Raw genomic sequence first — 56,849 nt, forward strand, 5'->3', positions numbered from 1 at the left:
GCTCGCGGGTCTGCTGACCGCCGCCGCGGCCACCGCCGGTCTCCTGATGACCGCTCTGGTCCCGGGCGCCCAGGCCGCCGACAACCCCTACGAGCGCGGCCCGGCCCCCACCAACGCGTCCATCGAGGCGAGCCGGGGCTCGTACGCCACCTCGCAGACCTCCGTCTCCTCGCTCGTCGTGAGCGGGTTCGGCGGCGGCACCATCTACTACCCGACGTCCACCGCCGACGGCACCTTCGGTGCGGTCGTCATCTCGCCAGGCTTCACCGCCTACGAGTCCTCCATCGCCTGGCTCGGCCCGCGCCTGGCCTCGCAGGGCTTCGTGGTCTTCACCATCGACACCAACACCACGCTCGACCAGCCCGACAGCCGGGGCCGCCAACTCCTCTCCGCACTGGACTACCTGACCCAGCGCAGCTCGGTACGGACCCGGGTCGACGCCTCCCGGCTCGGCGTGATGGGCCACTCGATGGGCGGCGGCGGCTCGCTGGAGGCCGCCAAGAGCCGTACGTCGCTGAAGGCGGCGATCCCGCTGACCGGCTGGAACACGGACAAGACCTGGCCCGAACTGCGCACGCCCACCCTGGTGGTGGGGGCGGACGGCGACTCGGTGGCCCCGGTCGCCACGCACTCCGAGCCCTTCTACCGGTCGCTGCCCGGGTCGCTGGACAAGGCGTACCTGGAGCTGCGCAACGCCTCGCACTTCACGCCGAACTCCTCCAACACCACGATCGCGAAGTACAGCATCTCGTGGCTGAAGCGATTCATCGACAACGACACCCGTTACGAGCAGTTCCTCTGCCCGCTCCCGCAGCCGAGCCTGACCATCGCGGAGTACCGGGGCAACTGCCCGCACACCGCGTAAACCCGGCGCTCCGGGCCCTGCCGCACTGTGCTCCGGCACAATGCGGCAGGGCCCGGGCTGGGAGCGCGCACCGCACCGGGCCGTCCCCGCGCGGGACCCGGACACGGCGCTTCCACCCTCGCCGACACGAACGTACGGTGCCGGTGTGACCCCATCGACGACCGTGCGCAGTCCGCTCCGGCTGTACGGCCGGGACGATGAACTAGCCATTGTGAGAAGCCTGTTGGAGCTGTTGTGGCGGGGCGACGGAGGTGCGCTCGTGCTGGCCGCGCCACCCGGTCTCGGCCGTACGGCGCTGCTGCGCGCGTCAGCCGACGCGCACCGCGACCGGGGCCCCGTGCTGTACGCCACGGCCGCCCGCGCCGAACGGTCCGTGCCGGGTGGCGGGCTGGGCGCCCTGCTCGGCCCGTCCCTCGCAGCCGGCCCTCCGTACCCCGTCATCACGCCCGGGGCGCTGGCCGGCCGACTGCGGGAACCGGACGCCGGGCGGCCCCTGTTGGTCTGCGCCGACGACGCGCACGCCTGGGACCCGGCGTCCCGGTCCGCCCTCGCCCACGCGGCCCACGGGCTGGGCCCGGGCAGCCGGACCGCCGTCCTCCTCACGGCCACCGACGGCACCGCCTTCGCCGGGCTGCCCACGCTCCACCTCGCGCCCCTGGACGAGGGCGCGGCCTCGGCGCTCCTGGACCGGCTGACCGGCGGTACGGAGGGGCTCGACCCGGTCGTGCGCGCCGAACTCCTCCGCGAGGCGGCCGGAAACCCCCGCCTGCTCGCCGGACTCACCGGCCGCCTCACCCCGGACCAGCTCGCCGGCCGCAGCCCGCTGCCCTATCCGCTGCCCGGCGGCGAAGCGGTGCTGGCCGCCTACGCCGAACGCCTCGACGGCCTCCCGGACCGGACCCGCACCCTGCTCCTGCTCGCCGCCGCGGCCCAGGAGCACGAGCCGGACGGCGCCGGGGCGGACGCCCTGCTCCTGCTGCGCGCGGGCACCCGCAGCCAACTGCCCCGGACCTTCCTCGACCGGGCCCTGTTCGGTGGCACGGTCACCGACGGTCTCCTCCAACGGGCGGGCAGCCGCGTCCACTTCGCCCACCGTCTCGTCGCCCGTGCCGTACTCCACCACGCCCCTCGGCCCCACCGCAGCGCCGCCCACGAACTGCTCGCCACGCTGCTGACGGAGACCGGCGACCGGGCCTGGGCCGCTCGGGCGGACGAGGCCAGGGTGGCTCCGTTGGCTCCGGCGGCTCCGGCGGCCGAGCAGGGCACCACGGCCGCCTTAACGCCCTGGCCGGGCGCCAACCCGTCGCCCTCGCCGGGCGCCTCGCCCGCCGCACCCCCGCCCGGCCCGCCCGTGCCGCTGGCCGCTCTCGTCCAGCGGGCCTGTGCCGCGCCAGGGCCGGACGCCGCGCTGGCCGCCCGGCTCGAAGCGGCCGCCGTCGCCCCCTTCCCGCACGCCGAACGCTCCGCGGCCCTGGTCCGCGCCGCCCTGCTCTCCACCGGACCGGCGCTGCGGGCGGCCCGGTTCGCCGCGGCGGCCGAGCAGGCGTGCCTGGCGGGCGACCCGTCCCTGGCCCGGGCCCTGCTGGCCAGGACCGGACCCCGGGCGCCCGGCGCGGCGGGTCCGGTGACCGAGCCCGCGCGCGGCCTCGCCCCGTACGTCCACGGCATGCTCGCCCTGCGCTCCGGGCCCGCCGCCGACGCCCACGAAGCGCTGCTCGCCGGGGCCGCGCTCCTCGCGCCGTACGATCCCCGCCGGGCCCTCGACGCCCTCCTCGGCGCGGCCGAGGCCGCCTGGGCGGCGGGCGACGCGCTCGGTTACCTCGACGCCATGAACCGCCTCGCCCGCACCCCGGTGGACGCGGACCTGGAGCACTACCGGGCCGGCATGTGCGCCGTACTCGAAGGCCGTACCGCCGAGGGGCACGCCCTGCTCCGCCACTGCCTCGACCCCGCCGGGGACCCTGGCGCCCCGGCCGCGCTGCTGCGGGCCGGGGTCGCGGCCCTGGTCCTCGGGGACGTCGCCGCAGCCTGCCGCGCCGGCGCCCGCGCGCTCGCCGCCGTACGGACCAGGGGGCCTGACGCGCTGCTGCCCCAGGCCCTCGAACACCTCGCCTACGCCGAGCTGCGGGCCGGGCGGCACGCCGGTGCGCGGGCCCACGCCCTGGAGGGGCTGCACGCCGCCCGACGTACGGGGCAGCCAAACGGCTCCGCCCATCTGCACGCCGTGCTCGCCCTCGCCGCTTCCGTGGAGGGGCCCGCCGAGGCGTGCGCCGCGCACGGCGACGCCGCGCTGGCCGGGGCGGGGCCGCACGGCCTATCCCAGGCCGTCACCCTCGCCACCTGGGCACGGGCCCGCGCCGACCTGGCCTCCGGGCGGCCCGGTGAGGCGGCCGCCCGGCTCGCCCCGCTGGTCGGGACCGGCCCGGGCCGGGGCCACTTCGCCGTCCGGACGCTCGCCGTGCCCTGCTGGGTCGAGGCTGCCGTGCTGAGCGGCCTGCAGTCCGGGGAGACCTGCGAACTCCAGGCCGCCGTCGACGAGTTCGCGTCCTGGACCGCCCGGACCGCCGACCCGGGAGCGCCCGCCCAACTGGCCCGCTGCCGGGCCCTGCTGGCCCCCGCCGACGAGGCCGACGCCCGCTACGCCGAGGCCCTGGCCCACCACGGCCGGGCGGGCGGCGACTTCGAACGGGCCCGCACCCAACTGCTGTACGGGCAGTGGCTGCGCCGCCGCCGGCGTACCCGCGAGGCCCGCGGCCCGCTGCGCGACGCCCTGGTCGCCTTCCAGCGCTGCTCGGCCCGCGCCTGGGCCGACAGGGCGGCCGGGGAACTGCGGGCGGCGGGGGAGCCGGTCGGAGCCCGGCGGGCCGCGGCCGACGAACCGCTGGCGGCGCTCACTCCCCAGCAGCAGCGCATCGCCCGCTGCGTCGCCGAGGGGGCCACCAACCGCGAGGTGGCGCTGCGGCTGTCGCTCAGCCCGCGCACGGTCGACCACCACCTCCGCAATGTCTTCGCCGCCCTCGGCATCCGCTCCCGCACCGAACTGGCCCGGCTGCTCGCCGCCTAGGCGTGTTTCGAAAGTCCCGCCTGCTCGGCGGCGTCTGGCACGCACGCTCGCCGCGTTGTCGGGATCACCCCGATACATCCAGTATCGGGGCGACCCTCCGCCTTGCAGGCCGCCATGCCACAGGTCGTACGTCCGCGGATCGGGGCGCTGCACGGGCCGCCCCCGGCGACGCCGTTGCCCCACCGCTTCCGGTCCCTGGCCGACCGCGAGTCCGTCGAGGTGCTGCACCGGGCCGCCCGGGTCCTCGTCGCGTCGCTGTCGGCCCTCACCGACCGGCTCGTCGAAGCCCTGTACGCGCAGGAGCCCGGCTACCGGGCGGCGATCGAGTCCGACCGGGCCGAGGTCTGGCAGGAGGTCCACCAGTCGCTGCGGCACAACGTGGGCTCTCTGATCCAGCCCCGGGAGTTCCGGGAGCCCGCCCACCGCACCTCCCGCTGGATCGGCGAGATCCGCGCCGAACAGGGCGTACCGCTCGACGCCGTTCTGCACGCCTTCCGGATGGGCGGCGCGATGGTCTGGCAGGACCTCGTGGACGAGACCGCCCGGCGCGACCCCGACGACGTCCGGCTGCTCGTCCATGTCGCCGCCGACGTGTGGAACTTCGTCGACGAGCACTGCGGGATCGTCGCGGACGCCTACCGGCAGGCCGAGCGGCGGCTGTCCTGGCGGCGCGAGAACCGGCAGCGGCTCATGGTCGCCGCCCTGCTGGACGGCACCGCCCGGATCGCGGACCTCGCCGAGGCGGCCGCGATGCTGGGCCTGCCGGAGCACGGCCGCTACGCCGTGCTCGCGGTGGCCGCCGCCCCACGCGGGCAGCGATCCACCGCCCGCCCGCCGCTGGCGCCGCCCGCCGCCGTACTGGACGCGACGGTGCTCTGGCACCCGGGCCCGGAGGCCGGGTTCGCGATCCTGCCGCTGGCGGGCCTGCCCGGCGAGCTGAGCGCGCTGGCCGCCGCACTGGACGTCCCGGCCGGCGCCCGGGCCGGGATCGGCTCCGCCGTCGAGGGGCTGGCCGCGCTCGGCGACGCCCGGCGGCTGGCGGAGACCGCGCTGCGCGCCTGCCCCGCGTCCGGGGGCACCGTCCTGCTCGACGAGCACCTCCCGGACGCCCTGGTGGTGACCTCCCCGACCCTCGCCGGGGCGCTCGCCGACCGGGTGCTGGGCCCGCTGGACCGCCTGGACCCCGCCGACCGCGACGTCATCGTGGAGACCCTCACCGCCTGGCTGGACACGGACGGCTCGGCGCAGCGGGCGGGCGCGAAGCTCTACTGCCACCGCAACACCGTCCTCAACCGCCTCCGCCGCTTCGAGCAGCTCACCGGCCGCTGCCTCACCCGCCCCCGGGACGCGGTTGAGGTCTCGCTCGCCCTGGCCGCGCGACGGCTCCTGGGCACTTGAGGGACCCCGCAGCGGACGAAGTCCGCGACCACCCGAAAACGGCGCAACAAATATTGCGCAATTTGTCACCTCCGTGTCGACGCTCTTCACCTACGCCATCGCCCCGCTCAGCTACCCCGTCACCGGGGCCGCCGTCGCCTTGTGGGGCACCGGGCCGGTCTTCGCGGTCAGCGCGGCGGTGTGCGCGGCCGGCGGCGCGATGGGCCTGACCGTCACCGCGCTCCGCCGCGCCGAACTGCCCCGCTGACCCGGGGCCCGCAACCGCCCCGGGGCCCCGGGCCCTACATCCCCAGCTCGGCCGACTTCAGCCGCTCCACCGCCGCCTGGTCGCCCTCCACCTCGACGTCCGCCGCGTCCTGCCGGCCGTACGCGTACAGCAGCAGCTCGGCGGGCTCCCCGGTCACCGTCACCACCGGGGTCCCCTTGTGGGCCACCGCCGTCTGGCCGTCCGGGCGGCGCAGCACGAGGCCCACCGGGGACCGGCGGCCCAGCAGCCGGGCCGTCCTCTCGGTCCGGGACCACAGCACATCGGCGAAGACCGGGTCCAGCTCGCGGCGCGACCAGTCGGGCTGGGCCCGGCGCACGTCCTCCGCGTGGACGAAGAACTCGACGGTGTTCGCCGCCTCGTCGATCTGTTTGAGGGACATCGGGGAGAACCGGGGCGGACCGGTGCGGATCAGCTGGATCAGTTCCTCGTACGGCTTCGCCGCGAACTCCGCCTGCACCCGCTCCAGCCGTGCCTTCAGAGCGCTGACCAGCAGCCCGCCCGCCGCGTCCGCGCGGCGTTCGCGGACCACCACATGGGCGGCCAGATCGCGGGTCTTCCAGCCGTCGCACAGCGTCAGGGCCTCGGGACCGGCCGCTTCCAACAGATCGGCGAGCAGAAGACGTTCGCGCTTCGCATGGGTCGACATGCCCGCCAGCGTACGACCGCCACCCGGGGTCCGCCCAGTGGACGACCGCCGGGAAAGCCACCGCGACCACGGCACAATGGGCCCATGACCAGCACGCCCGGCGCCACGCCGCCCGCCAGCAGCCTCGACCCCGCCATCGCCGCCCGCCTCAAGCGCGGCGCCGACGGTCTGGTCCCGGCCATCGCCCAGCAGTACGACACCGGCGAGGTACTGATGCTCGGCTGGATGGACGACGAGGCGCTGCACCGCACCCTCACCACGGGCCGCTGCACCTACTGGTCGCGCAGCCGCCAGGAGTACTGGGTCAAGGGCGACACCTCCGGTCACGTCCAGCGGGTGAAGTCCGTCGCCCTGGACTGCGACGCCGACACCGTGCTGGTCAAGGTCGACCAGACGGGCGCCGCCTGCCACACGGGCGAGCGCACCTGCTTCGACGCCGACGTCCTCCTCGCTCCCGCCCAGTAAGGTCACCGGCCATGGATCTCGACACCTTCCGCAAGCTGGCCGTCGACCGGCGCGTCGTCCCCGTCAGCCGCCGCCTCCTCGCGGACGGGGACACCCCGGTCGGGCTGTACCGCAAGCTCGCCGCCGAACGCACCGGTACCTTCCTCCTGGAATCCGCCGAGAACGGCCGGACCTGGTCGCGCTACTCCTTCATCGGCGTCCGCAGCGACGCCACCCTCACCGCCCGCGACGGCGAGGCCCACTGGCTCGGCACCCCGCCCGTCGGCGTCCCCGTGGCCGGCGACCCGCTGGACGCGCTGCGCGCCACCGTCGAGACCCTGCACACCCCGCGTGACCTGGTCGGCGACGCGGGCCTGCCGCCGTTCACCGGCGGCATGGTCGGCTACCTCGGCTACGACGTCGTACGCCGCCTGGAGAAGATCGGCGAGCACGGCGGCGACGACCTGAAGCTGCCCGAACTGACCATGCTCCTCACCTCGGACCTCGCCGTCCTCGACCACCAGAACGGCACCGTCCTGCTGATCGCCAACGCGATCAACCACAACGACCTCGACACCGGCGTCGACGAGGCGCACGCGGACGCCGTCGCCCGCCTCGACGCGATGGAGCGGGACCTGCGCCGCCCGGTCGAGAACGCCCCCGCCGTTCTGCCCCCGTCCGAGCTGCCGCCGTACACCGCGCTCTGGGGCGGCGAGGCCTACCAGGACGCCGTCGTGGACATCAAGGAGCGGATCCGGTCGGGCGAGGCCTTCCAGGTCGTCCCCTCCCAGCGCTTCGAGACCCCGTGCACCGCGAGCGCCCTGGACGTCTACCGGGTGCTGCGGGCCACCAACCCGTCCCCGTACATGTATCTCTTCCGCTTCGACGGGTTCGACGTCGTCGGCTCCAGCCCTGAGGCCCTCGTCAAGGTCGAGGACGGCCGGGCCATGGTCCACCCGATCGCCGGGACCCGGCACCGGGGCGCCACCCCGCAGGAGGACCAGGCCCTCGCCGAGGAACTCCTCGCCGACCCCAAGGAGCGCGCCGAGCACCTGATGCTCGTCGACCTCGGCCGCAACGACCTGGGGCGGGTCTGCGAACCCGGCACCGTCGAGGTCGTCGACTTCATGTCGATCGAGCGCTACTCCCACGTGATGCACATCGTCTCCACCGTCACCGGCCGCGTCACCGAGGACCGCACCGCCTTCGACGTCCTGACCGCCTGCTTCCCCGCGGGCACGCTCTCCGGCGCGCCCAAGCCCCGCGCCATGCAGATCATCGAGGAACTGGAGCCGAGCCGCCGCGGACTGTACGGGGGATGTGTCGGCTACCTCGACTTCGCCGGGGACTCCGACACCGCCATCGCCATCCGGACCGCCCTGCTCCGCGACGGCACCGCGTACGTCCAGGCCGGAGCCGGTGTCGTCGCCGACTCCGACCCGGTCGCCGAGGACACCGAGTGCCGCAACAAGGCGGCGGCCGTGCTCCGCGCCGTCCATACGGCCAACCGGCTCCACGACCGCTGAACCGGTAGGGGATAGTGGAGGGCGTGAGCGCTGTCCCCGTACCCCAGCCCCGTGCCCGAACCGCCGACTCCGCGTCCGGCGCCGCGCCCGACTCCGCGGGGAGCCGCCGCAGCCTCGCGGCCGGTCTGCTCCTCGGCGCGGCCGGCGCGACCGTCGTCCTCCTCGGCTCCGGGCAGACCTGGGCCGAGGGTGACGCGGCCACCGGCGGCGGAGCCCTCCCGCTGACCGTCGACGGCCAGGACGTCACCGGCGTCCCGGCCGCCCTGGCCGTCGTCGGTCTCGCCGCCCTCGTCGCCGTCTTCGCCGTACGCGGCGCCGGCCGCCGGATCGTCGCCGCCCTGCTCGCCCTCAGCGGCCTCGGAGCCACCCTCAGCGCCTGGGCCGGCGGCTCCGACAGCACGGCCCTCGACGAGGAGGCCGCCAGGACCACCGGCGACGCGGCGGCCACCATCCACGCCCTCGGTCACACCGCCTGGCCCTACGTCACCGCCGCCGGCGGCCTGCTGATCCTGCTGGCCGGGCTCCTCGCGCTGCGCTACGGCGGCCGCTGGCCCGCCATGTCCGGAAAGTACGAGCGCGACGGCACCCCCCGCCCCGGCAAGGCGCCCCGCACCGCCCCCGACCCGGACCGGCCCGAGGACCTGTGGAAGGCCCTCGACCGCGGCGAGGACCCAACGCGCGAGGCGTGACCCCACGCTCACCCCCGACGGCCCCGTACGGGACAATGGAGCCGAGCCGCCCTGGGGGCGGCAGCCACACGTATACAGCCTCACCCACAGCGCAACACCAACGAGGAGCAACTCATGGCGGGCAGCAGCCACGGACACACCCCGGCCGCCTGGACCGGTGCCATCATCACGTTCATCGGCTTCTGCGTCGCAGGCGTCTTCATGGTCGCGGCCAACCCGCTCGGTTTCTGGGCCGGTGTCGTCGTCATCTTCGCCGGAGGTCTCGTGGGCCTCGCCATGAGGGCCGCCGGACTCGGCGCGCAGAAGGAGTCGGCCGAAATGACCGAGGCCAGGGAGCGCGCCGGGCGGGCGCAGATCTCCCACTGACCCGGACGCCGGCCCGTCCCGGCGACCGACACGCAGACAGGCGCAGCCCCGGTGGGGCTGCGCCTTTTCGCATCGGCGGGGGACAATCACCGGGTGGACGCCTCACCTACCCCCGCCGCAGCCCAGCCGCCGGACCCCGAGTCCGCCCCTCAGCCGGGTCCCGGCCCCGGCTCGGCCGGCCCGGAAGCCGCGCCGCACGGCGTCGGTCCCAGGAGCATGCCGCTGACGGTCTGCCCGACCCCCGACACGGCCCCGCCCATCCCGGCCGGTCCGGCGTTCGAGGACGGAACCCCCGCCACGGCGGGCCCGGCGCTAACCAGCCCCTCGGGCGCGGGGCCCTCGTCGGTGCCCGGCCCCTACGGCCACGGGCCCGTCCTCAAGCGCCGGACGGGCCGGGTGGGCCGGCTCGCCACGCCGATCGGCATCCTCGCCGCCGTCGCGGGCGCCTTCGCCTACGTCGGCGCCGTCGACCCCAACGAGTCCGGGCACTACCCGGTCTGCCCGCTGCTCAAGCTGACCGGAGTGTTCTGCCCCGGCTGCGGCGGGCTGCGCAGCGCCCACGCCTTCATCCACGGCGACCTCGGCGCGGCGTTCTCCGCCAACGCGATCGCCACCGCCGGCTACTTCCTCTTCGCCGCCGTCTGGGTCCTCTGGCTGGCCAGAGCCTGGCGCGGGAAGCCCCTGCGGATCGGGCTGGCACCCGCCTGGTGGTGGGGTGTGGGGGCCGTCCTGCTGATCTTCACCGTGGTCCGGAACCTGCCGTTCGGCTCGGCGCTGGCCCCCTGAACGCCCAGGTGGTGGGACGCGGCGTGGCCGGATGCGAGCCCCGGGCCCTCCTGCGGATACCATCGGTATGGCTGATCCTGTTCCCTCATCACCGTTCCGGAAGGGGGCCGCTCGCGTGAGTGTGCTCGACGAGATCATCGACGGCGTTCGCGCCGACCTCGCGGAGCGACAGGCGCGCGTCAGCCTCGACGAGCTGAAGGAGCGCGCGGCCCGCGCCCCCCAGGCCAAGGACGGAGTCGCCGCGCTGCGCGGCGAGGGCGTGACCGTCATCTGCGAGGTCAAGCGCTCGTCCCCCTCCAAGGGGGCCCTTGCCGCCATCGCCGACCCGGCCGCGCTCGCCGCGGACTACGAGGCGGGCGGCGCGTCCGTCATCTCGGTACTCACCGAGGAGCGCCGCTTCGGCGGCTCGCTGGGCGACCTGGAGGCCGTCCGCGCCAAGGTCGACACCCCGATCCTCCGCAAGGACTTCATCGTCACCTCGTACCAGCTGTGGGAGGCCCGCGCGTACGGCGCCGACCTCGCCCTGCTGATCGTCGCCGCCCTCGACCAGGAGGCCCTCGTCTCCCTGATCGAGCGTGCCGAGTCGATCGGGCTCACCCCGCTCGTCGAGGCGCACGACGAGGAGGAGGCGGAGCGCGCCGTGGACGCCGGAGCCAAGATCATCGGCGTCAACGCGCGCAACCTGAAGGACCTCAAGGTCGACCGCTCCACCTTCGAGCGCGTCGCCCCCGAGATCCCCGACCACATCGTCAAGGTCGCCGAGTCCGGCGTCCGGGGCCCGCACGACCTGATCGCGTACGCCAACGCCGGCGCCGACGCCGTCCTGGTCGGCGAGTCCCTGGTCACCGGCCGCGACCCGCGCGCCGCCGTCGCCGACCTGGTCGCCGCGGGCGCCCACCCGGCGCTCCGCCACGGCCGCGGCTGACCGGGGACGAAGCGACCATGACCGACCGTCCCGTGCCCCGCACCCGGCCGGGCAGGGCCTGTCGTCGGACCGCCGTCGTCGCCCGAAGGGCGGCCGGGCGGCGCAGGGCGCGTGCGATCGCAAGGCGCCGGAACAGTCTCGTAGCGGAGCTACTTGGCCATTCCGGCAACGCCGCGAGCGTGCGTGCCAGGTGTCGCCCGGCAGGCGGCAGTCCGATGACAGGCCCTGGCCCCGCCGGGGCCCCGGCGCGGGATCCGCACGCCCCGCTGGCGCGCGGCTGCCGCCCACGCGGCTGCCGCGCCCCCGCCCGGCGCGTGCACGGCCGGCGCGTGCGGTACGTCATCGGCGACGAGCCCGGCCAGGTGAACGGCATGCGATGGCGCCCGGGGTCCGCGCTGTAGGCGAGCCCCGGCCGACGTACCGCAGTACCCCTTCTCGTACGTACGACCGCACCGCCGTGACCGCAAGCCGGTCCCGGTGGCGCTCCGCCCCCGGCGCATACGGTGCATCCATCCGTTGCCATGCCAAGGAGCACGTCGCATGTCGTCCGACTTCTTCATTCCGGACCCCGAGGGTCTGATCCCCAGCGCCGAGGGTTACTTCGGCGAGTACGGCGGCAAGTTCATCCCGGAGGCGCTCGTCGCCGCCGTGGACGAGGTCGCCGTCGAGTACGACAAGGCCAAGGCCGACCCGGCCTTCGCCGCCGAGCTCAACGAGCTCATGGTCGACTACACGGGCCGGCCCAGCGCGCTGACCGAGGTCCCGCGCTTCGCCGAGCACGCCGGCGGCGCGCGGATCTTCCTCAAGCGCGAGGACCTGAACCACACCGGCTCGCACAAGATCAACAACGTGCTGGGCCAGGCGCTCCTCACCAAGCGCATGGGCAAGACCCGCGTCATCGCCGAGACCGGAGCCGGCCAGCACGGCGTCGCCACCGCGACCGCCTGCGCCCTCTTCGGTCTCGACTGCACCATCTACATGGGCGAGATCGACACCGAGCGCCAGGCGCTGAACGTGGCCCGGATGCGGATGCTCGGCGCCGAGGTCGTCGCCGTGAAGTCCGGCTCGCGGACCCTGAAGGACGCCATCAACGAGGCGTTCCGCGACTGGGTCGCCAACGTGGACCGCACCCACTACCTCTTCGGTACGGTCGCCGGCCCGCACCCCTTCCCGGCGATGGTCCGCGATTTCCACCGCGTCATCGGCGTCGAGGCCCGCCGCCAGATCCTGGAGCGCGCGGGCCGCCTCCCGGACGCGGCGGTCGCCTGCGTCGGCGGCGGCTCCAACGCCATCGGCCTCTTCCACGCCTTCATCCCCGACGCCGACGTCCGCCTGGTGGGCTGCGAGCCCGCCGGGCACGGCGTGGAGACCGGCGAGCACGCGGCGACGCTGACCGCGGGGGAGCCCGGCATCCTGCACGGTTCGCGCTCCTACGTCCTCCAGGACGACGAGGGCCAGATCACCGAGCCGTACTCCATCTCGGCGGGACTGGACTACCCGGGCATCGGCCCGGAGCACGCGTACCTCAAGGACACCGGACGCGGCGAGTACCGCGCGGTCACCGACGACGCGGCCATGCAGGCCCTGCGCCTGCTGTCCCGCACCGAGGGGATCATCCCGGCCATCGAGAGCGCCCACGCCCTCGCCGGCGCACTGGAGCTGGGCAGGGAACTCGGCAAGGACGGGCTGATCCTCATCAACCTGTCCGGCCGCGGCGACAAGGACATGGACACCGCCGCCCGCTACTTCGGGCTCTACGACACCGACGCCGCCGTTGAGGCGGACGCCGACAGCGACCGCGCCGAGATCGAGGGGGACGCCAAGTGAGCGGCAACATCGAGCTGTTGAACACCACCCTGGCCGCCACCCGGGCCGAGGGCCGGGCGGCGCTCATCGCCTACCTCCCGGCGGGATTCCCGACCGTCGACGGCGGCATCGAAGCGGTCAAGGCCGTCATCGCGGGCGGCGCGGACGTCGTCGAGATCGGGCTCCCGCACAGCGACCCGGTCCTCGACGGGCCGGTCATCCAGACCGCGGACGACATCGCCCTGCGCGGCGGCGTCCGGATCGCCGACGTGATGCGCACGGTCCGCGAGGCGTACGAGGCCACCGGCGTCCCGATCCTGGTCATGACGTACTGGAACCCCATCGACCGCTACGGCGTCGAGCGCTTCACCGCCGAGCTGGCCGAGGCGGGCGGCGCCGGGTGCATCCTGCCCGACCTGCCGGTCCAGGAGTCCGCGCTGTGGCGCGAACACGCTGAGAAGCACGGCCTCGCCACCGTCTTCGTCGTCGCCCCCAGCAGCCAGGACGCCCGCCTCGCCACCATCACGGCGGCCGGCAGCGGCTTCGTCTACGCGGCCTCCCTGATGGGCGTCACCGGCACCCGCGCCTCCGTCGGCGCCCAGGCCCAGGACCTGGTGGGACGCACCCGCGCCACCACCGACCTCCCGGTCTGCGTCGGCCTTGGTGTCTCCAACGCGGCGCAGGCCGCCGAGGTCGCCGGGTTCGCGGACGGCGTGATCGTCGGCTCGGCCTTCGTCAAGGCCGTGCTGGACGCCCGCGACGAGGCCGCAGGCCTCGCCGCCGTCCGCTCGCTGGCAGGCGAACTGGCCGAAGGTGTTCGAAAGCGCTGAGCCCTTTAATCACCCGAATGGGTGGATTATGGACCGGGGAGGCGCGGAGGCGCCTCCCCGGTTCGTTCCCCGGGTGTGAGCGACAAGATCCCTGAGGGAAACAGAAGCGCGCGCGAGCGCCTGGCCCAGCAGCGTGAGCTGGAGAAGGGGCGCGAGAAGCGCCGCCGGACGCTGATCGTCGCCTCGGCGGTGGTCGGGGTGCTCGCCCTGGCCGCCGTGGTCGGCCTGATCGCGGCCAACGCGGGCAAGGACGACGGCGGCGACACCGCGTCCGGCCCCGCCATCGCCCCGTCGGGCGCGACCGGCGAGGACGCCCTGACCCTGCCGGTCGGCGCCGCCGACGCCCCGTCCACCCTCACGATCTGGGAGGACTTCCGCTGCCCCGTCTGCGCCCAGTTCGAGAACGCCTTCCGGGACACCGTCAAGGAACTGGCGGACGACGGCCAGGTCAAGGTGGAGTACCACCTGGCCACCATCATCGACGGCAATCTCGGCGGCACCGGCTCGCTGCGCGCCGCCAACGCCGCCGCCTGCGCCCAGGACACCGGCAAGTTCGCCCCGTACCACGACGTGCTCTTCAGCAACCAGCCTCCCGAGCCGGACGACGCCTTCGGCAAGAACAGCCGGCTGATCGAGCTGGCCGGGAAGGTCGAGGGGCTCGACACGCCGGGCTTCCGCAGCTGTGTGGAGGACGGCGAGCACGACAGCTGGGTGAAGAAGTCCGATACGGCGTTCCGCGAGGGCGGCTTCCAGGGCACGCCGACGGTGCTGCTCAACGGGGAGTCCGTCTTCCCGAGCAAGGGCGACGAGCAGATCTCCCCGGAGAACCTGAAGAAGTGGGTCGCCGCGGCCAACAAGGGCAAGAAGCCGGGCACCGCCGACCCGTCCGCCCCGGCGGAAGGGGCCTTCGACCCGGCCTCGCCCTCCTCCGCGGCCGGTTCCTGACGGGGCCCCGCACCCGCCCGTGACGCGGCCCTCGTTACCCAGACGTTGCCGGGTGGCTTGCCGTACCCACCGCCCGGCAAGGTAGCGTCGACCTCGCCATGAACCTTGCCTTCATTCCCAGCCCGTCGACCGGCGTGATCGAGCTCGGCCCGATCCCGCTCCGCGGCTACGCGTTCTGCATCATCATCGGTGTCTTCGTCGCCGTCTGGTTCGGCAACAGGCGCTGGGTCGCCCGGGGCGGCAAAGCCGGCACCGTGGCCGACGTCGCCGTCTGGGCGGTGCCCTTCGGGCTCGTCGGCGGCCGGATCTACCACGTGATCACCGACTACCAGCTGTATTTCAGCGACGGTGAGAACTGGGTCGACGCCTTCAAGATCTGGGAGGGCGGCCTCGGCATCTGGGGCGCGGTGGCCTTCGGTGCCGTCGGCGCCTGGATCGCCTGCCGCCGCCGGGGCATCCCGCTGCCCGCCTGGGCGGACGCTATGGCCCCCGCCCTCGCCATCGCGCAGGCCATCGGCCGCTGGGGCAACTGGTTCAACCAGGAGCTGTACGGCAAGCCCACCGACCTCCCCTGGGCGCTGGAGATCAGCGAGGGACCGAACCGGGTCGCCGGGACGTACCACCCGACCTTCCTGTACGAGTCGCTGTGGTGCATCGGCGTCGCGCTGCTGGTCGTCTGGGCCGACCGCCGCTTCAGGCTCGGCCACGGACGGGCGTTCGCGCTGTACGTCGCTGCCTACTGCGCGGGACGCGGCTGGATCGAGTACATGCGGGTCGACGAGGCCCACCACATCCTGGGCCTCCGCCTGAACGTGTGGACCGCGATCATCGTCTTCGTCCTCGCCGTCGCCTACATCGTGGTCTCCGCGAAGATCCGCCCGGGCCGCGAGGAGATCGTCGAGCCCGACCGGGACGCCGCCCCCGAGAAGAAGGACGGCCCCGCAGACGAGGGCGGCTCCGACGAGGGCGGCTCCGACGAGGACGGCTCCGACGAGGACGGCTCCGGGAAGGCGGACGCCCCAGAGAAGAAGGACCCGTTCACGAAGGACGAGCCGGGCGAGTCCGGCAAGGGTGCCACCGCCGACAGCACCGGATCGGCCGAAGCAGCCGAGAAGAGCTGACCGGCCGCGCCCCGGCGGGCGCTTCCACCCCGCACACCTCCCGCTCGCCGGGCGGGCCCGGAACCTCAGGCCCGCCCGGCGAGCGCGATCGTCCGGCGGGCCGATGCCACCACCGCCGCGTCCACGAACCTCCCGTCCGGCAACGCCAGCGCCCCCGCCTCCACCGCCGAGGCCGCGACGATCTCCTCGGCCGCCTCGATCTCCCTTGCCGTCGGCCGGAACGCCCGCTCGATCACCGGCAGCTGGCGCGGATGGATCGCCGCCCGGCCCAGCATCCCGAGCGCCCGCCCCCGCCCGCACGACGCCCACAGCCCGTCCAGGTCCCGGATGTCCGGGAACACCGACTGGGCCGGCGGCGGAAGGGCCGCGGCCCGGGCCGCCACCACGATCCGGCTGCGCGGCCAGTCGAGCCCGGCGTCCTCCCGTACGCCCAGATCCGCCCGCAGATCCGCCTCGCCCAGCGCGATGCCGCGTACGGCGGGATGGGCCGAGGCGATCGAGTACGCGTGCTCGATCGCGAGCGCCGACTCCAGCAGCGGATACAGCGGAACGCCCGGGGCCACGGCCGCCACATGGTGCACCGAGACCGCATGGGTGATCTTCGGCAGCCGGAACGCGGCCAGCCCCGGCAGCGCCGCCAGCGCCCGGATGTCGTCCTCGCCGTGCACCCGGACATGGACCGGCACCGCGTCCGGGGCCGCCGTGACCTGGTCCGCGAGGAGCTCGACGGTGGCCGCCCGCGCGTACTCCTTACGGTCCGGGGCGACGGCGTCCTCCAGGTCGACGATCACCACGTCCGCCCCGCAGCCCAGCGCCTTGGCCACCACCTCCGGCCGGTCCCCGGGCACGTACAGCCAGGTCAGCGGCGGCCGGCCGGCGGGTGGCGGCGGGCCCTCCGGCAGCGGCGGGGCCGGAACGGGCCGGCCGGTCACAGCGCCCCCTGGTCCCGCAGCGCCGCGATCCGCGTCTTTGAGAGGCCGAGCCCGGCCAGGATCTCCTCGGTGTCCGCGCCGTGCGGGCGGCCCGCCCACCGGATCCCGCCGGGGGTCTCCGAGAGCCGGAAGAGGACGTTCTGCATCCGCAGCGGCCCCAGCTCCGGATCGTCGACCTCGGTGATCGTGTCCAGCGCCCGGTACTGCGGGTCCTCCATCACCTCCCGTACGTCATGGATCGGCGCGACGGCCGCCTCCGCCTTCTCGAAGCCGTCTCGCACCTCCTCGCGGCTGTGGCGGGAGATCCAGTGGCCGACGGCCCCGTCCAGCTCCTCGGTGTGCTCGGCCCGGGTGGTGCCCGCGCCGAACCACGGCTCGTCGATCAGGTCCGGACGGCCGACCAGCCGCATCACCCGCTCGGCGACGGACTGGGCGGAGGCGGAGACCGCGACCCAGTGACCGTCGGCGGTGCGGTAGGTGTTGCGCGGGGCGTTGTTGCGGGAGCGGTTGCCGGTGCGCGGCTGGACGTAGCCGAGCTGGTCGAACCAGAGCGGCTGCGGGCCCAGCACGGTCAGGATCGGCTCGATGATCGCCAGGTCCACCACCTGCCCCGCGCCGGTCTTCTCCCGCCCGGCGAGCGCGGCCATCACCGCGTACGCCGTCGCCAGCGCCGCGACGGAGTCCGCGAGTCCGAACGGCGGCAGCGTCGGCGGTCCGTCCGGCTCCCCGGTGATCGCGGCGAACCCGCTCATCGCCTCGGCGAGCGTCCCGAAGCCGGGGCGGTGGGCGTACGGCCCGAACTGGCCGAAGCCGGTGACCCGGGCCAGCACCAGACGCGGGTTGACGGCGTGCAGCTCCTCGGGGCCCAGGCCCCAGCGCTCCAGGGTCCCGGGCCGGAAGTTCTCGATGATCACATCGGTCTCGGCGGCCAGCCGGAGCAGCACGTCGCGGCCGCCCGGCGCGGACAGGTCGAGGGTGAGGGCGCGCTTGTTGCGGCCGAGCAGCTTCCACCACAGGCCGACCCCGTCCTTGGCGGGCCCGTGCCCGCGCGAGGGATCCGGCTTACGGGGGTGCTCGACCTTGATCACGTCGGCGCCGAAGTCCCCGAGCATGGTGGCGGCGAGCGGTCCGGCGAAGAGGGTGGCCAGGTCGATGACCTTCAGCCCGGTGAGGGGTCCTGCTCCGGTCGTACTCATACGGCATCGGCCTCGATCTCGCTGCGGTACGGCATGGACGTGGACGCGCCCGGCTTCTGGACACAGAGCGCGGCGGCCGAGGAGGCGAACGCCAGCGCCTTCGCCACGGGCCGCCCTTCCCCGAGCGCCACGGCCAGCGCCCCCACGAAGGTGTCCCCGGCCCCGGTCGTGTCGACGGCGTTCACCGCGGGGGCCTCGAAGAGCACCGGCTCGCCGCCCCGGGCCGCGTACAGGGACCCCTTCGCACCGAGCGTGATGATCACCTCGGGCACCTGGCGCAGCAGGATCTGCGCCGCCGCGTGCGGTTCGGCCTGCCCGGACAGCTCGGCTGCCTCGTGCTCGTTGGGGACCAACAGGTCGATGTGGTCGAGGAGTTCATCGGGGAGGGGTTGTACGGGGGAGGGGGTGAGGATGGTCCGTACGCCCTGGGCCCGGGCCGCGCGGGCGCCCTCCACGACGGCGGAGAGCGGGAGTTCGAGCTGCATCAGCAGCAGGTCGGCGGCGGCGATCGCCGCAATCTCCCCGGGCCCGAGCGCGGTCACGACGCCGTTGGCGCCGGGGATCACCACGATCGCGTTGGACCCGGTGTCGTCCACCACGATGTGCGCGGTGCCGCTGGGGCCCTCGGCAGTGTGCAGCAGGTCGGTGTCCACCCCGGCGTGTTCGAGGCCGTCGCGCAGCCGTGCGCCGTACGCGTCGTCGCCGACCGCGCCGATCATCGTCACCGCGCCGCCCGCGCGGGCGGCGGCGACGGCCTGGTTGGCGCCCTTGCCGCCGGGGATCGTGCGGAACTCCCGTCCGGTGACGGTCTCGCCGCCGCCGGGGGCGCGGGCCGTGTAGGCGACGAGGTCCATATTGGTGCTGCCGAGCACCGCGATGCGGGTCATGGGTGCAGAGCCTCCTGATGGGTCAGTGCGGCGAGGGTGTCGAACCCGGTCCGGTCGAAGCCGGGTACGGAGGTGGCGAGCCGGTTCTTCAGCGGGGCCGTCCAGTGCTCGGGCAGGGCGTCCGGCCCGCCGGAAAGGAGTCCGGCCAGTGACCCGGCGGTCGCCCCGTTGGAGTCGGTGTCCCAGCCCCCGGAGACCGCGCGGCCGATGGACCGGGTGAAGTCGCCGTCGGCGTGGGTGAGGGCGGCGGCCAGCAGCGCGGCGTTGGGCAGGACGTGCACCCAGTGGTGGGTGTCCGCGTAGACGGCGTGCAGCCGGTCCACGACGACGTCGAAGTCCCCTTCCGTACGGGCCGCCTCGATGCCGAGGCGGACCGCGCGCGCGTACCGCGAGTGTGGCGGCACCACCCGCAGCCCGGCCGCCAGACAGCCGTGCACATCGCTCTCACCCTCGGCCGCGACGGCGAGTGCGGCGGCGGTGAACATCGCGCCGTACACCCCGTTGCCGGTGTGGGTGAGGACCGCGTCGCGGTGGGCCTGGGCGGCGGCCCCGGCCGGGTCGCCGGGGTGGGTCCAGCCGTGCACGTCCGCCCGGATCTGGGCGCCGATCCACTCCCGGAACGGGTTGCGGAGGCGGGCGGTCTGCGGGGGTTCGACGCCGGCGAGGAGGTTGCCGTACGCGATGCGCTCGGCGGTGAAGGCGCGTCCGGCGGGCAGCTCGTCCAGCCAGAGCCGGGCCAGGTCGGCGGTGGTGAAGGAGCGCCCGTGCCGTTGGAGCAACAGCAGGGTGAGGAGAAGGTGGTTGAGGTCGTCGTCCTCGGGCATGCCGTCGATGTTCTCGGCCAGGGACGTGGGGGCCGAGCGGCGGTTCCAGGGGTGGGCGGCCAGCAGCCCGGGGGGCACGCCGCGTGCGGTGAACCAGGTGGTGGGGGGCCAGTTGCCGGTGGCGCGGGCCAGGGCGCGGATGCCGGTCAGCGGCAGCTTCTCGACCGGCTTTCCGAGCAGGCAGCCCGCCGCCCGGCCCAGCCAGGCCGCGTGCAGCCGGTCCCGGCCGACGGCGGGCGTGGCGTCCACCGGGCCTGGCCAGTGGGGGCAAGCGGCCACGATCTCGTCCAGGGCGGTCGGCTCGTCGGCGGCCAACGGCGACTCAAGCAGGGCGAGTTCGTCGAGGAGTTGCCCGGCAAGCTCGCGCAGTCGCGGCGGCGCGGGCGGCTCGGACGCTCCCGCACGGTCCGGGGCGGGGGAGCCCCCGGCCGCGTACCACCGCTCCTCGATCTCGCGGGCGTCCCGGCCGTCCTGCGCGGCCTGCCGCAGCTCGTGCCCGACCAGGTCCTCGGGCTGCACCCAGGTGAGGCGGACGTTCACCGCGCACCGGCCAGCGCGGTGAACGCGGTCTCGTGGGCCCGGCGGCGCTCCAGATCCCGGGCGAAGACCTCACGGGCCACCTGCGCCAGGGTCCGGGCCGGGGCGTCCAGGTCCAGCCGGCTCGCCTCCGCCACCGTGGACGCCCAGTCGGCCGGGACCTCGCCGCCGAGCGAGCCCACGATCGCCCCGCTCATCGTCGCGATGGAGTCGCAGTCCCGCCCGTAGTTCACCGAGCCGAGCACCGTACGCCGGTAGTCGCCGCCCCCGACCAGCAACATCCCCAGCGCGATGGGGAGCTCCTCGATGGCGTGCAGCCGGGAGGGGCGGCGGGCGCCGAGCGAGGGGCTCCGGTAGTCGGGGCCGACCGTGTCGAAGGGCTCCACCGCCGCCCGCAGCGGGCCGAGCGCGGACTCGAAGTCGTCGTGGTGCGCCGCCACTTCGCAGACCGCCTCGATGGCGGAGCGGGTGCCGTCCTTCGCCAGGGCGAGCGCGGCGTCGATCACGGTGCCGGGGGTGGCGCCGGGGTGGCAGGCGGCGGCGACGGCGGCCGCGAAGACCCCGGCGGCCTCCCGCCCGTAGGAGGACTGGTGGGGCGCCGCGACCTCCAGCGCCTCGGCGTACGCGGCCTCCGGGTGGCCGGCGTTGACCAGGCCGACCGGGGCCATGTACATCGCCGCCCCGCAGTTGACGATGTTGCCCGCACCGGCCTCGCGCGGGTCGACGTGCCCGTAGTGCAGCCGGGCCACGATCCACTTCTCCGCCAGGAAGATCCGCTGGAGCGGCAGCGCCTCGGCCTCCAGCTCCGGGATCCAGCGGGGGGAGAGCAGATCCGGTACGAGGTGGTCGGCGACGGCGTACGCGTCGAGGTGGTCGCGGACCCGGTCGTAGACGCGGATCAGCGCGTGCGTCATCAGGGTGTCGTCGGTGACGTGCCCGTCGCCCTTGTGGTAGGGCGCGATGGGGCGTGCGGTGCGCCAGTCCTCGCCGTACCAGGGGCCGACGATCCCGGTCACCCGGCCGCCGTGGCGCTCGGCGATCTGCTCGGGGGTCCAGCCCTCGACCGGGCCGCCGAGCGCGTCGCCGACGGCGGCTCCGGCGAGGGCCCGGGTGATGCGGTCATCGAGTCCGGGCGTGCTGGGGAAGAGGGGCGGCGTCGAGAGAGAGGGTGCCGGCGTGGCCGTCGTGGGCGTCGTGGGCGTCATGTCGGAATTGTCCACCCGGGGTGGCCGGTTCCGTGGCTGCCAGCAGCCCGGCGAGTTCGATCAGATCCGCGCCCGCGAGCCGGGGCAGCGCGCAGCCCGCCAGGGTGCGGCACGCCTCGCGCCAGCCCGCCGGTACGGCGGTGATCGAGCCGATCGCCCCGGTCAGCGCCCCGGCCAGGGCGGGCGCGGAGTCCGCGACCCGGGACAGACAGGCGGCGGCCGGGATGGCCTGGGCGATCTCGCCCCGGGCGGCGGTCGTGAGGGCCAGGGCGACCGGCACGGTCTCCGCCGCCGCGATCCCGTAGCTGTAGACGTGGTCCACGATCTGATGTTCCAGCACCGGGACCAGGGCGAACGCCCCGGCCGGCTCGTGCGCGAACTCCCGGGCCAGGCGGACCGCGTGCGCGGCGTTGCGGGCGATCTCGGTGCCCTCGGGGAGCTGGGCCAGGGCGGCGTTCACCACGGTGTCGACGTCCGCCCCGGCCAGGGCCGCGGCGATGGCGGCGGCCACGGCCCGGGCCCCGTGCACCCCGTCGCCGTCCTGGGTGTAGCGGGCGTCGAACTCGGCGAGAGCGGCGGCCTCCTCCGGGTCGCCCGGGTGGACCACGGCGAGCACGGCGGCCCGTACGCAGGCGGCGTCGTCGAAGTAGTGCGGGTTGTCGTGCCCGGTGGCGGGCGGCCGCAGCCCGGCGGCCAGGTTGCCGAGCCCGGCCCGCACCGAGATGCGGGCCCGCAGCGGGAGCACCGCGGCCTCGACCTCGGGGGCCCGGGCGCTGGCGGCGGCGACGGTGGCGGCGAGCGCGTTCCAGGCCCGGTCGACCGCGTCCCGCATCCGGCGGCCGGTGGTCAGGCCCACCGCGTCGTCGCCCGCCGCCAGCACCGTACGGGCGGCGAACGCGGCCCACTCGGCGTCGTCGGACGGGCCGAGCCGCAGCGGCTCGGGCGGCTGGTTGAGGGCGATGGGCACCGGGAGCGTGGTGGTGGCGTTCTGCTCGGCGAAGGTGTCCAGCTCCCGGGTGAGCCGCCGGGTCCACTCGGGCATCCGGACCGCCCGGTGCCGGGCGGCGGGCCACCCGGCGGCGTCGCCGGAGGCGAGGCCGAGCAGCAGCCCCTCGATCCGGGCGCGGCGGGAGGGGGCTGGGGCCCCGGCCGTCCTACGCGCTGTCGTCATCGCTGCTCCTCCCGCACGGGCTCGAAGGAAGCCGCCACCGACGCCATGTTCCGCACGGCCGAGGGTTCGCGACCGCCGCCCCGCTCCTGCGCGCTCCCGGCCGGCCCGGCCGCCCCGGCCACTCCCGGGTCGTCCGGCGTCAGCAGTTCCGCGATGTCCAGCACGTGGTAGCCGCGCATCGAGGGCAGGCAGCTGCCCCGGACCGGGCCGATCGCGCCCGCCCAGCCCGGCGGGATGGCACTCTCCCCGTTCAGCGCCCCGGCCAGCGCGCCCGCCACCGCCGCCGTCGTGTCCGCGTCGCGGCCCATGTTGACCGCCGTGAGCACCGCCGTCCGGAAGTCCCCGCGCGCCGCCGTGAACGCCCCGAACGCCAGGCCCACCGCCTCCGGCGCGAGGTCCGTCCACGGGTAGCCGGCGATCACCACCGCCGAGCGCACCGCCCGCTCCATCGTGAGCCGGTCGGGGTAGGGCCGCTGGGCCGCCGCCACCGCCCGGCGCAGCGACCGGGCGGTCCAGGAGTCCATCGGGACCACCGAGAGCGCGGCCGCGATCACCGAGGCGAGGCCCGAGCCGACCATGGCCGCCGCGACCCCGGCCGCCACCGCCTGGCCCCCGTAGATCCCCTCGCCCTCGTGGCTGACCCGCCCGTCCACCGCGACCAGCCGGGCCGCCTCGGCGGGGCGGCCCGCCGCGAACACCCCGAAGGGGGCCGCCCGCATCGCGAGCCCGTCGCTCCAGGCGTGCCGGTGCTGGGCCGAGATGGGTGCCGCCAGGCCCCGGCGCAGATTCTCCAGGGTGCCGCGCTCGCTGAACCCGGCCCCCCGGAACGGGCCCTCGTCCAGATCGGCGATCCAGTGGTGCCAGGCCCGCTCCACGTGGGAGACGTCGAGCGCGGAGCCGTGCCGGGCCAGCAGCAGCCCGGAGAAGATCGCGTACTCCGTGTCGTCGGTGCCCGCCGGATCATCGCTCACGAAGCCCTCGATCCGCCCCCAGCGGCGGCGGATCTCGGAGGGCCGCAGGTTCTCCGCGGGAGCGCCGAGCGCGTCCCCGACCGCCAGTCCCAGCAGCGCACCCCTGGCCCGGTCATTGCCGACGGCCGTGTCCATCGCGTCGCCCTTCCGCTCGTCCGGCGAGTCCGAATCCGGGTCCGTATCCGAGTCCGCATGCGATTCCGTTTCCGGGCCCTGTCCGCATCTGTGCCACGCGGAAGGCGAAGGGAGGCGGGAAACGCCGGGAAAGGGGCCAGGAGGATGACGGCGGGGATAGCTGAGGCTGACCTTTCTTCGCAGGTCAGAGGGGTGGTAAGGCAGGCCTGCCTTGCTGGCGGAGGCCGCCCGACCGGCGTACTTTGGACTCTGTCGAAAGTTGTATTCACCGGGGAGAAGTGGGCCGTGGCCATCATCGAGACCGAAGCCGTCCTGCACGGGGCGCACCGGGACAACCACACCCACCGGGACGTGAACGGCGGCTGGCTGCGCCCCGCCGTCTTCGGTGCGATGGACGGCCTGGTCTCCAACCTCGCCCTGATGACCGGCGTCGCCGGCAGCGCGGTCTCCCAGCAGACCATCGTGATCACCGGCCTGGCCGGACTCGCGGCCGGGGCCTTCTCCATGGCGGCGGGCGAATACACCTCCGTGGCCTCGCAGCGCGAACTGGTCGAGGCCGAGCTGGACGTCGAGCGCCGCGAGCTCCGTAAGCACCCCAAGGACGAGATGGCGGAGCTGGCCGCGCTCTACGAGTCCCGGGGCGTGGACGCACCGCTGGCCCGCGAGGTCGCCCGGCAGCTGTCGCGCGACCCGGAGCAGGCGCTGGAGATCCACGCCCGCGAGGAGCTCGGCATCGACCCGGGCGACCTGCCCTCGCCGCTCGTGGCCGCCGTCTCGTCGTTCGGCGCGTTCGCGCTGGGCGCCCTGCTGCCCGTCCTGCCCTACCTCCTCGGCGCGAGCGCCCTGTGGCCCTCGGTGCTCCTCGCGCTGCTCGGCCTCTTCGGCTGCGGCGCGGTGGTGGCCCGGGTGACGGCCCGCAGCTGGTGGTTCAGCGGACTGCGGCAGCTCGCCCTCGGTGGCGCGGCGGCGGCGCTGACGTACGGCCTGGGCACCCTGTTCGGTGTGGCGGTCGGCTGACTCCGGCGCGGCCCGGCGTACCGCGTGACCGGGCCGCCCGAACGGCTCAACGGCGCGGCAACCCGTGTGACGTACGTCTTGGCGACGCCCACTGGGCGGATCGGGCCCCACGGCCGTAAAATGAGACCCTATGCAGGGCTGCACATATGTAGCCATTACCCGGTGGTTTCGTTTCCGTTGCCACCGGGCATGAGCCGTAGGCACCGCAGGCAACGACGCCTGCTCTCTGCGACTCCCGGGCGCCGATCCTTTTCGACAGCGACCCACCCCCTGGTCAAGCCGGTCGCCACTGGTCACCCAGTCACTTCCGGTCACCACGGTGTCCGTATGTTGGAATGAACCTTCCGCTTCTTGAGAAGCGCCCCATCATGTAACCTGCACGAAATTTCGCAGAGGGCCAACGTCGTCCCTCGGCACCGCAAATGCCACGACGACGACGGGAGAGCCGATGCGTATCGACGCCTGGTCGCCCATGGACGGTCGCCCCGCCCAGCAGGGGATGTACGACCCCCGTAACGAGCACGACGCCTGTGGCGTCGGGTTCGTGGCCACTCTGACCGGTGTGGCCAGCCATGAGCTGGTCGAGCAGGCGCTGACCGTACTGCGCAACCTCGAACACCGCGGCGCCACCGGTTCCGAGCCCGACTCCGGCGACGGCGCCGGCATTCTCTGCCAGGTCCCGGACGCCTTCCTGCGCGCCGAGACCCCTTTTGAACTTCCCGAGGCCGGTTCGTATGCCGTGGGCATCGCCTTCCTCCCCGCGGACGAGTCCACCGAGGCCGTCCGCACGATCGAGAAGATCGCCGCCCAGGAAGGCCTGAAGGTCCTCGGCTGGCGCGACGTCCCGGTCACCCCCGCACTTCTCGGCAACGGCGCCCGCGCCACGATGCCCGAGTTCCGCCAGGTCTTCGTCGCCGACGGCGAGTCCACCGGCATCGCCCTGGACCGCAAGGCCTTCGTCCTGCGCAAGCGTGCCGAGCGTGAGGCCGGGGTGTACTTCCCCTCGCTCTCCGCCCGCACCATCGTCTACAAGGGCATGCTCACCACCGGGCAGCTGGAGCCGTTCTTCCCGGACCTCTCCGACCGCCGCTTCGCCTCCACGGTCGCGCTGGTCCACTCCCGCTTCTCCACCAACACCTTCCCCAGCTGGCCGCTGGCCCACCCGTACCGCTTCGTCGCGCACAACGGCGAGATCAACACGGTCAAGGGCAACCGCAACTGGATGAAGGCCCGCGAGTCCCAGCTCGCCTCCGAGCTCTTCGGGCAGGCGCAGCTCGACCGGATCTTCCCCGTCTGCACCCCGGACGCCTCGGACTCGGCCTCCTTCGACGAGGTCCTGGAGCTGCTCCACCTCGGCGGGCGCTCGCTGCCGCACTCGGTGCTGATGATGGTCCCCGAGGCGTGGGAGAACCACGACTCGATGGACCCGGCCCGGCGCGCCTTCTACCAGTACCACGCCACGATGATGGAGCCCTGGGACGGCCCGGCCTGCGTCACCTTCACCGACGGCGTCCAGGTCGGCGCGGTCCTCGACCGCAACGGTCTGCGCCCCGGCCGCTACTGGGTCACCGACGACGGCCTCGTCGTGCTCTCCTCCGAGGTCGGCGTCCTGGACATCGACCCGGCGAAGGTCGTCCGCAAGGGCCGCCTCCAGCCCGGCAAGATGTTCCTCGTCGACACCGCCGAGCACCGCATCATCGAGGACGACGAGATCAAGGCGTCCCTCGCCGCCGAGCAGCCCTACCAGGAGTGGCTGGAGACCGGTGAGATCGGCCTCGGCGACCTGCCCGAGCGCGAGCACATCGTGCACACCCACGCCTCGGTCACCCGCCGCCAGCAGACCTTCGGCTACACCGAGGAAGAGCTCCGCGTCATCCTCGCGCCGATGGCCCGCACCGCCGGCGAGCCGCTCGGCTCCATGGGGACCGACTCGCCGATCGCCGCGCTCTCCGAGCGCCCCCGGCTGCTCTTCGACTACTTCACCCAGCTCTTCGCGCAGGTCACCAACCCGCCGCTGGACGCCATCCGCGAGGAGCTCGTCACCTCGCTGCGCTCCTCGCTCGGCCCCCAGGGCAACATCCTGGAGCCGACCGCCGCCGCGTGCCGCAGCGTCACGCTGCCGTTCCCGGTGATCGACAACGACGAGCTCGCCAAGCTGATACACATCAACGCCGACGGCGACATGCCGGGCATGAAGGCCGCCACGCTGGCCGGTCTCTACCGGGTCGGCGGCGGCGGCGAGGCGCTGGCCGCGCGGATCGAGGAGATCTGCACCGAGGTCGACGCCGCCATAGAGGACGGCACCCGCCTGATCGTCCTCTCCGACCGGCACTCCGACGCCGAGCACGCCCCGATCCCCTCGCTGCTGCTCACCTCGGCCGTCCACCACCACCTCATCCGCACCAAGCAGCGCACCCAGGTGGGCCTGCTGGTCGAGGCCGGGGACGTCCGCGAGGTCCACCACGTCGCCCTGCTCATCGGCTACGGCGCCGCCGCGGTCAACCCGTACCTCGCCATGGAATCCGTCGAGGACCTGGTCCGCGCCGGCACCTTCATCGAGAACATCGAGGCCGAGCAGGCCATCCGGAACCTGATCTACGCGCTCGGCAAGGGCGTCCTGAAGGTCATGTCCAAGATGGGCATCTCCACCGTCGCCTCCTACCGCGGCGCCCAGGTCTTCGAGGCCGTCGGCCTGGACGAGGCCTTCGTCGCGACGTACTTCAACGGCACCGCCACCAAGATCGGCGGCGCCGGCCTGGACGTCATCGCCAAGGAGGTCGCCGCCCGGCACACCAAGGCGTACCCCGCCTCCGGCATCGCGGCCTCGCACCGCGCGCTGGAGATCGGCGGCGAGTACCAGTGGCGGCGCGAGGGCGAACCGCACCTGTTCGACCCGGAGACGGTCTTCCGCCTCCAGCACGCCACCCGCAACCGGCGCTACGACATCTTCAAGCAGTACACCGAGCGGGTGAACGAGCAGTCCGAGCGCCTCATGACGCTCCGCGGCCTCTTCGGCTTCGACTCCGGCCGCGAGCCGATCTCCCTCGACGAGGTCGAGCCCGCCTCCGAGATCGTCAAGCGCTTCTCCACCGGCGCCATGTCGTACGGCTCGATCTCCCGCGAGGCGCACGAGACGCTCGCCATCGCGATGAACCAGCTCGGCGGCAAGTCCAACACCGGTGAGGGCGGCGAGGACCCCGACCGCCTCTACGACCCGGCGCGCCGCTCCTCCATCAAGCAGGTCGCCTCCGGCCGCTTCGGTGTGACCAGCGAATACCTGGTCAACGCGGACGACATCCAGATCAAGATGGCCCAGGGCGCCAAGCCCGGCGAGGGCGGCCAGCTGCCCGGCCACAAGGTCTACCCGTGGGTCGCCAGGACGCGTCACTCGACGCCCGGCGTCGGCCTCATCTCGCCGCCGCCGCACCACGACATCTACTCCATCGAAGACCTCGCCCAGCTGATCCACGACCTGAAGAACGCGAACCCGCAGGCGCGGATCCACGTGAAGCTGGTCTCCGAGGTCGGCGTCGGCACGGTCGCCGCCGGTGTCTCCAAGGCCCACGCGGACGTCGTGCTCATCTCCGGCCACGACGGCGGAACGGGCGCCTCCCCGCTCACCTCGCTCAAGCACGCGGGCGGCCCCTGGGAGCTCGGCCTCGCCGAGACCCAGCAGACGCTGCTGCTCAACGGCCTGCGCGACCGCATCGTCGTGCAGACCGACGGCCAGCTCAAGACCGGCCGCGACGTCGTCATCGCCGCGCTCCTGGGCGCCGAGGAGTTCGGTTTCGCGACCGCGCCGCTCGTCGTCTCCGGCTGCGTCATGATGCGCGTCTGCCACCTGGACACCTGCCCGGTCGGCATCGCCACCCAGAACCCGGTCCTCCGGGACCGGTTCTCCGGCAAGGCCGAGTACATCGTCAACTTCTTCGAGTTCATCGCCGAAGAGGTCCGCGAGATCCTCGCCGAGCTGGGCTTCCGCACCATCGAGGAGGCCGTCGGTCACGCCGAGCTCCTCGACACCGACCGCGCGATCACGCACTGGAAGGCGCAGGGACTCGACCTGGCTCCGCTCTTCCACGTGCCCGAGCTGCCCGAGGGCGCGGTCCGCCACCGCATCGTCGAGCAGGACCACGGTCTGACGAAGGCGCTCGACAACCAGCTCATCAAGCTGGCCGCCGACGCGCTCGGAGCGACAAGCCCCGAGGCCGCCCAGCCGGTCCGCGCCCAGGTGCCGATCCGCAACATCAACCGGACCGTCGGCACGATGCTCGGCCACGAGGTGACCAAGAAGTTCGGCGGTGCGGGCCTGCCCGAGAACACCATCGACATCACCTTCACCGGCTCGGCCGGCCAGTCCTTCGGCGCGTTCCTGCCGCGCGGGATCACCCTGCGCCTGGAGGGCGACGCCAACGACTACGTCGGCAAGGGCCTCTCCGGCGGCCGGGTCGTCGTCCGCCCGGACCGGGGCGCCGATCACCTCGCCGAGTACTCCACCATCGCCGGCAACACCATCGGCTACGGCGCCACCGGCGGCGAGGTCTTCCTGCGCGGCCGCACCGGCGAACGCTTCTGCGTCCGCAACTCCGGTGCACTGGTCGTCTCCGAAGGCGTCGGCGACCACGGCTGCGAGTACATGACCGGCGGCCAGGCCGTCGTCCTCGGCGAGACCGGCCGCAACTTCGCCGCCGGTATGTCGGGCGGTGTCGCGTACGTCATCGACCTGAACCGCGACAACGTCAACGTCGGCAACCTCGGCGCGGTCGAGGAACCGGACGACACCGACAGGCAGTGGCTGCACGACGTCGTGCGCCGCCACCACGAGGAGACCGGCTCCACCGTCGCCGAGACGCTCCTCGCCGAGTGGGACACCGCGGTGACCCGCTTCAGCAAGATCATCCCGTCCACGTACAAGGCAGTGCTCGCCGCCAAGGACGCCGCTGAGCTCGCCGGTCTCTCCGAGCAGGAGACCACCGAGAAGATGATGGAGGCGGCGACCAATGGCTGACCCCAAGGGCTTCCTGACCACCGGACGCGAGGTCGCCAGGACCCGCCCCGTGGCCGAGCGCGTCAAGGACTGGAACGAGGTCTACGTCCCGGGCTCGCTGCTCCCGATCATCAGCAAGCAGGCCGGCCGCTGCATGGACTGCGGCATCCCGTTCTGCCACAACGGCTGTCCGCTGGGCAACCTCATCCCCGAGTGGAACGACTACGCCTACCGCGAGGACTGGACCGCCGCATCCGAGCGGCTCCACGCCACGAACAACTTCCCGGAGTTCACCGGGCGGCTGTGCCCGGCCCCCTGCGAGTCGGCGTGCGTGCTCGGCATCAACCAGCCCGCCGTCACCATCAAGAACGTCGAAGTCTCCATCATCGACAAGGCGTGGGACAGCGGCGACGTCACCCCGCAGCCGCCGGAGCGCCTCTCCGGCAAGACCGTCGCGGTCATCGGCTCGGGCCCGGCGGGACTCGCCGCCGCCCAGCAGCTGACCCGGGCCGGCCACACCGTCGCCGTCTACGAGCGCGCGGACCGCATCGGGGGCCTCCTCCGCTACGGCATCCCCGAGTTCAAGATGGAGAAGTCGCACATCAACCGCCGCATCGAGCAGATGCGCCTGGAAGGCACCAAGTTCCGTACGGAGGTGGAGATCGGCAAGGACATCGACGCCGCGAAGCTCCGCCGCCGCTACGACGCGGTCGTCATCGCGGCCGGTGCCACCGTCTCCCGCGACCTGCCGGTCCCCGGCCGTGAGCTGGGCGGCATCCACTTCGCGATGGAGTACCTGCCGCTCGCCAACAAGGTGCAGGAGGGCGACCTCACGGTCTCCCCGATCCACGCCGGCGGCAAGCACGTCGTCGTCATCGGCGGCGGCGACACCGGAGCGGACTGCGTCGGCACCGCCCACCGCCAGGGCGCGGCCTCCGTCACCCAGCTGGAGATCATGCCGAAGCCGGGCGAGGAGCGGAACCCGGGCCAGCCCTGGCCGACCTTCCCGATGCTCTACAAGGTCACCTCCGCGCACGAGGAGGGCGGCGAGCGGGTCTACTCCGTCTCCACCACCCACTTCGAGGGCGACGAGGACGGAAACGTCGCGGCCCTCCACCTGGTCGAGGTCGAGTTCAAGGACGGTAAGCTGGAGCAGAAGCCCGGCACGGAGCGGCGCATCCCCGCGCAGCTCGTCACCCTCGCCATGGGCTTCACCGGAACCGACCAGTCCAACGGTCTGGTCCAGCAGTTCGGCCTGGAGCTCGACCAGCGTGGCAACGTCGCCCGCGACGAGCACTACGCGACCAACGTCGACGGCGTCTACGTCGCCGGTGACGCGGGACGCGGCCAGTCGCTGATCGTCTGGGCGATCGCCGAGGGCCGCTCCGCCGCCCGCGGAGTGGACCGCTTCCTGACCGGGACCAGCGCCCTGCCGGCCCCGATCCGCCCGACGGACCGGTCCCTGCTGGTCTGAGCACCATCCGGGTTCCCCCTGGGCCACGCGGCCCGGGGGAGCCCCCATCACACGTCCCGTACAACGGCGTACGGAACTGAACGCGGCGCCTGCCCGTCCCCGACCGGACACCAGCGGGCGCCGTGGCGCGTCCGGGGCCGGTTTCCCGCCCGGCCCCGGAGCCGGTTTCGCGCCCGGCCCGGCCTCAGCCGCCCGTCAGCGCCGAGGTCTTCACCACCACCGCCACCGCGAACAGCCCCACCAGCACCAGCCCACCCGCGAGCTGCACCGGCCAGACCCGCAGCTTCGCGGGCGCGTAGGCGAGCCCGTACGTTACCAGCGCCCCGGTCAGCAGCCCGCCCAGGTGCCCCTGCCACGAGGTGAACGCGGCCGAGATCAGCATCCAGAGCAGGAACCCGGCCATGAACCGGTTGACCGCCGACATGTCCCGGCCGAGCCGCCGGTGGATGACCCAGTACGCGGCGGCCAGTCCGAAGACCGCACCGGAGGCGCCGACCGTCGAGGTGTCCGGCGCCACCAGGTACACCAGGACCGAACCGCCCACCGCGGACAGCAGATACAGCGCCGCGTAGCGGGCCCGGCCGAGCTGTCCCTCCACTGCCCGGCCGATGTTCCACAGCGCGAACATGTTGAACACCAGGTGCATCACCCCGAACGAGGCGTCCGGAGGAAGATGGAGGAAGGCCCCGGTCACCAGCCGGTACCACTCGCCGTCCGCGATGCCCGTCAGCTCGTACCCGGGATACGTGTCACCCCGGTAGTAGTACTGCTCACCGTCCGGGCCGGTCAGCACCGCCCCGAGCACCGCGAACCGGTCCACGATCTCCGGCCTGACCACCTCGCCGATGTAGGCCAGGACGTTGAGCGCCATCAGGACGTACGTCACCAGCGGTGCCGTCGCCCGGGAGACGGCACCGCCGAAGACCGTACGGGCCTGCCGTACCGAGCGCTGCCCCTCCTTCACGCACTCCACGCAGTGATGGCCGACGGCGGCCTCCCGCATGCAGTCCGGGCAGATGTAGCGGTCGCAACGGGTGCAGCGGACATACGTCTCGTAGGACGGATGGCGGTAACACGCGGTGGCGGCGGCCTCCATGGCCGGCTCCTTCACTGGGGGTGTGCAACGGGGCCGGTGGGGGCGGCGGCGATCAAGATAGCGAACCGGTGCGGTGGGCCGTGTGCCCGGGGCCCGGCGGTGGCCTACGCTCGAGGTCCGCAGAGCGCAGAACGGGGGGCCGTCATGAACGGTGTGAACACGGCCGTGGGCACCGGCCCGGCCATCAGCCTCACCAAGGTGCAGGAGACGGCTCCGGCCCTGGTCAGCCTCTACAGGAGCGCCGGGGTCTCGCTGGAGAAGCACGGACTGGGCGGTCACCGCGCGGCCGTCTACCTCGTCCTGGACCATTCGGGCTCGATGAAGCCCTATTACAAGGACGGCAGCGTCCAGGCGCTGGCCGACCGGGTGCTGGGCCTGTCGGCCAACCTCGACGACGACGGCACGGTGCCCGTCGTCTTCTTCTCCACCGACATCGACGCGGTCACCGACATCGCCCTCGACAACCACCACGGCCGGATCGACGAGATCACGGCGGGCCTCGGGCACATGGGGAAGACCAGCTACCACCTGGCGATGGACGCCGTCATCGACCACTACCTCGACAGCGGTTCCACCGCGCCCGCCCTGGTCGTCTTCCAGACGGACGGGGGGCCGATCAACAAGCTCGCCGCCGAGCGCTACCTCTGCAAGGCCGCGAAGCTGCCGCTGTTCTGGCAGTTCGTCGGCTTCGGCAACACCCGCAGCAGCCAGTTCGACTTCCTGCGCAAGCTCGACGAGCTGGCCGTCCCCGCCAAGCGGACCGTCGACAACGCCGGGTACTTCCACGCCGGCCAGGACCCCCGGAAGGTCCCGGACTCCGAGCTGTACGACCGCCTCGTCGCCGAGTTCCCGCTCTGGCTGGCCGCCGCCGAGGCGCAGGGGATCATCCGGTGACGGACCGGACCCTGCGCGTCCTGCGCGCCGCCGACCGTACGCCCGCGCCCTGGAAGAACGGTGGCGGGATCACGCGGGAGATCGCCACCGGCCCCGAGGGCGCGGGCCCCGGCACCTTCGACTGGCGGGTGAGCCTCGCGGACGTCACCGCCGACGGGCCGTTCTCCGCCTTCCCGGGCGTGGACCGCATCCTGACGGTGGTCGAGGGCGCGGGCATGGACCTCGTCGTCGGCGGCGAACACCACATCGTCGACGAGCCGCTGTGGCCGCACGGCTTCCCCGGCGACCTGCCCACCGAGGGCTTCCTGCTGGGCGGCCCGGTCGTCAATCTCAACGTCATGTACGGCAGGGCCCGTACGCGGGCGGAGACCGCCGTGGTCTGCGGCACGGTGCGCCTGCTGCCGCCGGAGGGCGGCGCGGTGCTCGCCGTCTCCCTGGACGACGGCGCGGAGCTGGAGGGCACGGGCGTCCGGCTGGACCGCTACGACGCGGTGCTGGCGGCCGGGGTGTCACCCGGGGTCCTGCGGACGATGGGCCAGGCGGTGCTGATCACGTTCTCGGCGGTGTGATCGCCCGGCCGGCGGTGTGCGGAATAACCGGCTGACGGGTTCGCCCGCGCGGGATACGGTCACCCGCATGCCCGAACACGCAGCCGGACCCACCGTGATCCGCCGTTACGCCGCCGCGGACGAGAACGCCTCGATGGACGTCTGGTCCCGGGCCGGCCGTACGGCCCATCCCTTCATCCCCGGTGAGGGCGAGGGCGAACGCGCCCGCAAGATGCGCGAGGTCTACCTCGTCCACGCCGAGAACTGGGTCGCCGAGTCCAACGGCCGTGTGGTGGCTCTCCTGGGCCTCCTGGACGCCGAGATCGGCGGCCTCTTCGTGGCTCCGGAGGCACAGGGCACGGGGGTGGGCCGGCGCCTCGTCGAGCACGCGGCGGCGCTGCACGGAGCCCTGACCCTGGAGGTGTACGAGAAGAACACGCAGGCCCGCGGGTTCTACGCCCGGATGGGCTTCGTGGAGGAGAGCCGTCGCCTCGACGAGGAGTACGACGAGATCATGCTCAAGCTCGTCCGCCCGGCCCCGGAGAACCCGGCCCGGGGCGGCGAGGCGGTCTGACTCCATCCCGGGGTCTGCCCGCCTGTCGTGCCGGAATACCGACAGGAGATGTCGGGTATCCGGTGTTCCATGGCGCCCATGACGTCTTCATCGCCCGCGCCCGCACCTGTCTCCTGGGACGGCTTCGCCGCCGCCGAGCCCGACTTCGCCGACACCGTGCAACGCCGCTTCCGGCTCTACAAGCACCACGTCCTGGCCACCCTGAGGAAGGACGGCTCGCCCCGGGTCACCGGCCTGGAGGCCGACTTCCGCTACGGCGAGCTGCTCCTCGGGATGATGCCGAACTCCCGCAAGGCCCTGGACCTGCGACGCGATCCGCGCTTCGCGCTCCAGGCCAACCCGGGCCCCGACGCCGAGATGAACGACGGCGATGTCCGCGTCAGCGGCCGGGCCGTGGAGATCACCGACCCGGAGGTGATCGCCCGCTTCATCAAGGACGCCACCCCGCCCGAGCCGTTCCACCTCTTCCGCGCGGAGCTGACCGAGGTGGTCCGCATCGGGCTCGACGGCGACTTTCTGGTCATCCGATCCTGGCGCCCGGGTCAGCCACTGCGCACCGTGCGCCGCACCGGCGACGACGCTCCGGCGGTCGAAGCGTCCTGAGAGCCTGTCGGGTGACCTCTGATCGGGCGGCCACGCCCTGGCACGCACGCTTCCGGCGTTGCCGAAATGCCCTGGTGGCTCCGCTACGAGGACCTCTCGGTGTCTGGGAATCGCACGCACCGGACCGCGTCCGCTTTCCGTTCGAAGGCCACCCGACAGGCTCTGAGCCGGGGCCTCAGCCCGCCAGCACCCGGGCCCGGCAGGCGGACGGCGTCCCCCAGGCGTCCCGCAGCGGCCGGGCCCGGCGCAGCCACCACGCGAGGTCCAGCTCCTGCGTGTAGCCGACCGCCCCGTGCGACTGGAGCGCGGTGCGGGCCGCCGCGTACCCCGCCTCGCCCGCCGTCACCTTCGCCGCCGCGACCGCCGCCCCGGCCCCGGGCGATCGCCCGGCCAGCTCCACCGCCGCCCCGTACAGCAGCGGGCGCGCGAACTCCAGGCCGAGCAGGGTGTCCGCCAACCGGTGCTTGACCGCCTGGAACGAGCCGACGGGCACCCCGAACTGGGTGCGCTGCTTCACGTACGCCACCGTCGCCCGCAGCAGCTCCTCCCCGCAGCCCAGCGCCAGGGCCGCCGTCGCGAACGTGGCCCGGTCGGCGGCCGCCCGCGCCGACTCGCCCACCCTCGGCCCGGCCGCCATCACCTCGCCGCCCGCCGGCGGCCGGAACCGCCGCCGCGCCGGGTCGGCCGACGCCGAGAGCTCGCCGGGCCCCGGTGCGAGCCGCAGTTCGTCGCCGGTCACCGTGAACACCGCGTCGGCCGCGTCCGCGTCCAGGGCGTACGGGCCGTGCCCGTCCAGGACCAGTGACACCACCGCCGTACCCGACGCGATCCCCGGCAGCCACTCCTCGGCCACCGCCCCGCCCGCCCCGCCCAGCAGCACCCCGGCCGCCAGGGTCTCCGCCACCGGGCCGGGCACCGCGTGCCGCCCCAGCTCGACGCAGGCGACGGCCAGCTCCACGGGGAGCGGCCCGAGACCCCCGTACGCCTCCGGGACCGCGAGCGCGAACACCCCCGCGTCCGCGAGCCGCCCCCACAAAACCCGCCCCGGACCGTGATCCCCGGCGGCCCACGCCCGCAGGACCGACGGTGTGCCTGCCGCCGTCAGCATCGCGTCCAGGGAGCGCCCGAACTCCCGCTGCTCGTCGTCGAGGAGGAAACGCATCAGCGCCGTCCCTTCGGCAGGCCGAGCAGCCGCTCGGCGATGATGTCGCGCTGGATCTCGTTCGTCCCCGCGTAGATGGGCCCCGCCAGGGCGAAGACGTACCCCTGCGCCCACGCTCCGTCCGCCGCCTCCGCGTCCGGGCCCAGCAGGTCGAGCGCCGTCTCGTGCAGCGCGATGTCGTAATGCGACCAGAACACCTTGTTCAGGCTGGACTCGGGTCCCAGCGACGCCCCCGCCGCGAACCGGGAGGCGGAGGCGGCCGTGAACAGCTGGTACGCCCGCGCCCCGATCACCGCGTCCGCCACCCGGTCCCGCAGCGCCGTGTCCGCCGGGTCGCCCGCCTCCCGCCACAGCTCCGCCAGCCGGCCGGCGGCGGCCAGGAAACGGCCGGGGGAGCGGAGCGTGAGGCCCCGTTCGTCCCCGGTGGCCGACATCGCGATCCGCCAGCCCTGCCCCGGCTCCCCGATGACGTCCTCGTCCGGTACGAAGACCTCGTCGAGGAAGATCTCGGCGAACGCGGGCTTCCCGTCCAGCCGCCTGATCGGGCGGACCGTGACGCCCTCCGCCCTCAGGCCGAACATCAGGTACGTGAGCCCGTGATGCGGCTTCGCGGCCCCCGGGTCCGTACGGAAGACGCCGAACGCCCGGTCCGCGAACGCCGCCCGCGAGGACCACGTCTTCTGCCCCGACAGCAGCCAGCCGCCCTCCGCGCGCACCGCCCGCGAGCGCAGCGCCGCCAGGTCCGACCCGGCCTCCGGCTCCGACCAGGCCTGCGCCCAGATCACCTCGCCGCTCGCCATCGACGGCAGCACCCGGGCCCGCTGCTCCGCCGTGCCGTGGGCGAGCAGGGTCGGGGCGAGGAGGCTGATCCCGTTCTGCGAGACCCGGCCCGGAGCGCCCGCCGCCCAGTACTCCTCCTCGAACGCCAGCCAGCCGAAGAGATCCGCGCCCCGGCCCCCGTACTCCTTCGGCCAGGAGACCGCCGACCACCGCCCGGTGTGCAGCAGCGCCTCCCACTCCCGGTGCGCGGCGAACCCCTCCCCGGTCTCCAGGGAGGGCAGCGGCCGGGCGGGTACGTGGTCCCGGAGCCAGGCCCGGGCTTCGGCCCGCAGCGCTTCGGTCCGTGCTGTCCGCGCCAGATCCATGACCGGCCCGCCTCTCCGCGTTGTCGGCGCCATCACCGCCCGCCCGTTCCCTAACAAGTGTTTGGTAGGCTAACGTACGACCCCTGCACCGTCGAGGAGCCGGGGGATCGGGCCATGAACACACCGCCGTACCTGCCGGGACACGGACTGCTGGCCGGCCGCACCGCCGTCGTCACCGCCGCCGCCGGAGCCGGGATCGGCGGGGGGACCGCCCGCCGCTTCCTGGAGGAGGGCGCCCGCGTCGTGATCGGCGACGCCCACGCCCGCCGCCTCAAGGAGAGCGCCCACGCCCTCGCCGACGAGTTCGGCCCCGACCGGGTCACCCACCTCACCTGCGACGTCACCGACGAGGAGCAGGTGGGCGCCCTCTTCGCCCACGCCGAACACACCCACGGCGGCCTCGACATCGTCGTCAACAACGCGGGCCTCGGCGGCACCGCCGAACTCACCGACATGACCGACGACCAGTGGACGAGGATCCTCGACGTCACCCTGAACGGCACCTTCCGCTGCGTCCGCGCCGCCCTGCGCTCCCTCAAGGCCGCCGGGACCGGAGGAGTCCTCGTCAACAACGCCTCCGTCGTCGGCTGGCGCGCCCAGCGCGGCCAGGCCCACTACGCCGCCGCCAAGGCCGGCGTCATGGCCCTCACCCGATGCGCCGCCGTCGAGGCCGCCGACTACGGCGTACGCGTCAACGCCGTCGCCCCCAGCCTCGCCATGCACCCCCACCTGGCCAAGGTCACCTCCACCGAACTCCTCGCCGAACTCACCGAGAAGGAGGCCTTCGGCCGGTACGCCGAACCCTGGGAGGTCGCCAACGTGATCGTCTTCCTCGCGAGCGGCTACTCCTCGTACATGACCGGCGAGGTCGTCCCCGTCAGCAGCCAGCACGCGTGAACGGATGCGTGAACACACGGGCCTCGGGCGGACAATGGCCGGGTGCCTACCAAGAAGAAGCCCCAGGTGACCCCCACGCCGGAGCGACGCCGTGAGCTGCTCGCCACCGCCGCCGGGGTCTTCGCCGCCCACGGATACAACGCCACCACCGTCCGCCGCATCGCCGACGAGGCCGGAATGCTCGCGGGCAGCCTCTACTACCACTTCGATTCCAAGGAATCGATGGTCGACGAGATCCTCTCCACCTTCCTCGACGAACTCTGGCGGGGCTACGACGCGGTCCTGGCGGCCGGGCTCGGCCCCCGCGAGACCATCGAGGCCCTGGTCACCGAGTCCTTCCGGGAGATCGACCGGCACCGCCCCGCCGTCGCGATCTACCAGAAGGAGTCCAAGCACCTCGCCACCCAGCCGCGCTTCGCCTACCTCGTCGACTCGCAGACGAAGTTCGAGAAGGCCTGGCTCGGCACCCTGGAGCGCGGCGTCGCCGAAGGCGTCTTCCGCGACGACCTCGACATCCGCCTCACCTACCGCTTCGTCCGCGACACCGTCTGGGTCGCGGCCTCCTGGTACCGGCCCGGCGGACACCACAGCCCCGAAGAGATCGCCCGTCAGTACCTCTCGATGGTGCTCGACGGAATCGCCCTGCGTACGTAAGCCCCCTCCGTCCACCCCGAGCGCACCGAGGAGCAGCAGCCATGGCCGAGGCCTACATCGTCGAAGCGGTACGCACCCCCGTCGGGCGGCGCAAAGGAGGCCTCGGGGCCGTCCACCCCGCCGACCTCGGCGCGCACGTGCTCAAAGAGCTGATCGCCCGCTCCGGCGTCGATCCGGCGGCCGTCGAGGACGTCGTCTTCGGCTGCCTGGACACCGTCGGACCACAGGCCGGCGACATCGCCCGTACGTCATGGCTGGCCGCCGGACTGCCCGAGGAGGTCCCCGGCGTCACCATCGACCGCCAGTGCGGCTCCTCCCAGCAGGCCCTCCACTTCGCGGCCCAGGGCGTGCTCTCCGGCACCCAGGACCTCGTCGTCGCGGGCGGCACCCAGAACATGACCCAGATCCCGATCGCCTTCGCATCCCGTCAGGCCGCCGAGCCCCTCGGCCTCACCCAGGGGCCGTACGCGGGCAGCGAGGGCTGGCGCGCCCGCTACGGCGACGCCCCCGTCAACCAGTTCCACGGCGCCGAGCTGATCGCCGGGAAGTGGGGCATCAGCCGCCGGGACATGGAGGAGTTCGCCCTCACCTCCCACCGGCGGGCGCTCCGCGCCATCGACGAGGGCCGCTTCGCCCGCGAGACCGTCGCGTACGGGGACGTCACCGCGGACGAGGGGCCGCGCCGCGACACCACCCTGGAGAAGATGGCCGGCCTGAAGCCCGTCATGGAGGGCGGCACCATCACCGCGGCCTGCTCCTCCCAGGTCTCCGACGGGGCCGCCGCCCTGCTCATCGCCTCGGAGCGGGCCGTCGCGCAGCACGGCCTCACCCCGCGGGCCCGCGTCCACCACCTGTCCGTACGCGGGGAGGACCCGATCCGGATGCTCTCGGCCCCGATCCCGGCCACCGCGCACGCCCTGAAGAGGACCGGCCTGACCATCGACGCGATCGACCTCGTCGAGATCAACGAGGCGTTCGCCCCGGTCGTCCTCGCCTGGCTCAAGGAGACCGGCGCGGACCCCGGGCGGGTCAACGTCAACGGCGGGGCCATCGCGCTGGGCCACCCGCTCGGCGCGACCGGCGCCCGGCTGATGACGACCCTGCTGCACGAACTGGAACGCACCGGCGGCCGTTACGGGCTCCAGACGATGTGCGAGGGTGGCGGACAGGCCAACGTCACCATCGTCGAGCGGCTCTGAGGGGCCCGGGGTGTCGCGCTCCCGCACCGGGAAGCCACCCCGCGTACGCCCTCTGGTCAGCCAGGTTTTCCCTCCGGCGGTGTGGCGTGATCCGCCGCCGGAGGAGAGGACGTGCTAGGGTGTTTCCCGTTGCAGTTTTGGTACCCATGAACTTTATGTGCGCCTGACGGGAATGCTTCCTCAGGCGCTTTATTGTTTTCCGGCTTTCTCCGGATGGGGCTCAATGCGGCGACTTGGAATCCGTGAAGTGCGGATTCTCGGCACTGCACCTCTTTTAGGAGAATGACATGGCTACTGGAACCGTGAAGTGGTTCAACTCGGAAAAGGGCTTCGGCTTCATCGAGCAGGACGGCGGCGGCGCCGACGTCTTCGCCCACTACTCCAACATCGCCACCTCGGGCTTCCGTGAGCTCCAGGAGGGCCAGAAGGTCTCCTTCGACGTCACGCAGGGCCAGAAGGGCCCGCAGGCGGAGAACATCGTCCCGGCCTGATCGCCGGACGCGTACCTCGCTGACCGGGGCCCGCACCTTCACGGTGCGGGCCCCGGTTTGTGCTGTCCGAGCAACAACCCGTTTCGTGCGCACATCCTGGGGGCGCATCACAGACGGTCGGGCCGGCACATCGCAGCAAACCCACTCGGCAGTTGCCCAGGAATCCCCCAGGAGGGCAATTCCGTATGACTCGCTCCGAACGCCAGGACCGCACCCCCCGCTCGCGACCGGCCCGAGGCCGTGGCCAGGGCACCGGCGCCCAGGCACCGTCGAACAGCCGGGGCGGCGCTCCCCGCGCCAAGGTCCAGGGCTCCAAGGCTCCGGCCCGCCGCCGCGCCACCCCGCCGCAGGGCGAGTTCGCCCTGCCGGAGACGGTGACCCCGGCACTGCCGTCCGTCGAGGCCTTCGCCGACCTGGACATGCCCGCCGCGCTGCTGAAGACCCTCGCCGCACAGGGCGTCACCGAGCCGTTCCCGATCCAGGGCGCGACCCTGCCGAACTCGCTGGCGGGCCGCGACATCCTCGGCCGCGGGCGCACCGGCTCCGGCAAGACCCTCGCCTTCGGCCTGGCGCTGCTGGCCCGTACCGCCGGCCGCCGCAGCGAGCCGCGCGCCCCGCTCGCCATGGTCCTCGTGCCCACGCGTGAGCTGGCCCAGCAGGTCACCGACGCCCTGACCCCGTACGCCACCGCGGTGAACCTGCGGATGGCCACGGTGGTCGGCGGCATGTCGATCACCAAGCAGTCCGCCACCCTGCGGCGCGGCGCCGAGGTGCTCGTCGCCACCCCGGGCCGGCTCAAGGACCTCATCGAGCGCGGCGACTGCAGGCTCGACGAGGTCTCCATCACCGTCCTCGACGAGGCCGACCAGATGGCCGACATGGGCTTCATGCCGCAGGTCGTCGCCCTGCTCAAGCAGGTCGAGGCGGGCGGGCAGCGGATGCTGTTCTCCGCGACCCTCGACAAGAACATCGACCGGCTGGTGAAGATGTTCCTCACCGACCCGGTCGTGCACTCCGTCGACCCGTCCGCCGGTGCGGTCACCACGATGGAGCACCACGTGCTCCACGTCCTGGACGAGACCGACAAGAAGGCCGTCGCCACGAAGATCGCCGCCCGCGAGGGCCGGGTGATCATGTTCGTCGACACCAAGCGCGCCGCCGACCGGTTCGCCAAGCGGCTCCTCGCCAGCGGTGTACGGGCGGCCGCCCTGCACGGCGGGCGCTCGCAGCCGCAGCGCAACCGGACGCTCGACCAGTTCAAGACCGGGGAGGTCACCGCGCTCGTCGCGACGAACGTCGCGGCCCGCGGCATCCACGTCGACGACCTCGACCTGGTCGTCAACGTGGACCCGCCGACCGACCACAAGGACTACCTCCACCGCGGCGGGCGTACGGCGCGCGCCGGGGAGTCCGGCAGCGTCGTCACGCTGGTGCTGCCCGAGGAGAAGCGCGAGATGACCCGGCTGATGCAGGACGCGGGCATCGCGCCGCGCACCACGCGGGTCACCTCCAGCGACGCGGAGCTGGGCCGGATCACGGGAGCCCGTGAGCCGTCGGGCATCGCGATCGTCATCGAGGTCCCGCAGCCGACGCCGCCGAAGCAGCGGACGCGGTCGGGCGGTGCGGCGGGTTCCGGCTCCGGCAACGGGGGCGCGGTGCGGTCCGGCAGCCGGGGGCGGGGCCGGCGCGGGACCGGCGGGACCGGTGGTGCCGGTGGCGGTGCTCAGGGCGGGGGCGCGGCGCGCTCCGGCGGGGGTGCGCGCTCCGGCGGCGCCGGCCGCTCCGGCGCGCCTGCGCGGGGGCGTCGGGCCGCGTAAGGTCCATCCCCGGCCGTCCGGCGATTCGAGGGCCGGCGCCACCTCTAGCCGTCCGGCGGTTACGGGTGGCGCCACCTCAAGCCGTCCGGCGGTTACGCAACGGGGCCACTTCAAGCCGTCCGGCGATTGAGGCCGGGGTCCGGGGCAGAGCCCCGAAAGCCCCGCCCCGGTCGCCGGGTGCGGGCCGATGCCGGCCGAGGCCTGTCCTCAAGCGCCGAAGGGCTTGAGCTCGCAGCCCCGTCGCCGGTCTCGGCCGAGAGCCGTGTCCCAAGCGCCGGACGGGCTGGATGTGGCGGCCCGGTCGTGCAGCTTCGCTGCCGATGTGGGCCAGGGCTTGTCCTCAAGCGCCGGACGGGCTTGAATTCGCGGCCCGGTCCAGGGACGCGCGAGCCGCCTCCGCCTCGGCCAGTATCCGGGCCACCAGCTCCGCCACGCTCGGCAGGTCCTCGATCAGGGCCGCCACCTGGCCCGAGGCCATGATGCCGAGGTCCGTGCGGCCGTCGACCATGGACGCCCTCAGCAGCATCGGAGTGTTCGCCGCCAGCAGCACCTGGCTCCAGCTCAGGTCCTTGCCGTGCCGCATCGCCAGGCCGTCGCGGACCATGCCCGGCCAGCTCAGGCCGGAGAGCCGGCGGAAGCCGGACGCCCGGCGCAGCGCCCGGTACAGCGAGCGCAGCCGGCCCGCACCCTCCAGTTCCGCCACCATCTCCGTACGGAGCATCCGGTGCGGCAGCCCGTCCACCGCCCGCGTCAGCGTGATGTCCTGGGCGGTCGCCGCCAGGTAGCGCGCCTTCACCGCGTCCGGGACCGTCGAGTCCGAGGTCAGCAGGAACCGGGTGCCCATCGCGACGCCCGCCGCCCCGTACGCCAGCGCCGCCACCAGGCCCCGGCCGTCGTGGAAGCCGCCCGCCGCGATCACCGGGATGTCCACCGCGTCGACGATCTGGGGCAGCAGCACCGTGGTGGCGACCTCGCCGGTGTGGCCGCCGCCCTCGCCGCCCTGCACGATCACCGCGTCCGCGCCCCACGCCGCTACCTTCTCCGCGTGCCGCCGGGCCCCCACCGACGGGACGACGACCACGCCCGCGTCCTTCAGCTCCGCGATGAGCTCCTTCGACGGGGCGAGCGCGAACGACGCCACCCGGACGCCCTCCTCGACGATGATCCGCACCCGCTCCCGGGCGTCCCCGGCGTCCGCCCGCAGGTTCACCCCGAACGGCGCGTCCGTCCGTGACTTCACCTCCCGTACGGCAGAACGCAGTCGGTCCGGTGACATGGTCGCCGACGCCAGGATGCCCAGCGCCCCGGCCCGCGCGGTCGCGGTGACCAGGCGGGGGCCGGCCACCCAGCCCATCCCCGTCTGCACGATCGGGTGCCGGACGCCGACGAGGCCGGTCAGGGCGGTGCGCATCAGGCCCTGACCTCCCGGTCCCGGGTGCGGGCAGGGTCGACGACCTCGCGGATCAGGGCGAGTTCGGTGGGGGAGGGGTCGCGGGTGTACGGGACGTCGTCCGGGATCGTGAGCGGGAACCCCGTCGCTTCCCGGACCGCCTCGACGGTGACCCCGGGGTGCACGGAGGCCAGCCGCATCGAACGGTCGGGCGTCGCGAAGTCGAAGACCCCGAGATCGCTGACGACCCGGGGAATGCGGTGGAAGCGGGTGGCCGAGGGGCCCGCCGCCCGCGCGCTGTCGTGGCCGACTCCGCAGATCATGTCGACGCGCTCGACGAAGACCCGGGGGGAGTGCCGGGGGATCCAGTAACTCACGGGGTTGTTGAGGGTGTTGACCGGTGCGCCGCGTACGCCCAGCAGCTGCCGGGAGGGCTGTTCCCAGTCGCCGATGCAGGAGATGTTCTGGTTGCCGAAGCGGTCGATCTGACTCGCGCCCATCATCACGTGCCGCCGCCCCCCGGTCACCAGGGCCAGATGCCTGCGGTAGGGGAGCCAGCCCTCCGCCTCGCCGTCCGGGCCGACGAGCGTCGCCTCGCCGTCCGTGAGCAGCAGGTCGGGGGCGAAGGTCAGCCGGGCGAGCCGCGCACCGGCGGACGGCACCGCGCCCATCGGACTGGCCAGGATCTCGCCGTCGCCGCGCCACGCCTCGGCGCAGGCGATCACGCAGTACTCGGCACGGGTGACGCTCCCGGTGACGGACGCGTTCATTTCTGCTCCTCGTGCCAGGTGCGGACCGCCTGCCGGTAGCCCTTCTCGTCGCCGTCCGGTGGCAGGAAGCGGGCCGCGAACTCCGCCCAGGCGGCCGGGTCCGCCGCCGCGGCCGCGTACGCCTTCTGGAACGGCTCGTCGCGCGGGTGGTCGGGGACGCACGAGGTGAAGTGCGCCCCGCCCGGTGTCTCCACGACCCCGGTGACGGAGTGCCGTTGGACGAGGAGGGTCTGCGGAGCGGTGGAGTTCCCGGTCAGCTCCCTTGTCTCCACCAGGCGTTCGCAGGAGACGTACGCCGCGTCCGCCGCCTCGCAGAACAGGTCGTCGAAGTACGGGTCGGGGCCCAGGTACTGGCCGTTGCCGAGCCGGTCCGCCCGGTTGAGGTGGACCAGTGCCGCGTCCATCCGCAGGGCGGGCATCGCCACGAACTCCTCGCCGTCCTCGTACGGTGAAGTCACCGTGCGCAGGTCCGGGTTGACCCGCATCACGTCCGAGCCGATACCCGCGCGCACCGGCAGGAACGGCAGCCGGTTCGCCGCCGCGTGCAGCCCCCACATGAACATCGCCTCGTCGATCTCCGTCAGCGCGAACGCCCCGCGCTGCCGGGCCGCCCGGTAGTGCGGCTCCAGCGGGATGGAGTCGAGCGTCACGAACGCCGTGACCAGGCGGGCGATCCGGCCCGCCGCGGCCAGCAGCCCCACGTCGGGGCCGCCGTAGGAGATCACCGTGAGATCGGTGACAGGTGACCGCAGCAGCGCCCTGACCAGGGCCATCGGCTTGCGGCGCGACCCCCAGCCGCCGATCCCGATCGTCATGCCGCTGCTCAGCCGGTCGACGACCTCCTCGGGCGTCATCGTCTTGTCGCGCACATGAGGGGACGTGGTCACGGTCAGGCCTCCTTGCCGAAGGTGTCGCGGACCCGGGCGGCGGTCCCGGCGAGGTTCGCCTCGAAGGTGAACCCCTGCTCGAAGCGGTAGCTGCGCTGTACGTCGACGGGGTCGATGCCGTTCAGGGCGGCCTTGGCCAGCCGCAGCAGATGGCCGTCCTTGGCGGCGATCTCGTCCGCCAACTCCAGTGCGGCATCCATCAGTTCCGTGCCCGGGACCACCCGCCAGACCGATCCGTGGGCGAGCAGTTCGGCCGCGGTGACCGTGCGGGAGGTGTAGTACAGCGTGCGCATCAGGTGCTGCGGGACCAGCCGGGCGAGATGGGTCGCGGCGCCGAGCGCGCCCCGGTCCAGCTCCGGCAGGCCGAAGACCGCGTCCTCGCTCGCGAGAATCGCGTCGGCGTTCCCGACGAGGCCGATGCCGCCGCCCAGGCAGAAGCCCCGCACCGCGGCGACGACCGGGACCTCGCACGCGTACACCGCCGCGAACGCCTCGGCGCAGCCCCGGTTGGCGCCGATCAGGGCCTCGTGCCCCGTATCGCGCTGCAACTCCTTGATGTCGACGCCCGCGTTGAAGCCGCGCCCGGCGGCGGCCAGGACGACGCAGCGCACCCCGGGATCGCGGCCCGCCGCCCGGACGGCGTCCGCCAGGTCGTACCAGCCCTGTACGGGAAGCGCGTTGACGGGGGGACGGTCCACGGTGACGACGCGGACGCCGTCCGAGGGGCAGGCGGTGGAGACACTCATCGGAGGATCGGCTACCTTTCCACCAAACATTTGTTAGGTGGACGGTAGCAGTCACGCCCCCGCCCGCCAACCAGGCCCACTTCCCAGGGGAGATGTGATGACCGCACCCACCGCACACCGTGCCGGACTCTGCGCGGACCGGGTCGTCGCCGTCACGGGCGCCGGGCGGGGGCTCGGCCGCGCCCACGCGCTGGCCTTCGCCGCCGAAGGGGCGCGGGTCGTCGTCAACGACCTCGGCGTCGGGCCGGACGGGGGCGGGGACTCCACCGGCCCGGCCCGGGAGGTCGCCGACGAGATCGTGGCGGCGGGCGGCGAGGCCGTCGTCCACGGTAGCGACATCGCCACCGCCGAGGGCGCGGCCTCCCTCGTCGCCACCGCAGTGGAGGCCTTCGGCCGCCTGGACACCCTCGTCAACAACGCCGGATTCCTGCGGGACCGGATGCTCGTCAACCTCGACGAGGACGACTGGGACGCGGTGATGCGCGTCCACCTCAGGGGCCACTTCCTGCCCCTCAAGCGCGCCGCCGCCCACTGGCGGGCCGAGGCGAAGGCGGGCCGCCCACCGGTCGCCCGGGTGATCAACACCAGCTCCGGCGCCGGACTCCTCGGCAGCGTGGGCCAGGGCAACTACGCGGCCGCCAAGGCCGGAATCGTCGCCCTGACCCTGGTCGCGGCGGCCGAGCTGGGCCGGTACGGCGTCCAGGTCAACGCCCTCGCCCCGGCCGCCCGGACCCGGATGACCGAGCGGACCTTCGCCGAGGCGATGGCGGCCCCGGGGGAGGGGGAGTTCGACGCGATGGCCCCCGCGAACGTCTCGCCCCTCGTCGTCTGGCTCGGCTCCGCCGCGAGCGACGGGGTGACGGGCCGCGTCTTCGAGGCCGAGGCGGGCCGCATCACCGTCATGGAGGGCTGGCGCCCCGGCCCCACCGACGACCGGGGCGCCCGCAGGTCCCCGGCCGAGGCGGGCGAGACGGTACGCCGGCTGCTGGCGGACGCAAAGGAGCCGGGGCGGGTCTACGGGGCGTCCTAGGGGGGCCTCGCGTCGATCGCGTACGGGGGCCGGGAAACCCGCTCGCGGGGCTGCCCGGCACCGGATGTCCGGCAACGGACACCCTCGGAGCGCACGGCGACAGGAAACGTCCGCGCATATCGGGTGGCGCGGCCCCACCGCCGACGGTGAGGATCGCCGTATGCGCACCTTCCTGGAGACCGGCCGGCTCGTCCTGCGCCCGGTCACCGCCGCCGACGCCCCCGACCTGCTCGCCCTCGACAACGACCCCGCCGTCATGCGGTACATCAACGGCGGCCGGCCCACGAGCCCCGAGGACATCCGGGACCGGACCCTGCCGAGGCTCCTCCACGACCACCCGTGCACCGGAACCCGTGGCTACTGGGCCGCGCAGCGGAAGGACACCGGGGCCTTTCTGGGCTGGTTCGAGCTCCGGCCGCTGGACGATCACGACCCCTCCGTCGCCGAGCTCGGCTACCGGCTGAACCGGGCCGCCTGGGGCCGTGGTTACGCCACCGAGGGGGCGCGGGCCCTGGTGGACAAGGGGTTCACGGACCTCGGGGTCCAGCGGGTCACCGCCAACACCATGGCGGTCAACACGGGATCCCGGCGCGTGATGGAGAAGGCGGGGCTGACCTTCCTGCGGGCCTACACCGAGGACTGGCCGGAGGCCATCGAGGGCTCCGAGCACGGCGAGGTCGCATACGTACTCACCCGTGAGGCGTGGGAGCACGGCCGATAGCCGACAGGGGCCCGGGCGGCGACTACGCCGGCTGCGCCAGCAGGGCCGCGATCTCCGCGTGTCCCATGTGCTGGTCCGTGCCCGCCGACGGCACCCCGTCCCGGAGCAGTTCCACCGCCATGGTCTCCTCGCCGTCCCTCCGGTCGTGGAGCGTCAACGTCTCGATGCCGGAGCCGTACGCCTCCTCCAGGTGCCGCCGCAACTCCCGTTCCGGATCGAGTCCGGCGATGCGCCGCGCCTCGGCCAGCGCCAGGGCGACCACGGACTCCTGCCCCGCGGCCCCCGCGCCGTGCCTGAGCAGCGCCCGTACCGTCCGCAGGGATCCGCGCCGCGCCGCCGGCACCAGCATCGCCTCCCCCTGGGGGCCCGGCAGCAGCGGGTCCGCGCCACGGGCGAGGAGCAGTTCCACCGTCGCGGCGTGTCCCAGGCCGACCGCCCACCGCAGCGCCGTGAAGCCGAACTCCTCGCGCAGGTCCGGCCGGGCCCCGGCGGACAGCAGCGCCTCCACCACCTCGGTGTGCCCGCCGCACGCCGCCCCGCACAGCGGCAGGTCGCTCGCCCCGGGGCCGCTCGCCCGGTTGGGGTCGGCCCCGGCGGCGAGCAGCAGGCGCACCGCTCCCACGCGGTCCTGGACCGACGCCAGGTAGAGCGCCGTCGTGCCCTCCTCGTCGCTCGACTCGGCCCGAGCACCCGAGCGCAGCGCCCGTACGACCGCGTTCTCGTCCTCGTACAGCGCGTCGAACAGGTGTGGTTCGTCCCTGCTCGGCTCGTTCGTCATGCTTCGATCCTACGGCGGGCCGCTGACAACCCCCGTGCTCAGGTGTCGCATTCCAGGGAGGTCCGGCACAGCCCGCAGCGCGCGGTGAAACGGCCCCGGACGGGGACCCGGACGCGCAGGTGGCAGGTGGGGCAGGGGAAGGAGACGCGCAGTCCCCGGTCGCCGGTCTCGAAGGCGTACGGAACGTTCGGGTCCGGGGCGGTGCCGGGGTGGTCCTGGGCGTACCGCCGGTCCTTGGCGTAGCGGCGGCGGCCCGCCCAGCCGGCGGCGGTCAGCGGAGGTCTGCGCAGATCCCGCAGCGCCCGCTCCCGCCCCTTGGTGTACGCGGTGTACGCCTGGGGACTGGTGAACCACGGGGAGGGGTCCTCGCCGAACGCGAACGCCCGCTTGGCCAGGACGTATCCGAACTCCTCCGGGGTGAGGTAGCCGAGCTTCTGACGGGACGTGGCGTCCTCCCGGAACGCGTCCAGCAGCAGCCAGCCCGCACCGAGGTACGCCGTCGTCGTGTCGGTCAGGATCTCGTTGGCGCGGGTCCCGGGGAACTCCAGGTCGAGCCGGTGCAGCAGTACATGGGTGACCTCGTGCGCGAGCGCCGCCCCGATGTCCCTGCGGTGGGTGCGGAAACGGTCGTTGAGCTCGATGAAGTACTCGGGGCCCGCGGTGAGTTCCACGCTCGCCGCGTGCTCCATCGCCCGGAAGCCGACGATCATCCGGGCCTCGGGCAGATGGAGGTGGTGGACCAGGGAACGCGCCACCCGCTGGGCTCCCAGGTGCAGATCGTCCTGGTCCGTGAACGCGGCGTCGACGGGCGCGAGGCTGGTGGCATAGGCGTGGACGCCGTCCGCGGAGAGCCGCCGGTAGAGCGCGGTGATGGCGGAGCGGACCGTGTCCAGATGCGGAAAGCCGTGGACGACGGGTGCGCCCGGAGGTCCGTTCGCCACGCCGGAACCCCCCATCCGTGACGGTCGACGGACCTCCACTGTATGCCGGGCCGGGGAGTGGGTCCGGAAAGGGCCCGGAAGGGCGGGGAGGGGCCGGGAAAGCCCTCCGATGATCTTGGCTGGAAAGTGCGCCTTGTGGCGGCGGTCACCCGGCACCGATAATCGGATCGTTCTTGTCGGGTACATGACCAATTCGGCTTCGGTGCTGAAGGCCGTCACCCCTGCCAGGACATGCGTGCCGGACCACGCGACCCCACAGCCGTACCGGAATCCCTGCACCACAACGCAGCACGGCAACCTCCCACAGCAACCCCCCACACGAAATCCCCCCACGAAAGAAGGCCTCCGTGAAGCTTCTGAGCGCGCTGAAAAGGTGTTCCGTCGCCATAGCCGCCGTCGCCCTCGCGACCGTCAGCCTCCAGCCCGCCGCCGCGGCCCCCCAGCCGATCGTCGGCGGAGAACGCGCCGAACAGGGCGAGTTCCCCTTCATGGTCCGGCTCTCCATGGGCTGCGGCGGTGCGCTCTACGCCCAGGACATCGTCCTCACCGCCGCCCACTGCGTGGACGGTTCGGGCAACGACACCTCGATCACCGTCACCGGCGGGGTCGCCGACCTCCGGTCGCCCGACGCCGTCAAGGTCCGGTCCACCAAGGTCCTCCAGGCCCCCGGCTACAACGGCACCGGCAAGGACTGGGCGCTGATCAAGCTCGCCCAGCCGATCGACCAGCCCACCCTGAAGATCGCCACCGACAGCACCTACGACGAGGGCACCTTCACCGTCGCGGGCTGGGGCGCCGACCGCGAGGGCGGCAGCCAGCAGCGCCACCTCCTCAAGGCCGAGGTCCCGTTCGTCTCCGACGCCGACTGCCAGTCCGCCTACGGCGGCGACCTCGTCGCCGACGAGGAGATCTGCGCCGGCCTCCTCGGCACCGGCGGCGTCGACACGTGCCAGGGCGACTCCGGCGGCCCGATGTTCCGCAAGGACGACTCCGACGAGTGGGTCCAGGTCGGCATCGTCAGCTGGGGCCAGGGCTGTGCCCGCCCGGACTACCCGGGCGTCTACGCCGAGGTCTCGCACTTCGCGGGCGACATCGTCTCCGCTGCCGACTCGCTCTGACCCCGGCCGGACCACTGGCTCCGACCCCGGCCGGACCACTGGCCCTGACCCCGGCTCGGCGGATCGCACCGCCCACGGCCGGGCGACCGGCCCGGACACCGGATCACCGCGCGTCCGGCCGGTGATCACGACTGAACCACCCCGGGGGCACCCGTTCGTACGGGCGCCCCCGGGCCCAGTTCCACGTGCGGCTCACCCGCGTCCTCCAGCTCCAGCACCCACACCTCGTTGGCGCCCGCGCGGAGCACCGGACCCGGCACGTACAGGGTCCGCTGCGGGCCCGCCGACCAGTACCGGCCCAGGCAGAAACCGTTCACCCAGACGAACCCGCGCGTCCAGCCCGGCAGTTCGAGCCCGGCATGACCGACGCCCGCCGCGCCCTCGACCGTGAACGTCCCCCGGAACAGGCCCGTCCGCCCCGCGTCCCCCGCCCCCGCGGCAGCCTCCACCGGCCCGAACGGAACCGCCGCCACCGCGCCCGCCGCCTCGAAGGCGTCCAGCCGCAGCCCACGGGCCCGTACCCCGTGCAGATACTGCCGCTCGTGCAGCACCCCGCCCGTGACGCCCTTCGGCTCGCCGAGTCGCGGCCCGTAGTTGACCCGGCCCAGCGACTCCACCCACAGCTCGACCTCCGCCGGGCCCGCCACCGGCTCTGGCAGCGTGCCGGACTCCTCGGTCAGCACACCCGCCCGCACCCCGTCCACGTACACCACCGCCCGGTCCCGCAGCCCCGAGACCCCCAGCGGATACGCCTGGCGCGGACCCGGCACCGCCACCCGGTAGCGCACAAGACCCCGGTCCACGCCCAGCTCCTCGAACGTCGGCGGCACCCCCGACTCCGTCTCCGGATCGCCCAGCGCCTCCGTGACGTCCCCGAGCCCGGCCCACCCGTCCAGCTCCACCCGCACCGGCGCGGTGAACCCCGCCGGCTCCGGCGGCAACGCGGGCAACTGCTCCTCGGCGTAACCCTCCAGGACCTTCCGGAACAGCCAGAACTTCTCCGTGGCCCGCCCGTACTCGTCGACCGGCGCGTCGTAGTCGTACGACGTCACCGTCGGCCGGAACGACTCGTCCTGCAGCGGACCTGACCGGTTCGCCCCCGCCCAGCCCCCGAAGTTCGTCCCCCCGTGCGCCATGTAGATGTTCACCGACGCCCCGCACTCCAGGATCTCCCGCAGCGCCCCGGCCGCCTGCTCCGGATCCCGCACCACCGGCTCGGCCCCCCAGTGGTCGAACCAGCCGCACCAGAACTCCATGCACATCAACGGCCCCCTCGGCTGGTGCCGGCGCAGCACCTCGAAGCCCTCCCGCGCCCCCGAACCGAAGTTCGCCGTCGCGAGGAGACCCGGCACCGAACCACCGGTCAGCATGTGGTCCTCCGGGCCGTCCGACGTGAACAGCGGAACCCTCACCCCGCACTGCCGCAACAACCCCGCCAGCCACTCCAGATACACCGCGTCGCTGCCGTAACTCCCGTACTCGTTCTCCGCCTGCACGAGGATCACCGGACCGCCCCGGGACACCTGCCGCCGCACCACCTGCGGCAACAGCTCGCGGAACCACCGCTCCACCACCGCCCGGTACGCCGCGTCCCGGGTCCGCACCCGCCGCCCGAACCGGCCCGTCACCCACACCGGAAGACCGCCGTTCTCCCACTCGGCACAGATGTACGGACCCGGCCGCACGATCGCCCACAGCCCCGCCCGCTCCACCGCGTCCAGGAACCGGCCGAGCGCCCCCACATCCCGGACCTCGCCCTCCCGGGGCTCGTGCAGATTCCACGGCACGTACGTCTCGACGCAGTTCAGCCCCATCGCGGCCAGCATCGCCAGCCGGTGCCCCCACTGCTCCTCGTGCACCCGGAAATAGTGCAGGGCGCCGGACAGCAGCCGTACGGGCTTCCCGTCGAACCGGAAGCAGTCGTCCCCCACGGTGAAGTCGGTCATGGTGCTCGTACGCTCCTGTGCTCGGCCGCACCCGCGGCCCTCCGGCGAATCGGTCCGACCACCTTCACCTCTGGCGCGCACCGGGTCCATGGACAAAGATCGCTGCTGATTGGACACAACGCCCAGGAAGCGGGCGCCCAGGAAGCAGGAAGGAAGAAGCGGAATGCCGACGTACCACACCTGGATGCGCTTCTTCACCCCGAGCCCGCTCCACCACCGCCTGGGCCTCGTCTGCCTCGGCGTCGGACTCCAGCACGGCGCGCTGCCCACCGTCGGACCCCGCACCCTCGACCACCACGTCGCCGTGATCGTCAACTCCGGCACCGGCTGGTTCAAGGGCCCCGACGGCCGCCGCACCCCCGTCACCGGACCCAGCCTCATCTGGCTGACCCCCGGCACCCCCCACCACTACGGCGCCGACCCCGGCACCGGCTGGGACGAGAGCTTCGTCGACTTCACCGGCCCCGCCACCACCACGTACACCGAACTCGGCTACATCGAGCCCGACCGCCCCCTCGTCCCGCTCTCCGACACCGCGGCCCCCCGCGCCGCCATCGGCCGCATCGTGCGCGCCGCCCGCCGCGGCAACCCCCTCCTGGAAGTGGAGACCGGGGCCGCCGTCCACGAACTCCTCGTCTCCCTGCGCCGCGCCCGCGCCGACACCGGCCCCGACGGTGACCCCGTGCTCCAGGCACTGGCCCGCGACGCCTACCAGCCGCTCACCGTCGCCGAGCACGCCTCCCGGCACGGCATGACCCCCGCCGAACTGCGCACCGCCGTCAGGCGCGGCGCCGGATGCAGCCCCAAGGACTACCTGCTCGGCATCCGCCTCGGCCGGGCCAAGGAACTCCTCGCCGCCACCGACCTCCCCGTCGCCGCCGTGGCCCGCCGCGTCGGCTACGACGACCCCGCCTACTTCTCCCGGCTCTTCGCCCGCCGCGTCGGCACCGCCCCCGTCCGCTTCCGCGAACAGCAGGGCCGCAGCGTGCCCGGCGGCTGGAGCGACCGGGTGCCCGACCCAGACGACCCGCCGACGATCACCACCTGACAGCGGCGGTCCAAGACCACCGGCGACCGAGGGGCGGCGTCGCGGGGCTGGGCGCGCACATCTGCCGCGTCCTCGTCAGTCACCATGGCTCCGCCATGCCTCGGTTCTCCGCCTTGCAGCTGCTGCACCCAGCCCCGCTCCTTCTCGCGACCCCCGATCGCCGGTGCGTCTAAGCTCGCTGACCATGAGCACGAGCGAAATCGACGCGTCCGTCCGGACCGAGCTGAACCGGCTGCGCGAAAGCATCGACAACATCGACGCCGCCGTCGTCCACATGCTGGCCGAGCGCTTCAAGGCCACCCAGCAGGTCGGCCGCCTCAAGGCGGACCACAAACTGCCGCCCGCCGACCCCGCCCGCGAGACCCGCCAGATCGCCCGCCTGCGGCAGCTCGCCCAGAGCGCGAACCTGGACCCGGCCTTCGCCGAGAAGCTGCTGAACTTCATCATCGCCGAGGTGATCCGTCACCACGAGCGCATCGCCGACGAAACGGGAAGCGGGGGCTACGACGGCCGAGGCGCTACGGCCTCCGATTCCTGAACGGCCCCGGAGGGCCACCAGCCGGTACTCGGTCTGCCGCGCCGACGAGATGGTGAGCGGCAGCAGCCCCAGGGGGTGTCCGCCCGCCCCCCCCGGTCCGCCCGTACGCCCAGCGAGAACCCCCCTGTGCCCGCCCCACCCCGTGCGGCAGCATGGGGCCATGTCCGTACTGACGCGCGACGAAGCGCAGACCCGAGCCCAGATCCTCGACGTGGAGCGGTACACGATCGCCCTCGACCTCACCACCGGCGAGGAGACCTTCGACTCCGCCACCGCCATCCGGTTCACCGCCCGCGCGGCCGGAGACACCTTCGTCGAGGTCAAGCCCGCCACCCTGCGCTCGGTCAGCCTCGACGGACAACCCCTTGACCCCGCCCTCCTCGACGGCAACCGCTACCCCCTCACCGGACTCGCCGCCGGCCCCCACGAACTGCACATCGACGCCGCGATGCACTACTCCCGCACCGGTGAGGGCATGCACCGCTTCACCGACCCCACCGACGGCGAGACGTACCTCTACACCCAGCTGTTCATGGAGGACGTCCAGCGCGTCTTCGCCGCCTTCGACCAGCCCGACCTCAAGTCCGTCTTCGCCATCGACGTCACCGCCCCCGAAGGCTGGACCGTCCTCGGCAACGGCGTCGCCGAACACACGGGACAGGGGCACTGGACCGTCGCCCCCACCCCGCTCATCTCCACCTACCTCGTCGCGGTCGCCGCAGGACCCTGGCACTCGGTCACCACCGAACACGCCGGACTGCCCTTCGGCATCCACTGCCGCCGCTCCCTCGCGCCCCACCTGGACGCCGACGCCGACGAGATCCTCGACATCACCCGCGCCTGCTACGACCGCTACCACGAGAAGTTCGACGAGCCCTACCCGTTCGACTCCTACGACCAGGCCTTCGTCCCCGAGTTCAACGCCGGCGCCATGGAGAACCCCGGACTCGTCACCTTCCGCGACGAGTTCGTCTACCGCTCCGCCGTCACCGACACCGAGCGCCAGACCCGCGCCATGGTCATAGCCCACGAGATGGCCCACATGTGGTTCGGCGACCTCGTCACCCTGACCTGGTGGGACGACATCTGGCTGAACGAGTCCTTCGCCGAGTACATGGGCTACCAGACCCTCACCGAAGCGACCCTCCCCCGAGCCCTCAACTCCGTTCGAGCCGGGAAGACCCCATTCCCCGACACCTGGGTCGACTTCGGCGTCGCCCGCAAGGGCTGGGGCTACGACGCCGACCAGCGCCCCTCCACCCACCCCGTCGCCCCGGACCCCGACGCCGTCCCCGACACCGCCTCGGCCCTCCTCAACTTCGACGGCATCAGCTACGCCAAGGGCGCCTCCGCCCTGCGCCAACTCGTCGCCTGGCTCGGCGAGAAGGACTTCCTGGCCGGCATCAACGCCCACTTCGCCCGCCACAAGTTCGCCAACGCCACCCTCGCCGACTTCATCGACAACCTGGCCTCCGCCACCGACCGCGACGTCCACGCCTGGGCCGAGCAGTGGCTGCGCACCACCGGCGTCGACACCCTCACCGCCGAGATCGGCACCCCCGAGCCCGCAGCCGTCCCCACCGCACCGAACGGCAACGGCAACGGGCAGTCCTGGTCCCTCGCCGTCACCCGCGACGGCTCCCGCCCCCACCGCATCACCGTCGGCGCCTACGACCACGCCCTCAACACCCAGGCCGGCCCCGGCCACCTCGCCCTCCGCGACCGCTTCGAGATCGACGTACCCGGCGACGGGCAGCCCACGGTCCGCCCCGGCCGCCGCCCCGCCCTCGTCGTCCTCAACGACGGCGACCTCACCTACGCCAAGGTCCGCCTGGACAGCGCCTCCTGGGACACCGTCCTGACCGGCCTCTCCGGCATCCCCGACGCGCTCACCCGGGCCGTCCTCTGGAACACCGCCCGCGACATGGTCCGCGACGGCGACCTGAACCCCGCCACCTACCTCGCGACCGCCCGCACCCACCTCCCGCACGAGAGCGACCTCGCCCTCGTCCAGGGCGTCCTCACCTTCGCCGCAGGGCAGATCGCCGCCCGCTACGTCGCCCCCGAGGACCGCCCGGCCGCCCTCGCCACCCTCACCGACCTCTGCCGCGACCTCATCCGGCGCACCGAGGACGGCTCGCAGCCCGGCCTGCGCCTCATCGCCGTACGTCACTTCATCGACGCCGCCACCCAGCCCGACACCCTGCGCACCTGGCTCGACGAAGGCACCGTCCACGGCGGGCCCGAGCTCGACCCGGAGCTGCGCTGGCGCATCCTCACCCGGCTCGCCGTCCTCGGCGCCACCGACGAGACGGCCATCGCCGCCGCTCTCGAAGCCGACCCCAGCGCCACCGGCCGCGAGGGTGCCGCCCGCTGCCGTGCCGCCCTGCCCACCCCCGAGGCCAAGGCCGCAGCCTGGGACGCCCTGTTCACCGACGACACCCTGTCCAACTACCTCTTCACCGCCACCGCCCAGGGCTTCTGGCAGCCCGGCCAGGAAGAGCTCCTCGCCGCGTACGTGCCCCGTTTCTACCCGGAAGCCACCGAACTCGCCGCCCGCCGGGGCCCCGCCATCGCCGAGGCCGCCGGACGCCACGCCTTCCCCGCCTACGCCGTCGACCCCGAAAGCCTCGCCACCGGCACCCGCGCCCTGGAGGACCCGGCCCTCATCCCCGCCCTGCGCCGCAAGCTCGTCGACCAGCTCGACGACCTGCGCCGGGCGCTGGCAGTACGGACGGCCACCGCCGCGAACGGCTGACCCGACGCGTACGGTCGTGGGGGCAAAGACCTTTCCCCGCCCCCACGACCGTACGGATCACGGGCCGGTACGGATCACGCCAC

General features: G+C 73.4%; 50 protein-coding genes and 1 pseudogene (1 of these 51 cut by a window edge). 33 read left to right on the forward strand and 18 right to left on the reverse strand.

Translation table 11 applies throughout. The features are described 5' to 3' along the window. From bdeA to IG90_RS42220, 4 genes and pseudogenes are all read left to right on the forward strand, one after another. On the forward strand, positions 1 to 865 hold the 3' portion of the coding sequence (gene bdeA / locus IG90_RS0121285; protein WP_030586638.1) for a bis(hydroxyethyl) terephthalate hydrolase. 56 nt of this gene lie to the left of the window's left edge; the window shows 865 of its 921 coding nt (coding positions 57-921); its start codon lies beyond the left edge, outside the window; the stop codon is at positions 863 to 865. Between the two features lie 145 nt (positions 866 to 1,010). Further along, entirely contained in the window at positions 1,011 to 3,929 is a 2,919-nt protein-coding gene (locus IG90_RS0121290) for a helix-turn-helix transcriptional regulator (protein ID WP_063739490.1), read from the forward strand. 114 nt (positions 3,930 to 4,043) lie between these two features. After that, the gene (locus IG90_RS0121295) at positions 4,044 to 5,327 is read left to right on the forward strand and encodes a PucR family transcriptional regulator (RefSeq protein WP_030586643.1); all 1,284 of its coding nucleotides are present in this window, start codon (positions 4,044 to 4,046) and stop codon (positions 5,325 to 5,327) included. Positions 5,328 to 5,391: 64 nt separating this feature from the next. Further along, positions 5,392 to 5,574 (forward strand): annotated as a pseudogene (locus IG90_RS42220) (MFS transporter); the annotation flags it as partial. Between the two features lie 34 nt (positions 5,575 to 5,608). Here the strand turns inward: IG90_RS42220 and IG90_RS0121305 are convergent. Further along, positions 5,609 to 6,241, reverse strand: a complete 633-nt coding sequence (locus IG90_RS0121305; protein ID WP_030586646.1) for a TIGR03085 family metal-binding protein — start codon at positions 6,239 to 6,241, stop codon at positions 5,609 to 5,611. Between the two features lie 84 nt (positions 6,242 to 6,325). On the opposite strand from IG90_RS0121305, the gene hisI reads away from it, so the two are divergent. From hisI to lgt, 11 genes are all read left to right on the forward strand, one after another. Beyond that, a complete protein-coding gene (hisI, locus tag IG90_RS0121310) occupies positions 6,326 to 6,706 on the forward strand; it encodes a phosphoribosyl-AMP cyclohydrolase (RefSeq protein WP_030586651.1) in 381 nt (126 codons plus the stop codon). A gap of 11 nt (positions 6,707 to 6,717) precedes the next feature. Continuing rightward, a complete protein-coding gene (locus tag IG90_RS0121315; RefSeq protein WP_030586654.1) occupies positions 6,718 to 8,211 on the forward strand; it encodes an anthranilate synthase component I in 1,494 nt (497 codons plus the stop codon). 14 nt (positions 8,212 to 8,225) lie between these two features. Next, positions 8,226 to 8,900: a TIGR02234 family membrane protein gene (locus IG90_RS0121320; protein WP_030586657.1), complete on the forward strand. Its 675-nt coding sequence runs from the start codon at positions 8,226 to 8,228 to the stop codon at positions 8,898 to 8,900. Positions 8,901 to 9,014: 114 nt separating this feature from the next. After that, complete coding sequence (locus tag IG90_RS0121325) at positions 9,015 to 9,266, forward strand: HGxxPAAW family protein (RefSeq protein ID WP_030586660.1); 252 nt, start codon at positions 9,015 to 9,017, stop codon at positions 9,264 to 9,266. Between the two features lie 345 nt (positions 9,267 to 9,611). Then, the gene (locus IG90_RS45250) at positions 9,612 to 10,052 is read left to right on the forward strand and encodes a DUF2752 domain-containing protein (protein ID WP_206434029.1); all 441 of its coding nucleotides are present in this window, start codon (positions 9,612 to 9,614) and stop codon (positions 10,050 to 10,052) included. Between the two features lie 115 nt (positions 10,053 to 10,167). Continuing rightward, positions 10,168 to 10,977 (forward strand): indole-3-glycerol phosphate synthase TrpC, encoded by an 810-nt coding sequence (gene trpC, locus IG90_RS0121335; protein ID WP_030586665.1) that lies wholly within the window; start codon positions 10,168 to 10,170, stop codon positions 10,975 to 10,977. Between the two features lie 215 nt (positions 10,978 to 11,192). Next, entirely contained in the window at positions 11,193 to 11,378 is a 186-nt protein-coding gene (gene trpM / locus IG90_RS46025) for a tryptophan biosynthesis modulator TrpM (protein ID WP_106972951.1), read from the forward strand. A 139-nt stretch (positions 11,379 to 11,517) separates the two neighbouring features. Beyond that, positions 11,518 to 12,804 carry a tryptophan synthase subunit beta gene (gene trpB, locus IG90_RS0121340; protein WP_030586667.1) on the forward strand — a complete coding sequence of 429 codons (1,287 nt, stop codon included), beginning with the start codon at positions 11,518 to 11,520 and terminating at the stop codon, positions 12,802 to 12,804. Further along, positions 12,801 to 13,613, forward strand: a complete 813-nt coding sequence (trpA, locus tag IG90_RS0121345) for a tryptophan synthase subunit alpha (protein WP_030586672.1) — start codon at positions 12,801 to 12,803, stop codon at positions 13,611 to 13,613. Before trpB ends, trpA begins: the two co-directional genes overlap by 4 nt. Before the next feature lie 75 nt (positions 13,614 to 13,688). Continuing rightward, complete coding sequence (locus tag IG90_RS0121350; RefSeq protein WP_030586675.1) at positions 13,689 to 14,558, forward strand: thioredoxin domain-containing protein; 870 nt, start codon at positions 13,689 to 13,691, stop codon at positions 14,556 to 14,558. A 98-nt stretch (positions 14,559 to 14,656) separates the two neighbouring features. Next, positions 14,657 to 15,679, forward strand: coding sequence for a prolipoprotein diacylglyceryl transferase (gene lgt, locus IG90_RS0121355; protein ID WP_030586678.1), 1,023 nt, complete (start codon positions 14,657 to 14,659; stop codon positions 15,677 to 15,679). Positions 15,680 to 15,744: 65 nt separating this feature from the next. On the opposite strand, the gene IG90_RS0121360 is transcribed toward lgt, so the two are convergent. The 7 genes from IG90_RS0121360 to IG90_RS0121390 are packed head-to-tail and all read right to left on the reverse strand — an operon-like array spanning position 15,745 to position 23,537. Continuing rightward, positions 15,745 to 16,611, reverse strand: a complete 867-nt coding sequence (locus tag IG90_RS0121360; RefSeq protein ID WP_030586681.1) for an HpcH/HpaI aldolase/citrate lyase family protein — start codon at positions 16,609 to 16,611, stop codon at positions 15,745 to 15,747. Next, positions 16,608 to 17,807, reverse strand: a complete 1,200-nt coding sequence (locus tag IG90_RS0121365; RefSeq protein ID WP_030586684.1) for a CaiB/BaiF CoA transferase family protein — start codon at positions 17,805 to 17,807, stop codon at positions 16,608 to 16,610. The genes IG90_RS0121360 and IG90_RS0121365 overlap by 4 nt, the downstream gene beginning before the upstream one ends. After that, complete coding sequence (gene rbsK, locus IG90_RS0121370; RefSeq protein ID WP_030586687.1) at positions 17,804 to 18,694, reverse strand: ribokinase; 891 nt, start codon at positions 18,692 to 18,694, stop codon at positions 17,804 to 17,806. Before rbsK ends, IG90_RS0121365 begins: the two co-directional genes overlap by 4 nt. Continuing rightward, positions 18,691 to 20,058: an ADP-ribosylglycohydrolase family protein gene (locus tag IG90_RS0121375; protein WP_030586690.1), complete on the reverse strand. Its 1,368-nt coding sequence runs from the start codon at positions 20,056 to 20,058 to the stop codon at positions 18,691 to 18,693. Before IG90_RS0121375 ends, rbsK begins: the two co-directional genes overlap by 4 nt. Next, on the reverse strand, positions 20,055 to 21,260 hold the full coding sequence (locus IG90_RS0121380) for an ADP-ribosylglycohydrolase family protein (protein ID WP_030586692.1): 1,206 nt from the start codon (positions 21,258 to 21,260) through the stop codon (positions 20,055 to 20,057). The genes IG90_RS0121375 and IG90_RS0121380 overlap by 4 nt, the downstream gene beginning before the upstream one ends. Continuing rightward, positions 21,175 to 22,431, reverse strand: a complete 1,257-nt coding sequence (locus IG90_RS0121385; RefSeq protein ID WP_030586694.1) for an ADP-ribosylglycohydrolase family protein — start codon at positions 22,429 to 22,431, stop codon at positions 21,175 to 21,177. The genes IG90_RS0121380 and IG90_RS0121385 overlap by 86 nt, the downstream gene beginning before the upstream one ends. Then, on the reverse strand, positions 22,428 to 23,537 hold the full coding sequence (locus IG90_RS0121390) for an ADP-ribosylglycohydrolase family protein (RefSeq protein ID WP_030586696.1): 1,110 nt from the start codon (positions 23,535 to 23,537) through the stop codon (positions 22,428 to 22,430). The genes IG90_RS0121385 and IG90_RS0121390 overlap by 4 nt, the downstream gene beginning before the upstream one ends. 285 nt (positions 23,538 to 23,822) lie before the next feature. On the opposite strand from IG90_RS0121390, the gene IG90_RS0121395 reads away from it, so the two are divergent. From IG90_RS0121395 to IG90_RS0121405, 3 genes are all read left to right on the forward strand, one after another. Further along, a complete protein-coding gene (locus IG90_RS0121395) occupies positions 23,823 to 24,554 on the forward strand; it encodes a VIT1/CCC1 transporter family protein (protein ID WP_030586699.1) in 732 nt (243 codons plus the stop codon). 448 nt (positions 24,555 to 25,002) lie between these two features. After that, entirely contained in the window at positions 25,003 to 29,562 is a 4,560-nt protein-coding gene (gltB, locus tag IG90_RS0121400) for a glutamate synthase large subunit (protein ID WP_030586702.1), read from the forward strand. Continuing rightward, positions 29,555 to 31,015 (forward strand): glutamate synthase subunit beta, encoded by a 1,461-nt coding sequence (locus IG90_RS0121405; protein WP_030586705.1) that lies wholly within the window; start codon positions 29,555 to 29,557, stop codon positions 31,013 to 31,015. The genes gltB and IG90_RS0121405 overlap by 8 nt, the downstream gene beginning before the upstream one ends. Before the next feature lie 184 nt (positions 31,016 to 31,199). Here IG90_RS0121405 and IG90_RS0121410 read toward each other — a convergent pair whose 3' ends face one another. Continuing rightward, entirely contained in the window at positions 31,200 to 32,111 is a 912-nt protein-coding gene (locus IG90_RS0121410) for a rhomboid family intramembrane serine protease (RefSeq protein WP_030586708.1), read from the reverse strand. Between the two features lie 144 nt (positions 32,112 to 32,255). Between IG90_RS0121410 and IG90_RS0121415 the strand changes: the two genes are divergently transcribed. The 4 genes from IG90_RS0121415 (at position 32,256) to IG90_RS0121430 (ending at position 34,730) form a co-directional block, all read left to right on the forward strand. Further along, on the forward strand, positions 32,256 to 33,005 hold the full coding sequence (locus tag IG90_RS0121415) for a vWA domain-containing protein (RefSeq protein WP_030586711.1): 750 nt from the start codon (positions 32,256 to 32,258) through the stop codon (positions 33,003 to 33,005). Beyond that, positions 33,002 to 33,574 (forward strand): HutD/Ves family protein, encoded by a 573-nt coding sequence (locus IG90_RS0121420; protein ID WP_030586714.1) that lies wholly within the window; start codon positions 33,002 to 33,004, stop codon positions 33,572 to 33,574. The genes IG90_RS0121415 and IG90_RS0121420 overlap by 4 nt, the downstream gene beginning before the upstream one ends. 67 nt (positions 33,575 to 33,641) lie before the next feature. Next, a complete protein-coding gene (locus tag IG90_RS0121425) occupies positions 33,642 to 34,127 on the forward strand; it encodes a GNAT family N-acetyltransferase (protein WP_030586717.1) in 486 nt (161 codons plus the stop codon). Between the two features lie 69 nt (positions 34,128 to 34,196). After that, entirely contained in the window at positions 34,197 to 34,730 is a 534-nt protein-coding gene (locus IG90_RS0121430) for a pyridoxamine 5'-phosphate oxidase family protein (RefSeq protein ID WP_078585313.1), read from the forward strand. Between the two features lie 175 nt (positions 34,731 to 34,905). Here the strand turns inward: IG90_RS0121430 and IG90_RS0121435 are convergent, their stop codons facing one another. Together IG90_RS0121435 and IG90_RS0121440 are read right to left on the reverse strand one after the other, a co-directional pair. Further along, complete coding sequence (locus tag IG90_RS0121435; protein WP_030586723.1) at positions 34,906 to 35,892, reverse strand: acyl-CoA dehydrogenase family protein; 987 nt, start codon at positions 35,890 to 35,892, stop codon at positions 34,906 to 34,908. Then, complete coding sequence (locus tag IG90_RS0121440) at positions 35,892 to 37,037, reverse strand: acyl-CoA dehydrogenase family protein (protein WP_030586726.1); 1,146 nt, start codon at positions 37,035 to 37,037, stop codon at positions 35,892 to 35,894. Before IG90_RS0121440 ends, IG90_RS0121435 begins: the two co-directional genes overlap by 1 nt. A gap of 114 nt (positions 37,038 to 37,151) precedes the next feature. Between IG90_RS0121440 and IG90_RS0121445 the strand changes: the two genes are divergently transcribed. The 5 genes from IG90_RS0121445 to IG90_RS0121465 all read left to right on the forward strand — a co-directional run bounded on the left by IG90_RS0121445 (position 37,152) and on the right by IG90_RS0121465 (position 42,095). Beyond that, positions 37,152 to 37,934, forward strand: a complete 783-nt coding sequence (locus tag IG90_RS0121445) for an SDR family oxidoreductase (RefSeq protein WP_030586729.1) — start codon at positions 37,152 to 37,154, stop codon at positions 37,932 to 37,934. A gap of 42 nt (positions 37,935 to 37,976) precedes the next feature. After that, positions 37,977 to 38,588 carry a TetR/AcrR family transcriptional regulator gene (locus tag IG90_RS0121450; protein WP_030586732.1) on the forward strand — a complete coding sequence of 204 codons (612 nt, stop codon included), beginning with the start codon at positions 37,977 to 37,979 and terminating at the stop codon, positions 38,586 to 38,588. 41 nt (positions 38,589 to 38,629) lie between these two features. Next, positions 38,630 to 39,787: an acetyl-CoA C-acetyltransferase gene (locus tag IG90_RS0121455; protein ID WP_030586735.1), complete on the forward strand. Its 1,158-nt coding sequence runs from the start codon at positions 38,630 to 38,632 to the stop codon at positions 39,785 to 39,787. A 287-nt stretch (positions 39,788 to 40,074) separates the two neighbouring features. Next, a complete protein-coding gene (locus tag IG90_RS0121460) occupies positions 40,075 to 40,278 on the forward strand; it encodes a cold-shock protein (RefSeq protein WP_003969786.1) in 204 nt (67 codons plus the stop codon). Positions 40,279 to 40,463: 185 nt separating this feature from the next. Further along, a complete protein-coding gene (locus tag IG90_RS0121465) occupies positions 40,464 to 42,095 on the forward strand; it encodes a DEAD/DEAH box helicase (RefSeq protein WP_030586737.1) in 1,632 nt (543 codons plus the stop codon). Between the two features lie 340 nt (positions 42,096 to 42,435). Here IG90_RS0121465 and IG90_RS0121470 read toward each other — a convergent pair whose 3' ends face one another. Genes IG90_RS0121470 through IG90_RS0121485 form a run of 4 tightly spaced genes read right to left on the reverse strand, consistent with a single transcriptional unit; the run spans position 42,436 to position 45,888 of the window. After that, positions 42,436 to 43,506 carry an NAD(P)H-dependent flavin oxidoreductase gene (locus IG90_RS0121470; protein WP_030586740.1) on the reverse strand — a complete coding sequence of 357 codons (1,071 nt, stop codon included), beginning with the start codon at positions 43,504 to 43,506 and terminating at the stop codon, positions 42,436 to 42,438. Continuing rightward, on the reverse strand, positions 43,506 to 44,255 hold the full coding sequence (locus IG90_RS0121475; protein WP_030586742.1) for a CoA-transferase subunit beta: 750 nt from the start codon (positions 44,253 to 44,255) through the stop codon (positions 43,506 to 43,508). The genes IG90_RS0121470 and IG90_RS0121475 overlap by 1 nt, the downstream gene beginning before the upstream one ends. Further along, on the reverse strand, positions 44,252 to 45,142 hold the full coding sequence (locus tag IG90_RS0121480) for a CoA transferase subunit A (RefSeq protein ID WP_030586745.1): 891 nt from the start codon (positions 45,140 to 45,142) through the stop codon (positions 44,252 to 44,254). The genes IG90_RS0121475 and IG90_RS0121480 overlap by 4 nt, the downstream gene beginning before the upstream one ends. A 2-nt stretch (positions 45,143 to 45,144) precedes the next feature. After that, positions 45,145 to 45,888 carry an enoyl-CoA hydratase family protein gene (locus IG90_RS0121485; RefSeq protein ID WP_030586749.1) on the reverse strand — a complete coding sequence of 248 codons (744 nt, stop codon included), beginning with the start codon at positions 45,886 to 45,888 and terminating at the stop codon, positions 45,145 to 45,147. A 97-nt stretch (positions 45,889 to 45,985) separates the two neighbouring features. On the opposite strand from IG90_RS0121485, the gene IG90_RS0121490 reads away from it, so the two are divergent. Together IG90_RS0121490 and IG90_RS0121495 are read left to right on the forward strand one after the other, a co-directional pair. Continuing rightward, on the forward strand, positions 45,986 to 46,918 hold the full coding sequence (locus tag IG90_RS0121490; protein ID WP_030586752.1) for an SDR family oxidoreductase: 933 nt from the start codon (positions 45,986 to 45,988) through the stop codon (positions 46,916 to 46,918). Positions 46,919 to 47,078: 160 nt separating this feature from the next. Continuing rightward, positions 47,079 to 47,639, forward strand: coding sequence for a GNAT family N-acetyltransferase (locus tag IG90_RS0121495; RefSeq protein WP_030586755.1), 561 nt, complete (start codon positions 47,079 to 47,081; stop codon positions 47,637 to 47,639). 22 nt (positions 47,640 to 47,661) lie between these two features. Here the strand turns inward: IG90_RS0121495 and IG90_RS0121500 are convergent, their stop codons facing one another. After that, the gene (locus IG90_RS0121500; RefSeq protein ID WP_030586758.1) at positions 47,662 to 48,417 is read right to left on the reverse strand and encodes an ankyrin repeat domain-containing protein; all 756 of its coding nucleotides are present in this window, start codon (positions 48,415 to 48,417) and stop codon (positions 47,662 to 47,664) included. A 38-nt stretch (positions 48,418 to 48,455) separates the two neighbouring features. Then, entirely contained in the window at positions 48,456 to 49,358 is a 903-nt protein-coding gene (locus IG90_RS0121505; RefSeq protein ID WP_030586761.1) for a hypothetical protein, read from the reverse strand. Positions 49,359 to 49,705: 347 nt separating this feature from the next. Between IG90_RS0121505 and IG90_RS0121510 the strand changes: the two genes are divergently transcribed. Next, complete coding sequence (locus IG90_RS0121510; protein WP_030586764.1) at positions 49,706 to 50,476, forward strand: S1 family peptidase; 771 nt, start codon at positions 49,706 to 49,708, stop codon at positions 50,474 to 50,476. 125 nt (positions 50,477 to 50,601) lie between these two features. Here IG90_RS0121510 and IG90_RS0121515 read toward each other — a convergent pair whose 3' ends face one another. Beyond that, positions 50,602 to 52,422, reverse strand: a complete 1,821-nt coding sequence (locus tag IG90_RS0121515) for a glycoside hydrolase family 35 protein (protein WP_030586768.1) — start codon at positions 52,420 to 52,422, stop codon at positions 50,602 to 50,604. 163 nt (positions 52,423 to 52,585) lie between these two features. Here IG90_RS0121515 and IG90_RS0121520 point away from each other — a divergent pair, with 163 nt between their 5' ends. The 3 genes from IG90_RS0121520 to pepN all read left to right on the forward strand — a co-directional run bounded on the left by IG90_RS0121520 (position 52,586) and on the right by pepN (position 56,766). Then, positions 52,586 to 53,470: an AraC family transcriptional regulator gene (locus IG90_RS0121520; RefSeq protein WP_030586770.1), complete on the forward strand. Its 885-nt coding sequence runs from the start codon at positions 52,586 to 52,588 to the stop codon at positions 53,468 to 53,470. 184 nt (positions 53,471 to 53,654) lie between these two features. Beyond that, positions 53,655 to 54,008: a chorismate mutase gene (locus IG90_RS0121525; RefSeq protein WP_030586773.1), complete on the forward strand. Its 354-nt coding sequence runs from the start codon at positions 53,655 to 53,657 to the stop codon at positions 54,006 to 54,008. Between the two features lie 160 nt (positions 54,009 to 54,168). Beyond that, entirely contained in the window at positions 54,169 to 56,766 is a 2,598-nt protein-coding gene (pepN, locus tag IG90_RS0121530) for an aminopeptidase N (protein ID WP_030586776.1), read from the forward strand. Positions 56,767 to 56,849 lie beyond the last annotated feature (83 nt).

The sequence above is a fragment of the Streptomyces anulatus genome (assembly GCF_000721175.1).
Classification (GTDB): Bacteria; Actinomycetota; Actinomycetes; order Streptomycetales; family Streptomycetaceae; genus Streptomyces; species Streptomyces anulatus_C.

Excerpts from the sequence above, each read along its gene's own strand:
- IG90_RS0121465 (WP_030586737.1), top strand. The coding sequence starts at position 40,464 with ATGACTCGCTCCGAACGCCAGGACCGCACCCCCCGCTCGCGACCGGCC.
- trpM (WP_106972951.1), top strand. The coding sequence starts at position 11,193 with ATGACAGGCCCTGGCCCCGCCGGGGCCCCGGCGCGGGATCCGCACGCC.
- IG90_RS0121315 (WP_030586654.1), top strand. The coding sequence starts at position 6,718 with ATGGATCTCGACACCTTCCGCAAGCTGGCCGTCGACCGGCGCGTCGTC.
- IG90_RS0121495 (WP_030586755.1), top strand. The coding sequence starts at position 47,079 with ATGCGCACCTTCCTGGAGACCGGCCGGCTCGTCCTGCGCCCGGTCACC.
- hisI (WP_030586651.1), top strand. The coding sequence starts at position 6,326 with ATGACCAGCACGCCCGGCGCCACGCCGCCCGCCAGCAGCCTCGACCCC.
- IG90_RS0121390 (WP_030586696.1), bottom strand. The coding sequence starts at position 23,537 with ATGGACACGGCCGTCGGCAATGACCGGGCCAGGGGTGCGCTGCTGGGA.
- IG90_RS0121485 (WP_030586749.1), bottom strand. The coding sequence starts at position 45,888 with ATGAGTGTCTCCACCGCCTGCCCCTCGGACGGCGTCCGCGTCGTCACC.
- IG90_RS0121415 (WP_030586711.1), top strand. The coding sequence starts at position 32,256 with ATGAACGGTGTGAACACGGCCGTGGGCACCGGCCCGGCCATCAGCCTC.
- IG90_RS0121520 (WP_030586770.1), top strand. The coding sequence starts at position 52,586 with ATGCCGACGTACCACACCTGGATGCGCTTCTTCACCCCGAGCCCGCTC.
- trpB (WP_030586667.1), top strand. The coding sequence starts at position 11,518 with ATGTCGTCCGACTTCTTCATTCCGGACCCCGAGGGTCTGATCCCCAGC.
- IG90_RS0121295 (WP_030586643.1), top strand. The coding sequence starts at position 4,044 with ATGCCACAGGTCGTACGTCCGCGGATCGGGGCGCTGCACGGGCCGCCC.
- IG90_RS0121425 (WP_030586717.1), top strand. The coding sequence starts at position 33,642 with ATGCCCGAACACGCAGCCGGACCCACCGTGATCCGCCGTTACGCCGCC.
- IG90_RS0121490 (WP_030586752.1), top strand. The coding sequence starts at position 45,986 with ATGACCGCACCCACCGCACACCGTGCCGGACTCTGCGCGGACCGGGTC.
- pepN (WP_030586776.1), top strand. The coding sequence starts at position 54,169 with ATGTCCGTACTGACGCGCGACGAAGCGCAGACCCGAGCCCAGATCCTC.
- IG90_RS0121325 (WP_030586660.1), top strand. The coding sequence starts at position 9,015 with ATGGCGGGCAGCAGCCACGGACACACCCCGGCCGCCTGGACCGGTGCC.
- IG90_RS0121500 (WP_030586758.1), bottom strand. The coding sequence starts at position 48,417 with ATGACGAACGAGCCGAGCAGGGACGAACCACACCTGTTCGACGCGCTG.
- gltB (WP_030586702.1), top strand. The coding sequence starts at position 25,003 with ATGCGTATCGACGCCTGGTCGCCCATGGACGGTCGCCCCGCCCAGCAG.
- rbsK (WP_030586687.1), bottom strand. The coding sequence starts at position 18,694 with ATGACCCGCATCGCGGTGCTCGGCAGCACCAATATGGACCTCGTCGCC.
- IG90_RS0121435 (WP_030586723.1), bottom strand. The coding sequence starts at position 35,892 with ATGCGTTTCCTCCTCGACGACGAGCAGCGGGAGTTCGGGCGCTCCCTG.
- IG90_RS0121460 (WP_003969786.1), top strand. The coding sequence starts at position 40,075 with ATGGCTACTGGAACCGTGAAGTGGTTCAACTCGGAAAAGGGCTTCGGC.
- IG90_RS0121430 (WP_078585313.1), top strand. The coding sequence starts at position 34,197 with ATGGCGCCCATGACGTCTTCATCGCCCGCGCCCGCACCTGTCTCCTGG.
- IG90_RS0121385 (WP_030586694.1), bottom strand. The coding sequence starts at position 22,431 with ATGACGACAGCGCGTAGGACGGCCGGGGCCCCAGCCCCCTCCCGCCGC.
- IG90_RS0121525 (WP_030586773.1), top strand. The coding sequence starts at position 53,655 with ATGAGCACGAGCGAAATCGACGCGTCCGTCCGGACCGAGCTGAACCGG.
- IG90_RS0121475 (WP_030586742.1), bottom strand. The coding sequence starts at position 44,255 with ATGAACGCGTCCGTCACCGGGAGCGTCACCCGTGCCGAGTACTGCGTG.
- IG90_RS0121455 (WP_030586735.1), top strand. The coding sequence starts at position 38,630 with ATGGCCGAGGCCTACATCGTCGAAGCGGTACGCACCCCCGTCGGGCGG.
- IG90_RS0121365 (WP_030586684.1), bottom strand. The coding sequence starts at position 17,807 with ATGAGTACGACCGGAGCAGGACCCCTCACCGGGCTGAAGGTCATCGAC.
- IG90_RS0121445 (WP_030586729.1), top strand. The coding sequence starts at position 37,152 with ATGAACACACCGCCGTACCTGCCGGGACACGGACTGCTGGCCGGCCGC.
- IG90_RS0121515 (WP_030586768.1), bottom strand. The coding sequence starts at position 52,422 with ATGACCGACTTCACCGTGGGGGACGACTGCTTCCGGTTCGACGGGAAG.
- IG90_RS0121440 (WP_030586726.1), bottom strand. The coding sequence starts at position 37,037 with ATGGATCTGGCGCGGACAGCACGGACCGAAGCGCTGCGGGCCGAAGCC.
- lgt (WP_030586678.1), top strand. The coding sequence starts at position 14,657 with ATGAACCTTGCCTTCATTCCCAGCCCGTCGACCGGCGTGATCGAGCTC.
- IG90_RS0121410 (WP_030586708.1), bottom strand. The coding sequence starts at position 32,111 with ATGGAGGCCGCCGCCACCGCGTGTTACCGCCATCCGTCCTACGAGACG.
- IG90_RS0121405 (WP_030586705.1), top strand. The coding sequence starts at position 29,555 with ATGGCTGACCCCAAGGGCTTCCTGACCACCGGACGCGAGGTCGCCAGG.
- IG90_RS0121470 (WP_030586740.1), bottom strand. The coding sequence starts at position 43,506 with ATGCGCACCGCCCTGACCGGCCTCGTCGGCGTCCGGCACCCGATCGTG.
- IG90_RS0121380 (WP_030586692.1), bottom strand. The coding sequence starts at position 21,260 with ATGACGCCCACGACGCCCACGACGGCCACGCCGGCACCCTCTCTCTCG.
- IG90_RS0121305 (WP_030586646.1), bottom strand. The coding sequence starts at position 6,241 with ATGTCGACCCATGCGAAGCGCGAACGTCTTCTGCTCGCCGATCTGTTG.